At 40.0% G+C, this 57,671-nt stretch carries 44 protein-coding genes and 2 tRNA genes (1 of these 46 running past the window's edge); 19 read left to right on the plus strand and 27 right to left on the minus strand.

Annotated elements, in window-relative coordinates:
• Nucleotides 1-742 precede the first annotated feature (742 nt).
• On the minus strand, nt 743-1,342 hold the full coding sequence (locus HPE56_RS00005) for an RNA polymerase sigma factor (RefSeq protein WP_188241733.1): 600 nt from the start codon (nt 1,340-1,342) through the stop codon (nt 743-745).
• Nucleotides 1,343-1,456: 114 nt separating this feature from the next.
• Between HPE56_RS00005 and HPE56_RS00010 the strand changes: the two genes are divergently transcribed.
• The 3 genes from HPE56_RS00010 (at nt 1,457) to HPE56_RS00020 (ending at nt 7,901) form a co-directional block, all read left to right on the plus strand.
• A complete protein-coding gene (locus tag HPE56_RS00010; protein WP_188241734.1) occupies nt 1,457-2,614 on the plus strand; it encodes a FecR family protein in 1,158 nt (385 codons plus the stop codon).
• Between the two features lie 164 nt (nt 2,615-2,778).
• On the plus strand, nt 2,779-6,234 hold the full coding sequence (locus HPE56_RS00015) for a TonB-dependent receptor (protein ID WP_223170120.1): 3,456 nt from the start codon (nt 2,779-2,781) through the stop codon (nt 6,232-6,234).
• A gap of 11 nt (nt 6,235-6,245) precedes the next feature.
• Nucleotides 6,246-7,901, plus strand: a complete 1,656-nt coding sequence (locus HPE56_RS00020; RefSeq protein ID WP_188241735.1) for a RagB/SusD family nutrient uptake outer membrane protein — start codon at nt 6,246-6,248, stop codon at nt 7,899-7,901.
• 426 nt (nt 7,902-8,327) lie between these two features.
• Here the strand turns inward: HPE56_RS00020 and HPE56_RS00025 are convergent, their stop codons facing one another.
• A complete protein-coding gene (locus HPE56_RS00025) occupies nt 8,328-8,669 on the minus strand; it encodes a hypothetical protein (RefSeq protein WP_188241736.1) in 342 nt (113 codons plus the stop codon).
• 55 nt (nt 8,670-8,724) lie between these two features.
• Nucleotides 8,725-8,798 (minus strand) — tRNA-Met (locus tag HPE56_RS00030).
• 824 nt (nt 8,799-9,622) lie between these two features.
• Here HPE56_RS00030 and HPE56_RS00035 point away from each other — a divergent pair.
• Both HPE56_RS00035 and HPE56_RS00040 read left to right on the plus strand, forming a co-directional pair.
• Nucleotides 9,623-10,006, plus strand: coding sequence for an START-like domain-containing protein (locus HPE56_RS00035; protein WP_109655156.1), 384 nt, complete (start codon nt 9,623-9,625; stop codon nt 10,004-10,006).
• A gap of 59 nt (nt 10,007-10,065) precedes the next feature.
• Complete coding sequence (locus HPE56_RS00040) at nt 10,066-10,911, plus strand: aminotransferase class IV (RefSeq protein ID WP_188241737.1); 846 nt, start codon at nt 10,066-10,068, stop codon at nt 10,909-10,911.
• A gap of 13 nt (nt 10,912-10,924) precedes the next feature.
• Here the strand turns inward: HPE56_RS00040 and HPE56_RS00045 are convergent, their stop codons facing one another.
• From HPE56_RS00045 to HPE56_RS00065, 5 genes are all read right to left on the minus strand, one after another.
• Nucleotides 10,925-11,485 carry a YqgE/AlgH family protein gene (locus HPE56_RS00045; RefSeq protein ID WP_188241738.1) on the minus strand — a complete coding sequence of 187 codons (561 nt, stop codon included), beginning with the start codon at nt 11,483-11,485 and terminating at the stop codon, nt 10,925-10,927.
• 114 nt (nt 11,486-11,599) lie between these two features.
• Complete coding sequence (locus HPE56_RS00050) at nt 11,600-11,872, minus strand: HU family DNA-binding protein (RefSeq protein WP_109655149.1); 273 nt, start codon at nt 11,870-11,872, stop codon at nt 11,600-11,602.
• A 177-nt stretch (nt 11,873-12,049) separates the two neighbouring features.
• The gene (gene fmt / locus HPE56_RS00055; protein ID WP_223170121.1) at nt 12,050-13,018 is read right to left on the minus strand and encodes a methionyl-tRNA formyltransferase; all 969 of its coding nucleotides are present in this window, start codon (nt 13,016-13,018) and stop codon (nt 12,050-12,052) included.
• Nucleotides 12,999-14,897 (minus strand): RecQ family ATP-dependent DNA helicase, encoded by a 1,899-nt coding sequence (locus HPE56_RS00060; protein ID WP_188241739.1) that lies wholly within the window; start codon nt 14,895-14,897, stop codon nt 12,999-13,001. Before HPE56_RS00060 ends, fmt begins: the two co-directional genes overlap by 20 nt.
• The gene (locus HPE56_RS00065; RefSeq protein ID WP_188241740.1) at nt 14,897-15,460 is read right to left on the minus strand and encodes an AAA family ATPase; all 564 of its coding nucleotides are present in this window, start codon (nt 15,458-15,460) and stop codon (nt 14,897-14,899) included. Before HPE56_RS00065 ends, HPE56_RS00060 begins: the two co-directional genes overlap by 1 nt.
• Before the next feature lie 88 nt (nt 15,461-15,548).
• Here HPE56_RS00065 and HPE56_RS00070 point away from each other — a divergent pair, with 88 nt between their 5' ends.
• From HPE56_RS00070 to murA, 3 genes are all read left to right on the plus strand, one after another.
• Nucleotides 15,549-15,836 carry a DUF493 family protein gene (locus tag HPE56_RS00070; RefSeq protein ID WP_188241741.1) on the plus strand — a complete coding sequence of 96 codons (288 nt, stop codon included), beginning with the start codon at nt 15,549-15,551 and terminating at the stop codon, nt 15,834-15,836.
• Nucleotides 15,837-15,921: 85 nt separating this feature from the next.
• Nucleotides 15,922-16,575 carry a DUF4290 domain-containing protein gene (locus HPE56_RS00075; protein WP_188241742.1) on the plus strand — a complete coding sequence of 218 codons (654 nt, stop codon included), beginning with the start codon at nt 15,922-15,924 and terminating at the stop codon, nt 16,573-16,575.
• Between the two features lie 15 nt (nt 16,576-16,590).
• Nucleotides 16,591-17,898, plus strand: a complete 1,308-nt coding sequence (murA, locus tag HPE56_RS00080; RefSeq protein ID WP_188241743.1) for a UDP-N-acetylglucosamine 1-carboxyvinyltransferase — start codon at nt 16,591-16,593, stop codon at nt 17,896-17,898.
• 1,232 nt (nt 17,899-19,130) lie between these two features.
• Here murA and HPE56_RS00085 read toward each other — a convergent pair.
• The 6 genes from HPE56_RS00085 to HPE56_RS00110 form a co-directional block, all read right to left on the minus strand.
• Nucleotides 19,131-19,814 (minus strand): lysoplasmalogenase, encoded by a 684-nt coding sequence (locus tag HPE56_RS00085; protein WP_188241744.1) that lies wholly within the window; start codon nt 19,812-19,814, stop codon nt 19,131-19,133.
• Nucleotides 19,815-19,820: 6 nt separating this feature from the next.
• A complete protein-coding gene (locus HPE56_RS00090) occupies nt 19,821-20,003 on the minus strand; it encodes a CDGSH iron-sulfur domain-containing protein (protein WP_188241745.1) in 183 nt (60 codons plus the stop codon).
• A 42-nt stretch (nt 20,004-20,045) separates the two neighbouring features.
• A complete protein-coding gene (locus HPE56_RS00095) occupies nt 20,046-20,213 on the minus strand; it encodes a (4Fe-4S)-binding protein (protein ID WP_188241746.1) in 168 nt (55 codons plus the stop codon).
• Nucleotides 20,214-20,289: 76 nt separating this feature from the next.
• Nucleotides 20,290-21,600: a cryptochrome/photolyase family protein gene (locus HPE56_RS00100; RefSeq protein ID WP_188241747.1), complete on the minus strand. Its 1,311-nt coding sequence runs from the start codon at nt 21,598-21,600 to the stop codon at nt 20,290-20,292.
• 1 nt (nt 21,601) lies between these two features.
• Complete coding sequence (locus HPE56_RS00105) at nt 21,602-22,291, minus strand: SDR family NAD(P)-dependent oxidoreductase (RefSeq protein WP_188241748.1); 690 nt, start codon at nt 22,289-22,291, stop codon at nt 21,602-21,604.
• Between the two features lies 1 nt (nt 22,292).
• Complete coding sequence (locus tag HPE56_RS00110; RefSeq protein WP_188242480.1) at nt 22,293-22,787, minus strand: SRPBCC family protein; 495 nt, start codon at nt 22,785-22,787, stop codon at nt 22,293-22,295.
• A 102-nt stretch (nt 22,788-22,889) separates the two neighbouring features.
• On the opposite strand from HPE56_RS00110, the gene HPE56_RS00115 reads away from it, so the two are divergent.
• The 3 genes from HPE56_RS00115 (at nt 22,890) to HPE56_RS00125 (ending at nt 28,323) form a co-directional block, all read left to right on the plus strand.
• Nucleotides 22,890-24,053 carry a T9SS type A sorting domain-containing protein gene (locus HPE56_RS00115; protein ID WP_188241749.1) on the plus strand — a complete coding sequence of 388 codons (1,164 nt, stop codon included), beginning with the start codon at nt 22,890-22,892 and terminating at the stop codon, nt 24,051-24,053.
• 89 nt (nt 24,054-24,142) lie between these two features.
• Complete coding sequence (locus HPE56_RS00120; protein ID WP_188241750.1) at nt 24,143-24,988, plus strand: DUF2911 domain-containing protein; 846 nt, start codon at nt 24,143-24,145, stop codon at nt 24,986-24,988.
• Between the two features lie 122 nt (nt 24,989-25,110).
• Nucleotides 25,111-28,323 carry a glycoside hydrolase family 2 TIM barrel-domain containing protein gene (locus tag HPE56_RS00125; RefSeq protein WP_188241751.1) on the plus strand — a complete coding sequence of 1,071 codons (3,213 nt, stop codon included), beginning with the start codon at nt 25,111-25,113 and terminating at the stop codon, nt 28,321-28,323.
• A gap of 88 nt (nt 28,324-28,411) precedes the next feature.
• Here HPE56_RS00125 and HPE56_RS00130 read toward each other — a convergent pair whose 3' ends face one another.
• From HPE56_RS00130 to HPE56_RS00160, 7 genes are all read right to left on the minus strand, one after another.
• On the minus strand, nt 28,412-30,148 hold the full coding sequence (locus HPE56_RS00130) for a sodium:solute symporter (protein ID WP_188241752.1): 1,737 nt from the start codon (nt 30,146-30,148) through the stop codon (nt 28,412-28,414).
• Between the two features lie 105 nt (nt 30,149-30,253).
• Entirely contained in the window at nt 30,254-32,785 is a 2,532-nt protein-coding gene (locus HPE56_RS00135; RefSeq protein WP_188241753.1) for a PIG-L family deacetylase, read from the minus strand.
• Between the two features lie 83 nt (nt 32,786-32,868).
• Nucleotides 32,869-33,402, minus strand: coding sequence for a mechanosensitive ion channel domain-containing protein (locus HPE56_RS00140; protein WP_188241754.1), 534 nt, complete (start codon nt 33,400-33,402; stop codon nt 32,869-32,871).
• A 1-nt stretch (nt 33,403) separates the two neighbouring features.
• Nucleotides 33,404-34,351 carry a septum formation inhibitor Maf gene (locus tag HPE56_RS00145; protein ID WP_188241755.1) on the minus strand — a complete coding sequence of 316 codons (948 nt, stop codon included), beginning with the start codon at nt 34,349-34,351 and terminating at the stop codon, nt 33,404-33,406.
• Nucleotides 34,352-34,384: 33 nt separating this feature from the next.
• Nucleotides 34,385-34,972, minus strand: coding sequence for a Maf family nucleotide pyrophosphatase (locus HPE56_RS00150; RefSeq protein WP_188241756.1), 588 nt, complete (start codon nt 34,970-34,972; stop codon nt 34,385-34,387).
• Between the two features lie 3 nt (nt 34,973-34,975).
• Nucleotides 34,976-35,503, minus strand: coding sequence for a KdsC family phosphatase (locus HPE56_RS00155; protein ID WP_188241757.1), 528 nt, complete (start codon nt 35,501-35,503; stop codon nt 34,976-34,978).
• The gene (locus HPE56_RS00160) at nt 35,487-36,251 is read right to left on the minus strand and encodes a Rossmann-like and DUF2520 domain-containing protein (protein WP_188241758.1); all 765 of its coding nucleotides are present in this window, start codon (nt 36,249-36,251) and stop codon (nt 35,487-35,489) included. The genes HPE56_RS00155 and HPE56_RS00160 overlap by 17 nt, the downstream gene beginning before the upstream one ends.
• 223 nt (nt 36,252-36,474) lie before the next feature.
• On the opposite strand from HPE56_RS00160, the gene ccsA reads away from it, so the two are divergent.
• Nucleotides 36,475-39,654 (plus strand): cytochrome c biogenesis protein, encoded by a 3,180-nt coding sequence (gene ccsA / locus HPE56_RS00165; protein WP_188241759.1) that lies wholly within the window; start codon nt 36,475-36,477, stop codon nt 39,652-39,654.
• A gap of 55 nt (nt 39,655-39,709) precedes the next feature.
• Here ccsA and HPE56_RS00170 read toward each other — a convergent pair whose 3' ends face one another.
• Entirely contained in the window at nt 39,710-40,297 is a 588-nt protein-coding gene (locus HPE56_RS00170) for a DUF4405 domain-containing protein (protein ID WP_188241760.1), read from the minus strand.
• Between the two features lie 318 nt (nt 40,298-40,615).
• Here HPE56_RS00170 and HPE56_RS00175 point away from each other — a divergent pair, with 318 nt between their 5' ends.
• Nucleotides 40,616-41,782 carry a trans-sulfuration enzyme family protein gene (locus tag HPE56_RS00175; RefSeq protein ID WP_188241761.1) on the plus strand — a complete coding sequence of 389 codons (1,167 nt, stop codon included), beginning with the start codon at nt 40,616-40,618 and terminating at the stop codon, nt 41,780-41,782.
• Nucleotides 41,783-41,849: 67 nt separating this feature from the next.
• Nucleotides 41,850-42,572 carry a bacillithiol biosynthesis deacetylase BshB1 gene (gene bshB1, locus HPE56_RS00180; RefSeq protein WP_188241762.1) on the plus strand — a complete coding sequence of 241 codons (723 nt, stop codon included), beginning with the start codon at nt 41,850-41,852 and terminating at the stop codon, nt 42,570-42,572.
• Here the strand turns inward: bshB1 and HPE56_RS00185 are convergent.
• A complete protein-coding gene (locus tag HPE56_RS00185; protein ID WP_188241763.1) occupies nt 42,569-44,644 on the minus strand; it encodes a tetratricopeptide repeat-containing sensor histidine kinase in 2,076 nt (691 codons plus the stop codon). The two genes, bshB1 and HPE56_RS00185, sit on opposite strands and share 4 nt — an antisense overlap.
• A 272-nt stretch (nt 44,645-44,916) precedes the next feature.
• Here HPE56_RS00185 and HPE56_RS00190 point away from each other — a divergent pair.
• Nucleotides 44,917-44,992: transfer RNA gene (locus HPE56_RS00190), tRNA-His, on the plus strand.
• A 58-nt stretch (nt 44,993-45,050) separates the two neighbouring features.
• Here the strand turns inward: HPE56_RS00190 and HPE56_RS00195 are convergent.
• Nucleotides 45,051-46,613, minus strand: coding sequence for a M28 family peptidase (locus HPE56_RS00195; protein WP_188241764.1), 1,563 nt, complete (start codon nt 46,611-46,613; stop codon nt 45,051-45,053).
• A gap of 74 nt (nt 46,614-46,687) precedes the next feature.
• Entirely contained in the window at nt 46,688-47,551 is an 864-nt protein-coding gene (locus tag HPE56_RS00200) for an AraC family transcriptional regulator (protein WP_188241765.1), read from the minus strand.
• 145 nt (nt 47,552-47,696) lie between these two features.
• Between HPE56_RS00200 and HPE56_RS00205 the strand changes: the two genes are divergently transcribed.
• The 4 genes from HPE56_RS00205 to HPE56_RS00220 all read left to right on the plus strand — a co-directional run bounded on the left by HPE56_RS00205 (nt 47,697) and on the right by HPE56_RS00220 (nt 52,633).
• A complete protein-coding gene (locus HPE56_RS00205; RefSeq protein ID WP_188241766.1) occupies nt 47,697-48,623 on the plus strand; it encodes a dihydrodipicolinate synthase family protein in 927 nt (308 codons plus the stop codon).
• 92 nt (nt 48,624-48,715) lie between these two features.
• Nucleotides 48,716-50,299, plus strand: a complete 1,584-nt coding sequence (locus HPE56_RS00210; protein ID WP_188242481.1) for an aldehyde dehydrogenase (NADP(+)) — start codon at nt 48,716-48,718, stop codon at nt 50,297-50,299.
• A gap of 11 nt (nt 50,300-50,310) precedes the next feature.
• The gene (locus HPE56_RS00215) at nt 50,311-51,318 is read left to right on the plus strand and encodes a 4-hydroxyproline epimerase (RefSeq protein ID WP_188241767.1); all 1,008 of its coding nucleotides are present in this window, start codon (nt 50,311-50,313) and stop codon (nt 51,316-51,318) included.
• A gap of 64 nt (nt 51,319-51,382) precedes the next feature.
• A complete protein-coding gene (locus tag HPE56_RS00220; RefSeq protein WP_188241768.1) occupies nt 51,383-52,633 on the plus strand; it encodes an NAD(P)/FAD-dependent oxidoreductase in 1,251 nt (416 codons plus the stop codon).
• A gap of 123 nt (nt 52,634-52,756) precedes the next feature.
• Here the strand turns inward: HPE56_RS00220 and HPE56_RS00225 are convergent, their stop codons facing one another.
• Nucleotides 52,757-53,905: an efflux RND transporter periplasmic adaptor subunit gene (locus HPE56_RS00225; protein ID WP_188241769.1), complete on the minus strand. Its 1,149-nt coding sequence runs from the start codon at nt 53,903-53,905 to the stop codon at nt 52,757-52,759.
• Between the two features lie 62 nt (nt 53,906-53,967).
• A protein-coding gene (locus tag HPE56_RS00230) for a CusA/CzcA family heavy metal efflux RND transporter (RefSeq protein WP_188241770.1) crosses the window boundary here: on the minus strand, nt 53,968-57,671 show its 3' portion. The gene runs 634 nt beyond the window's last position; the window shows 3,704 of its 4,338 coding nt (coding positions 635-4,338); the start codon falls outside the window, past its right edge — the gene reads right to left on this strand; its stop codon occupies nt 53,968-53,970.

Raw genomic sequence — 57,671 nt, forward strand, 5'->3', positions numbered from 1 at the left:
GTTTGTTTTTTGGATAATAGATATCCAGCGTACATCTTTCCTTTATATAGGCGTTGGTGTTGGATATACTATCATCATAATATTTTATATCCTTAACGGTTTGATAAACAATATTTTGGGCGTTGGTTAAAGTTACCCAAAAAATTAAAAAAAGGGTTAATGTCTTTACTTTATCCATGGTTGTTTTGTTTACCTCTAATTTAATTAAAACGATTGAGGACCTTGTATGTTTTTCAGATCAAAATCCTTGATTAGATCACAAAAAAAATCCCGTGTTTTTACTTTTATGTATTTGATTTCAATTATGGTGTTTTTAAGGTTATTATAATCCAAAAGCTATCCTAATTGTTTTCCTTTGTATACCGGATAGGGATTATGGTCGGTATTGAGTAGGTAATTAGGTGTTCTATGAATAGTAAAATCTGTTCCTTGGATGGTGACATGACTAACGTTAATGGATAGTATTGAATACTCGGGTAGGCAATATGGTAATTGTGGGGTAGTAAGTGAGCTTGTCATGGGTAAGTGATTTATCGACTTGAGTGGCCATTAGGGTAGTTTAAAGATGGTAGAATATATTTTTTGGGGAATAAAAGGGTAGTATTAGGTAGTTATTATGGTTTGTTGGGTACCTTAGGGCAGGTAATATACTTACGAAAGGATAGGGGTAATAGGGTAAGTGTCGGGTAGCTAGTTTAGATTATGCATACTATGTACGCTTTAAGAATTTCAATTTACCCATCTAAGGATTCCCCTTTAATTTCCCCACATTATTTCCAAAGACCATGAATAAAATTGTTTCATACTTGTTCCCCAACTTATTCTTCAATATACGGAAAGCCTTGGTGATCTGGGCTTCCACGGTTTTTATGGATATATCAAGGTAATCTGCTATTTCATTATTGGTAAGACCTTCCTTTTTACTAAGAATAAACACCCGCTGACATTTGGGGGGTAATTTTTGGATTTCTTTGTTCACGATGTCCATTATCTTATTCAGGATTCCTTCATCAATGTCTTCAACAGTCTCATGGGCATATTCTATATATTTCTTGTTCAGTAGTAAAACAGCCTTGTTTTTTTGATAATTATTCAAGAACTCATTATAAACGCATTTGTATAGAAAACTACGTATTGAAAATTGTGGATTTAGTTTTTTCCTGGATTTCCATGTCTTTAGAAATACGTTTTGAACAATGTCTTGGGCAAGGGCTTGATCATGGGTCAACGTCAGGGCGTAAGCATTAAGCCCTCTATGGTGTTTATCCAATAGATACATATAGGCTTTTTCTTCACCTGATTTAAGGCTTGTGATCAATTTCTTATTATCGGAAAAATCCATAATATATGTATTCTATAAATATTTATTATAAAAAATATGAATATATGAAATAATTTGAAAAAAAGTTAGGGTATTGATGATTTGACTTGTATTAATAGTAAGAAAAGATTTTAAATGATTCCTAAAGGTGTTGAAAATCAAATTGTGAAATATTTTTCACAGTCTGCCGATATCCATGATTTGGACTTTTTGAACGAGTGGATAAAAAATGAAGAAAATCGAAGTATTTTCAAGGAATATGTTAAAACCCATTTTGCGATAAATTTAACTATGAACGACCCTAGTTTTGATAAAATCAAAGACGAGCTCCTTAGGGAAATCCATAATGATAAAAAGTCATTGATCAAGGTAAAGCTCTTATCGGTTTTAAAATATGCAGCTATCGCTATTTTATTTATGGGGATAGGGTTTGCAATCAGCAAAAATGAATCTAGTGCTGAAGGGTTGATAAAACCAAGGGAAAATAGCATCACATTAAAATCCGCTACTGGGGAAGTAGAAGTAATCAAAGAGAACGGGAGCCAACAACTAATTGATGAAAAAGGTGAGATAATTGGCGCTCAAAAAGGAAAACAATTGGTCTATAAAGATCAGAAAAATACTTCTGAAATACAGTATAATACTTTGACCATTCCTAAAGGCAAGCAATTTGGACTCGTGCTTTCCGATGGAACAAAGGTTCAATTGAATGCTGGGAGCTCCATGACGTATCCAATAGCTTTTAGTCCCAACAGTCCTAGAAAAGTGGAGTTGACCGGAGAGGCTTATTTCGAAGTCAGTCACGACCAAAAACGACAGTTCATTGTCAATACACAGGAACTCGACGTAAAAGTATATGGTACCAGATTTAATGTGGCCAATTATCCTGAGGATGAGAATACCGAGGTTGTTTTGGTAGAAGGGTCCGTAGCCTTGTCTAAGCAGGGAGAAACACTAAAAAAGAAAGAGGAAGTATTCCTAAATCCGGGGCATATGGGAGCTTATAATAAAAGGGATAAGAATATTGTGGACCAAAAAGTCAATACATCACTTTACACGTCATGGATGGAAGGTAATCTTGTTTTTAGAAACGAAACATTTGAAAACATTACCCGTAAGTTAGAACGACATTACAATGTGGTCATAATCAATAACAATAAGGATTTGGCAGATGAAACCTTTAATGCTACGATAGAAATGAACCAAGAAACCATTGAGCAGGTCTTTAACTATTTCAATAAAATATACAGGATTGAATATCAAATTGTTGAAAATAAAATAATCATTAATTAATACATAATGCCTATGATATAGAAACAGAGGAATAAACCATGATTATTTTCATCTTTTATCATAAAAATTGGTACAAGAAAAAAATCGGAAAATGTTACAGCATTTCCCGATTTCGTAAAGTAATCAAACCAAAAAAGCATGATCACCAATAAACACTCAAAATTATGAAAAAACCAACAAAGTCAGGGGGGATAACCCCATGGCGCTTAAAATTTGACTTAAAAATGAAGTTATCACTTCTTTTTTTAATTACCGTAAGCTTCGTAATGCATGCAAACTCATCGTATTCCCAAAAAACCAAAATATCCTTGGATCTTGGGAATGCTACTGTGGAAGATGTTATTGATGAAATTGAAGCGACTACAGAATTCAAATTCATCTTCAACACCAAGTCCATAGATTTAAAGCGAAAGGTCTCCATCAATGTCAGTAAAGCACCCATTACAAAGGTGTTGGATTTACTTTTTGATAAAGAGAGTATAGGTTATGAGATAGATAATCGCAAAATTTTACTATATGGTGGTCCAAATAAGAAAACCTCCGAACAAGACTCGGGTATGGAGTTGCAAAACCTACAACTACAGGTCAGTGGAGTCATTACCGATGAAAATGGAACCCCTCTTCCTGGTGCGAGTATTATTGAAAAGGGGACAACTAACGGAACCACTTCTGATTTTGACGGCATTTTCGCAATAGATGTTTCCAATTCCGATGTGATTTTGGTTATTTCCTATATTGGTTTTACCACTAAGGAAGTGGCTGTTCAAGGTCAAACCAGTATTTCCATCACCTTAAAGGAAAATGCGTCGGCCTTGGATGAAGTAGTGATTACTGGCTATACAGCAGAACGGAAGAGTGATCTTACCGGGGCAGTGGCTATAGTAGAGATGGGTGAGGTTGTAAGTCAACCCGTTGCCAGTGTGGATAATATGCTGCAAGGTAGGGTTTCAGGTGTAGAACTCATAAGTTCCGGTTCGCCAGGAGGTGCTAGTACACTTAGGATTAGGGGGTATAGTACCATCAGGAACAATGATCCACTTTACGTTATTGATGGGGTTCCCACCACTACGGATATAAACCTGATCAACCCGAATGATATTGCATCATTACAAGTTTTAAAAGATGCCTCATCCTCTAGTATTTATGGTTCAAGGGCGGCCAACGGGGTTGTTATCATCACAACGAAAAAGGGTACATCGGATAAGGCCAAGATTTCATTTAATATGCATGCCGGTATTCAAAATACCAGAAATCTACCGAATAACCTAAATGCCCAAGAGTATGGAGACATCTATTGGGAAGGTTTTAATAATGACGGTATAGCCCCTTCCCATAGTATTTATGGAAATGGAGCCGTTGCTGTAATCCCTGCTTTTTTAGATGCCGAGAATACCATTCCATCGGCCAATACAGACTGGGTAGAAGAAATTTTTAATCCTGCGCTCATTCAATCGTACAATTTGAGTTTTGCTAAAGGAGGTGAAAATTCACATTCCTTTTTTTCCTTAGGTTATTTCGATCAGGAAGGGACTTTAAAAAACACGGATTTCAGTAGGATCACGGCCCGACTTAATTCGGACTATAAATTGTTTGATGATAAGGTTATCGTTGGTGAAAATTTGACCGTCGCTTACGCTAGCTCTGTCGGTACGGACACCAACTCCCTGCTCGGAAATGCGGTTTATGATGCATACCGTATACCAAGTATTGCCCCGGTATATGATATTAATGGGGATTATACAGGATATCCCTTATCCGATGTACAGAATCCTTTGGGAAATCTAGAGCGTAACAAAGATAACAACGTGGATAATGTTAGGGTTTTCGGAAATTTATTTACCGAAATAAAACTTTTCGATGATTTAAAATTCAAAACAAATTTCGGGATAAATTACACCTCTATCAAGGGGACCACATTTAATCCAACCTTTAAGGAACCCAATGCCCAAAGGGTAATAAATGATTTGGAGGTTAGAGATGAATTAAAGTTTGATTGGGTATGGTCCAACACCCTTAATTATACAAAAACATTGAATGAAAAACATAAGTTTAATGTATTGTTGGGTATTGAAAGTATTGAGAATCTTTATCAAGTAACAACTGCTTCCATAGATGATTTACCTACAAATGAAATCAATGTTAGGGTATTAAATGCGGGAGATCAAGGCACACAGACCAATACAGGGGATAAAATAGAATTTTCATTGTTCTCTTATTTTGGAAAGTTGAATTATGTTTATGATGACAAGTATTTATTTTCCGCAACGTTACGACGGGATGGAACTTCTAAATTATTGAACAACCGTTGGGGAACTTTCCCTGCACTTTCCGTAGGATGGAAGGTTTCGGAAGAAGATTTCTTTAATAAAGAGGGGGTATTGTCCAATTTAAAATTTAGGGCAGGATGGGGAATAACCGGAAACCAGGATATACCAGCATATCAAACTGTTTCAGGATTTAGCAGTAACCCCAATTATTCCAATTATGCCATAGATGGATCACAATCCAGCACACAGACCGGGTTCACTTTGTCCAGGATTGCCAATCCGGATTTAAAATGGGAAACAACCACACAAACCAATGTGGGTCTGGATTTTGGATTTTTGGATAATTCGATAAATTTCACGGTTGATTATTTTGTCAAAAAGACAGATGACCTGTTATTGTTTAAAACACTTCCCGCTGACCAGTCCGGTATTACCAATCGTGGACAATGGCAGAATGTAGGGGAAATGGAAAACAAAGGATTCGAATTGGCCGCCGATTTTCAAAGCGATCGAACTAAGGATTTTAATTATAACGTAGGAGTGAATTTTTCAGTAATCGACAATAAATTATTGTCCCTTGGTGAAGGAATCGATTTTATAGAAACCGATCCAGGCGTTTTGCATAGCACTAATTTTGATCAATCAACTTCCAGAACGGGTATAGGTCAACCAATAGCTTCTTTTTATGGACATGTGGTCGAAGGAATTTTTCAAACGGATACGGAAGCGACATCCAGTTTTCAACCCACTGCCGTGGCCGGGGATTATAAATTCAAGGATTTGAATGAAGATGGGGTTATCAATGATGCTGACCGGACCTATATAGGTTCGCCCCATGCCGATTTTACCTACGGTGTTAATTTTTCAGCCGCGTATAAGGCTTTTGATTTTACGATGTTCTTTCAAGGCTCGCAAGGAAATGACATTTATGATTTGTCGCGTTATTATAGTGATTTTTTCAATTTGGCGAATTACAACAAAAGTGGACGTATTTTAAATGCATGGACTCCTGAAAATACGAATACTGATTTGGCAAGGGTTTCTTTGAATGATCCAAATAACAATATACGTCCATCTTCTTTTTATGTTCAAGATGGTTCCTACTTGCGATTAAAGACATTACAGGTTGGGTTTACGTTTCCAGAAAGTATTGCCCAAAAAATAAAGGCCTCTCAGGTCAGGGTTTATTTAGAGGCGTACAACTTACTTACGATTACCGGCTATGATGGCTTGGATCCTGAAATAGGTCTTCAGAATTACGATTCTGACGGGCGGAATTTGGATATAGGAGTGGATAGGGGTATTTATCCTACTTCCCAAACATTCACATTTGGTGTTAATCTTAATTTTTAAAAAAAAACATAATGAAAAAAATATTCTTTACACTAAGCATTATGGGAATCCTTGTCACTTCATGTAGTGACGAGTTTTTGGAAAAGGATCCTTTCGGGGAAATAACCGACGAACAGGTACTACTGCCTGAAAATATAGAGCCATTGATCATTTCCGCATACAGCATACTAAACGGTCAAGGAAACGAAGCTTCAAACGCCTTTAATTCTCCGGCATCCAATTGGAGTTTTGGGGATGTTCTTTCAGATGATGCGTATAAAGGAGGAGGTGGAACAGGTGATCAAAATCAAATCCATCGAATGGAAATTTATACAACCGATTCACAGATTATCGATGTTGAACAAAAGTGGAGTGTACTTTATGAAGGCATAAACCGGGTAAATACGGTTCTTAAGGCACTGAAAAACTCTACTGAATTTGATGAAAGCACAAAAAATCAGCGGGTAGCCGAAATGCGTTTTTTGAGGGGTCATTTTTATTTTGAACTAAAAAAGATTTACAATCGTATTTCCTATATTGACGAGGAAGGCAATTATTTTTCGAACACCATGATTACTTCTGACGAAGTATGGACCAAAATAGAGGATGACTTTAATGCTGCCTTTACGGTATTACCGGATACACAAGATGATCCGGGGCGTCCTACAAAATGGGCGGCCAAAGCGTATTTGTGCAAAACCTATATCTTCCAACAAAAATGGACCGAGGCCAATTCCGCAGCTGATGAGGTGATCGTTAATGGGGGTTATAGTTTATTGCCAAACTTTAATGAAGTGTTTTTACCGGATAATGACAACGGACCTGAAGTTGTTTTTGCTATTCAGTATTCGATCAATGACGGTTCGCCAAATAATTACAATGGCTCCATTGGTGATCGTTTAATGCCTCCTGGGGGACCAAGATATAATCAGTATGGTTTTTTACGTCCTTCACAAAATTTGGTAAATGCATTTAAAACAGATGTTGAAGGTGCTCCGCAATTGGATAATGTCGATGTTACGGAAACCGATAATGTAGACCCAAGATTGGATGTCATTGTTGGAAGACCGGGAATACCATATAAGGATTTGGGAATCAACTACGAGGAGGATTGGGCCAGGGATTTGGCCACCTATGGCCCTTATGGTCCAAAGAAGAGGGTAATATCGGCAAATGACCCCAATTATTTACCTTCTTGGCCCTATGTAACTGCTGCCAATTATCATATCATACGTTATGCCGATGTATTACTCTGGAAAGCCGAAGCATCGATAGAGCTTGATGAATTGGAAGATGGTAGAACCTATATCAATATGGTACGGAATCGGGCAAAAACCGGAACCTATATCCAAAATTTGGACGGTACAGCAGATGCCGCTAATTATCTTATAGCAACATACGATACTGCATTTGATACGAAGGAAGAAGCAATTGTCGCACTGCGTACGGAAAGACGATTGGAGATGGCGCATGAAGGTCACCGTTTCTTTGATTTGGTACGTTGGGGTATTGCTGCAGAGGTCATAAACACCTATTTGGAAAAGGAAAAAATCCAAAGAGGATTTTTGACCGGTGCAACATTTGTAGAAGGGAAACATGAATATATGCCCATACCCCAAAGTCAAATAGATTCGGGGGGTACCGATGATAGTGGAAATAGTCTTACCACACAGAATCCAGGTTATTAGACATATGGTTTTTTAAGGATCTTGTTAGATTGAGTTAGTTTTGTAAAAGGGGAGGAAGTAATTTTCTCTCCTTTTTTTGTGTATATAAGTCGGAATGTAATCTTGGAATATATCGCAAAGGTTAATGGGTAACATACCCAGGTAAAGGTTTTGTTCCTTTCGGGTTTAGTGGGGAGTATATTTATTTTAAGGATAAAATTATCTTCTATAACCTAATTGTTCTCCAATGTGGTAAAAATGGCGCTTAGACTAGTCTTGACATTGTTACGGGTTCAGGGCGATGTTCGTTCCAATATTGGACTACTATTTTTTTATGAATTTTCCTTATACACTTGATATCCTTTTTTACCTGCCATTTTTGAAATTGTTTCACTGGATTTAGGTACCTCGAATAAGAATTAGGATTAAGGGATTGCTTTTTTATTTTTAATAAAATAGAATGCTTCTTCGATTATCATGCTTTTTCTTCAGGTATTGAAGGGGTAAGTGGGGTGGTAGGGCAGGTTTATTGACTTTTGGCTGGGGTTCTTCTTTTTTAAGGACAACTTCAGTACGTTTTTTAGATATGCTCGTAGATGCGCTTATTTTCGATAATAGTTCGGCCTTATCGGAATTTGAAACCAAACCCAGTTCCAAATATTTAATGAGAGACCTTTTAATGAGGGTCATGAACAACCAGTGTTCACGTTGGGTTTTAAAGCGATTGTCCCCGGCCTTAATTAGAGTTTGTCGTACTAGGGTAGGGGAAAATAAGGAGATAAAAGACATAAAAAAAACGGTTTGTGCGTACACAAACCGTTGATTTTGCTGGTATTGACCTTTGTAGCGAGAGGGGGGCACGATCCCCCGACCTCCGGGTTATGAATCCGACGCTCTAACCAGCTGAGCTACCTCGCCATTTAAATTGTTCTGAACATATTTTCATGCTATATGTCAGACTACTAAAGCTACTGCTGACGAAACTTTGTTTGTCAGCATCCTGATAAAGACCACGTCTTTCATCAGGACTCGCCATTTGAATTATTCTGAACATATTTTCATGCTATATGCCAGACTACTAAAGCTACTGCTGACGAAACTTTGTTTGTCAGCATCCTGATAAAGACCACGTCTTTCATCAGGACTCGCCATTTAAATTGTTCTGAACATATTTTCATGCTATATGCCAGACTACTAAAGCTACTGCTGACGAAACTTTGTTTGTCAGCATCCTGATAAAGACCACGTCTTTCGTCAGGACTCGCCATTTGAATTGTTCTGAACATATTTTCATGCTATATGCCAGACTACTAAAGCTACTGCTGACGAAACTTTGTTTGTCAGCATCCTGATAAAGACCATGTCTTTCATCAGGACTCGCCATTTTACAATTATTCCGACAATATTTAAATCTGTCAGAAAACAAAAGCTACTGCTGACGAAACTTTGTTTGTCAGCATCCTGATAAAGACCATGTCTTTCATCAGGACTCGCCATTTTACAATTATTCCGACAATATTTAAATCTGTCAGAAAACAAAAGCTACTGCTGACGAAACTTTGTTTATCAGCATCCCGATAAAACTACGTCTTTCATCATCGCTCAGCATATCGTTTTAAACGGCTGCAAATATAAAGTTTAATTTTTGGTTCTTCAACATTCATCTTAAAAAAATATTCTTCCTCTTTTATTTTTTTATCATTTAGATTTATATATATTGCCCATAATAAATACCAATCTTGATGAGCGATAAGACTAAATTTGAAATTGAATTTGTAATACAGTCTTCACCCCAATTGTTATATCAGTATTTGTCAACACCTTCCGGACTTTCGGAATGGTTTGCCGATAATGTCAATTCGAGGGGGGAGTTGTTCCGGTTTATTTGGGATGGCACTGAAGAAGAAGCTAAATTATTAAAAAGAAAGAGCGAGGAATTCGTAAGATTCGCTTGGGAAGAGAATGATGATGATTCTTACTTTGAAATGAGGATCATCGTTGATGAGATCACCAAGGATGTTTCACTTTTTATCATAGATTTTGCAGAAGAGGACGAAGTGGATGAAGCAAAAATGCTTTGGGAAAATCAAGTAACCGACCTTAAACAGGTTTTAGGTTCAAAATAGGATTCCGCGTAGAATTATGCAGTATATTTGGCCCTGAAAATACTATCAGGGCTTTTTTTATGATCAATTTTAACGGTGAACTACTTCAAGAAAACTCTAATTTTCTAAACCATGAAAATAGGGGACTACGCTATGGCGACGCTCTTTTTGAGACGATAAGGGTGGTTAATTCAAAAATATATTTTTGGGAAACGCATTACCTGCGCTTAATGTCCTCCATGCGAATCCTTAGAATGGAAATCCCCATGGACTTTACGATGGAGTCTTTTGAGGAACAAATAGTAAAGACACTACAAAACAACGGGCTAAACCAAAAATCGGCAAGGGTTCGTTTAACCGTGTTTAGAAACAATGGGGGATTCTACACTCCAACCAATAATGATGTTTCTTATATCATAGAAGCGAATGAACTGCCATCTACCTTTTATAGTATAGAGGACAAGACCTATGAGGTGGACCTTTTCAAGGATTTTTATCTGAACCCCGATATGTTATCGACCTTAAAGACCAACAATAAGATCTTAAATGTCGTGGGCAGTGTTTTTGCTGAAGAAAACGAACTTGACAATTGTTTGTTGTTGAATGCACAGAAGAGTGTGGTAGAGGCCCTAAATGGAAATCTATTTTGGGTACAAGGCAATGTGATTAAGACCCCTCCACTTTCCGACGGATGTTTAAAGGGTGTTCTTCGAAATAAATTGATTGAAATAATCAAAAGTCTGAAGGACTACACTTTGCTTGAAACCTCCATTTCCCCATTTGAACTGCAAAAGGCCGATGAGCTTTTTATAACGAATGCCATTGTGGGTATACAACCGATTACCAAATACAGGAAAAAACATTTTGGTAATGAAGTAGCGAAAAGTCTGTTGGGTAAATTGAATGCTTCGGCCAGACTTGGATAAACCAAAGTGTTCCTTAGTTTAGGCTAGGATTTTCCGGTGCGTTCGACCAAATTAAATAATTACCACCCAATTCCAACATTTTTTCCTTCCAAAAGGCGATAGAGGATTTTTGGATTATGGAACTGGAGTATTCATTGGGAACCACAATCCATGATTTAGAGGATAATTCCTGATCCAGTTGTAGGGAAGACCACCCGGAATACCCAAGGAAGAAACGTATATCCTCATCAGTGATCACCCCTTCATTGATCAACTGTACGGTGGTTTCAAAATCACCACCCCAATAAATGCCGTCAGCTATTTCTATACTATTATCGATAAGATCGGGAACCTTATGTATAAAATAAAGATTATCCTGTTCCACAGGGCCACCATTATATACTTGAAGCGGTATTGAGATTTCAGTCACCAAATCATTGATATTGTACTCCAAAGGCTTGTTTAGGATAAAACCAACAGAACCTTCCTCGTTATGCTCTGCCAACAAAACCACGGACCTATTGAAAGAAACATCCCCTGTTAACGAGGGTTCCGCGATAAGTAGCTTGCCTTTATTTGGTTTTATACCAATCATATTTGCTTTTCTGATGTAACTAAAATAAGACAATTCCTATAAAACACAAACTAGTACATACAAAAAAAACCTTGACAGTAATGCCAAGGTTTTTCAAAAGTATAATAATATAGATTAGTTTACCGCTTTGCCTAAATCAGCACCTGCTTTAAACTTAACAACATTTTTAGCTGCAATTTTGATAGTTTTTCCAGTTGATGGGTTTCTACCTTCTCTTGCATTTCTTTTAGATACAGACCAAGATCCGAATCCTACTAATGATACACGATCTCCTTTTTTAAGAGAACCTTCAACATTACCTAGGAAAGACTCCAATGACTTTTTAGCCGCAGCTTTTGTGATGCCAGCATCAGCAGCCATTGCATCGATTAATTCTGTTTTGTTCATAATGTAATTAAATTAATTGTTTTAAAAATAATTTTAAACCTTTGAACAAATTTATACGGATTTACCGTGAACACAAGTAAAACAAGGGGAAATCGCCGTTTTTGTTAATAACTCAATAGGTTTGTTGATAAAGTAGGGCTTTTTTTACGTCTCTCGCAGCCCAATGGTAGTGGGGCTTTACGTCATAGAGGCTGTTTTCATCAATTTTAGTCCGTTTAAGACATCGCGGATTGCCATTCTTCGTTTTCCCGGTAATTGGATTTCCTCTAGATAAATATATCCTCCTGTTACCGCAACTTTCATTTCTGCCTTGCCACTTATGACCTGCCCAACTTCAAGGTCGTGCACCCCCTCTTCCATAGAGGCCTTATGTATTTTAAGGAAAGATTCCTCCCCGCCATTGTTCAATGTGGTCCAAGCGACAGGGTAGGGGCTTAATCCCCTGATAAAATCATAAATCTGTTTTAAAGATCCGTTCCAATCAATTCGACATGTTTCCTTATGTATTTTAGGGGCTTCCTTTAAATGGCTGTTGAAAGCTTGTGGGGTTCTGGTGACGGACCCTTGGAGTATCCCCTGAACCGTTTCCAAAACAACCTTGGCCCCAAGATGCATCAATTTATCGTGTAAGGTACCTGCGGTATCGTCATTGGTGATATCGACCTTGGCTTGAAGGATCATTTCGCCAGTATCTATCTTATCATCTAGATAAAAGGTAGTGACCCCGGTTTCGGTCTCTCCGTTGATAATAGCCCAATTGATGGGTGCAGCACCCCTATAATCGGGAAGTAATGATGCATGTAGATTGAACGTACCGTAATCCGGCATTTGCCATACAACCTTAGGTAACATTCTAAAGGCCACTACAATCTGTAGGTTGGCATTCAATGCCTCCAATTCCCCTACGAATGTTTCATCTTTAAGATTTGTAGGTTGTAGAATAGTCAACCCTTTTTCCTCAGCATACTCCTTTACAGCTGATTTATGTATTTTTCGTCCCCTGCCGGCTTGTTTGTCAGGTGCAGTCAACACGCCTACAATATTAAATTCGTTTTGCACCAATGCATCAAGAATGGTAACGGCAAACTCCGGCGTTCCCATAAAAACAATCCTTAAATCTTCCTTCTTAAGCGAGCTCATATTCATTTCTGGTATTTATTCTTATTCTTTCATTTTCCAACAATCCCCGCAAAGCGATTAGAACGACATCCTCATTAAAGGGAAGGGTTTTGATCAAATCCCTGGAAGACTTCGGCCCGATGCTTAATTGCCGTACGATTTCTTCCGACACAAAGGTAGTTAGGTTTACGTTCAACTCCTTTTTAGCCTTACAAATATCGCATCGCCCACATTCGGTCGCCTGGGTTTCCCCAAAATAGTGCAGCAATTGTATGTTCCTACAGGTTTTCGTGTTCTTGATATAGGAAAGAATAGCATCAACATTCCTTATTTTTAGGCTATTCAGGGCTTTGACCCTTTTCGCGAATACATTTATGGTACTGTCATCTTCCCGAGGAACCAAAAAGGTGATTTCCAAATCACTGTTTCGTTCATCATACTCGATAACTTGGTCCGTCTGCAACTTTTTCAGTACAGCCAACACCTTATCCTCCGATACTCCCGCTTTTTTGGCAACCAATACGGTATTTATCTTGGTATCAAATTCAAACACCCCCCCATAGGTTCGCAATAGCGTTTGTACTATAACTGCCAAGTTCCTGTTTTTGTCGAGATAATCGAATAATTGATCTTTATCAGCTATAAATCGGAGCGTAGTTTTTTTTGAAAAAGCCTCTGACAGGGCAAGGACCGAATTTTGATCCAAAATACGAAAGGCATTATAAGTGATCAAAGGGTTTAATCGGTATGCCTCACAAAACGCATTGAAATTTAATTGAAAATACTCATCATATCCTTCCCCATAGGGGATTTGGAAATAATTATTGAGTTTGTTATACACTAATTTAATAAAGGGGATATCGGGTAAGACACTTAGGAACTGGTTTTTTACCTGCGCAATATCGCTATTGTTGGTCAGCAAAATCGCCCGTGCCGGTTTACCGTTTCTACCAGCCCTTCCAGCCTCTTGAAAGTAGTTTTCAATGCAATCGGGAATTTGGTAATGCACGACCAAGGTTACATCGGGTTTGTCGATACCCATACCAAAAGCGTTTGTGGCTACCATGGTCTTCACCTTATTACTTAACCATAAGTCGAGACGTTTCTTTTTCTCCTGTTTGGATAATCCCCCATGATAATACGATGAAGAACACCCATTCGTTTGAAGAAATGTCGCCAAGGTTTGGGCAGCCCGTCGGGTACGTACATAAACGATGGCACTGTGGTCCAAGTTGGAACAAAGTTGTTTTAATCGATATCTTTTGTCCTCTTCCCAAGAAACGGAAAAAGCAATGTTGTTGCGGGCAAACGAATCCTTTACAACCAAAGGGTCGGTCAAAGTAAGACTTTCGACAATATCCTTTGCGACAGCCTCCGTAGCCGTAGCCGTAAGGGCAATGATAGGTACATTGGGGAGGAGTTCCCGCAATGTGGAGCACTCGAGATAAGCGGGTCTAAAATCATGCCCCCATTGCGATATACAGTGGGCCTCGTCTATGGCAATAAGATTAACGTTCATTTGCTGAATGCGATCGCGAACCAGTTCTTGCTGTAGCCTTTCGGGGGATAGATAGAGAAACTTGTAATTGCCATATAAACAATTGTCCAAAAGGTTATTGACTTCCTCAAACGAAATACCGCCGGTCAAGGCAATAGCCTTTATCCCTTTTTCCCTCAATACTTCGACCTGGTTTTGGATCAAGGCAATCAATGGGGAAATAACGATACAGATGCCCTCCTTACACAAGGCGGGTAATTGGAAGCAGAGCGACTTACCACCCCCGGTTGGGAGCAAGGCAAGCACATCCCTTTCGGCCAATACCGCATCTATTATTGTTTTCTGGGAACCCTTAAAGGACCCAAAACCCCAGTAATGCTCTAAAATGGTCTGCGGGTCCTTTTGCATTATAGCGTTTTGGTATGATCAAGTATAAACTGCACCCTTTCATGAACACTTCCTTTGGGCACAAGGGTTACATCATAAGAGAAATTGCCATAGGACTTGGCCAGGCAATCGTGGATCTTTATCGATTCTTCGAACGATTCGAAACGTTCGCTGTCCGTCACATGGATTTCCTTCCATGGGGGCATAAGAAAAATATGGTCGTATCGCAAGGTTTGGCAGGGTTCTGAAAATTCAGAGGTATAGGTTTGCTGAAAACAATCCATATAAGCCAATACGTCGGGTATTCCACGGTCAAAAAAGACAACGTCCCTTGTGGATTTCAGCGCAGATCGGTATTGATTGATACGGGCATTCAGAATATTCAGGTTAAAACTTTTAGGGTCGGGGACCGAAACAATGGGGTTCGAAACTATCTCTATGTCACCACCTTGTGTCTTTTCCTCTGAAGTCATATCGCGTATAACCTCATGCAAACAATGGAAGCCATCCATCTCCAACTGCTCAATGACCGAAGTCTTACCTGTACTGGGGCCTCCAGTGATTACAATTTTTTTCGCCTTCAATAGTTCTGTGTTAAGAGTGTAAAAATACGGAATACAGGATTATTATAAAATTGTTATTGAAGCCTTATATTTGTACAAAATTGTGGCAATGAATACAGAGAACCCTGAAGAGTTTTATACCCGTTTACGAACCCAACTGGAAGAAAGTACCCAATGGCCCTCCCTATACCTGTACAAGTTTATTGTATTGACCGATGAAGAGAAGATCAATCAGATACATTCCATTTTCAATAATTTGGGAGCTGTCATCGATTCCAAACTGTCAAAAAACGGCAAATACACCAGCCTTTCGATACAGGTAAATCTAGAGAACCCCGATGCTGTAATTGAAAAATACATAGAAGTTGGGGTAATTGAAGGGGTTATATCCTTATAAAATAGCAAATACAGCATAATTTTCTTAATTTGCAGCCGTTATAGAAATACTTCCTACCCGCTTTAATAGCATAAAAACTTAAGATTTGAATTTAGTAGAAAACCTAGAATATAATACGGAACGTGAAAAACTCATAATTCCGGAATACGGTCGTCATTTTCAAAAAATGGTAGACCATGCCATATCGATTGAAGATCGTGAAGAGCGAAATAAAGTAGCCCAGGCCATAATAAGTGTCATGGGTAATATACAACCCCATTTGAGGGATGTGCCTGATTTTCAGCATAAATTATGGGATCAATTGTTTATTATGTCCGATTTTAAATTGGATGTTGATTCCCCTTTTCCAATTACTTCCAAGGAAATGTTGCAACAAAGGCCTGAACCACTTGGGTATCCACAGAATTTCCCTAAATATCGTTTCTATGGCAATAACATAAAACGAATGATCGATGTTGCCGTTGAATGGGATAAGGGTGATATGCGTGATGGACTCGAATATGCCATCGCCAACCATATGAAGAAATGTTACCTTAATTGGAACAAGGATACCGTAGATGACACCGTCATTTTCAAACATCTCTACGAATTGAGTGATGGGCAAATAGACCTTGCCAAGGAAGGTGAAAACCTTACCGATAGTGGTCAATTCCTTAAAAATAGGGTAGCCAAGAATCCTCGTAGCACTACAGGAAAGAAAAGTCAAAGAAGCAATAATCGCGGTAAAAAGCGATACTAATAGTCTCAATCCTAAATGGGAACATTTAAAATTGAAGGGGGCCATCAGTTATCTGGTGAAATCACCCCACAAGGCGCCAAAAATGAGGCATTGCAAATTCTATGTGCAGTGCTTTTGACCGGAGAAAAGGTTGTTATCAATAACATTCCAGACATTGTCGATGTCAACAAACTCATTGCTTTGTTGGAAGATTTGGGTGTAAATATCCAAAAGAAAGGCAAAGGATCTTATACGTTCCAGGCCAATGACGTAAATCTCGATTACCTACAGTCCGACCAATTCAAGGAAGACGGTAGGGGACTAAGGGGATCGATCATGCTTGTAGGACCTTTGTTGGCGCGTTTTGGTAAAGGCTATATTCCCAAACCTGGAGGTGATAAGATTGGTCGTAGACGATTGGATACCCATTTTGAGGGATTCATTAACCTCGGTGCCAAATTCCGTTACAATAAAGAGGAACATTTTTACGGGGTGGAAGCTAAAAAGTTGAAGGGTACCTATATGTTGCTCGACGAAGCTTCGGTAACTGGAACCGCCAATATTGTAATGGCGGCTGTACTTGCCGAAGGAAAAACAACCATCTACAATGCGGCCTGTGAACCTTATTTACAGCAATTGTGCAAGATGTTGAACCGTATGGGGGCCAAAATCTCAGGTATAGGTTCAAACCTGTTGACCATTGAGGGTGTTGATAAGCTGGGAGGAACCGAGCATACCATGTTACCTGATATGATCGAGATAGGAAGTTGGATCGGACTCGCGGCCATGACTAAAAGTGAACTGACGGTCAAAAATGTAAGTTGGGACGATTTAGGTCAAATACCAACCGTTTTTCGAAAAATGGGAGTCACCATAGAACGAAAAGGCGCTGATATTTTTATTCCCGAACATAAGGATGGTTATAAAATACAGAGTTTTATCGATGGATCCATATTGACGGTTTCCGATGCGCCATGGCCGGGACTAACGCCCGATCTTTTGAGTATTATTCTTGTAATGGCTACCCAAGCGAAAGGGGAGGTATTGATTCACCAAAAGATGTTCGAAAGCCGCTTGTTCTTTGTTGATAAGTTGATCGATATGGGAGCTAAGATCATTTTATGCGATCCGCATAGAGCGACCGTTATTGGCCATAATTTTAAATCCAAATTAAAGGCAACCACCATGGTATCCCCGGATATCAGGGCCGGAGTATCCCTTTTGATCGCTGCATTGTCTGCCAAAGGAACGTCTACCATTCACAATATTGAACAGATCGATCGTGGTTATGAGGATATCGATACCCGACTTCGGGCTATTGGGGCCAGGATAACCAGGGTGTAATTCTAAAAAGATAAAATCTTATTTTTCGTTAGGGATTTGGGCTTGTGGGTGAATTATTTGAGTTGATCCAAAGCCAACTACATCCAAGAAACTTTACTATGTATTCCGTGCTTGTTTCTTATGTCACATGAAGTTTTCATGTTTAATTACCCCTGATAGAATTATGGGAGGCTTAATCATTTCTCTTTCCGGTTTTCCTTCAATCTAACTAGGCTTGACTCATTTTAGGATGAAATACATCCCCTGCCGTGCAGGCACCCCCTTCAAAGGGGAAATTATATTTAAGCGGGCATTGTCACCTTGAGGGGACTGGTCCTAATGCTTTGCCTTTTATTTTTTGCCATAAGGGTATTTCTGCTAACGTACTATTATTATGCAGCTCCCTAGTATAATCTTTAGGTTAGGGTTATAGGGGATTATATTATTGCGTTTTTTATGCATAATTATTGTCTCGTACTAATTGTCCCCTTGAGGGGACGGTAAAGTAGTGGGGACACTACTTTACAGGGGTGTTTTGAACATGGCACGAGCGTGACGCTAGGCCTAGCGGGGGACTTAATACGCCCTTCAAGACGCCGTAGCGCAGTGTTGCTTTGTAGGGGGGGTCTAGCGTAAAAACTACCGTTTAAAAAAAAAGCCCCGAAAACTAAATGTTGCGGGGCCTTTCATAAACACTAGGTTACACTCTTGATTTACGCTTCTTCATCATTTTTTCTTGCATTCGTTGAAGAATTCTCTCTTGTTTTTTCGCTTTTAATTCGGCTTTAGAACGTTTTTTTTTAGGCGTAGCCATACTCATAGATTTAATCATTAAAAAATAGACCAAAAACGAATCCTATATGTGGTACGGTTTGTTACACAACGAGTAATCCGACCCTATAAGAAATGGGACGGAGAAATTTTCAATAAGTTATATAGGATGTTTACAGGCACACTCGTGGGTGCCCGTTATTTCGGAAAGATGATTTTCAATTTATTGGATTCCATATAAAAAACTTAAAATACAGATTACAAATCTATCGTGGACATAAAGATAGCCCGATATTCGCAAATTAACAAGCTTTTTAAATGCCCCCTTATGCGTTTCAAAATATTGACCACCCATTTGCGGCCTCTGGTAAGTTGTTATTAAACCGCTACGATATATAACAGTAATGATCAATGTTCTTTTGTAAATAAATGTATCTAATTTGTGTTGGATCCTTAAGGTCACAATCCTTTTAAAAACCTGATTATGGGTTTTCCTGAACCAATATACCTCGGGTAATCAAATATTGTGCCGTGGCATAGGTGCCCATAATCAATAGGTGGGAGTAGGGGACATCGATTAAAAATTTATTGATGGCCAATATGCTATCGGAGGCAATAAAGAACAATGCTCCCCAAAATACGAGATTAAAACTGTATTGCGGCACACTGCCTTTTCTTCCAAAGGCCGCTAAGGCCATCAAGAGAATAATGGCTACATAAAAAATCACGGGGATTTTAAGCGCACCAAGTCCCGCTTGTATCTGAAAGAATAGAAAAGCACCATAAAGGACCAACAAGGTTAAAACAAACCAGAAGGCTCTTGAAAAGGGCATATTCCGCTTTCTAAAAAAAAGGATGGCATATACCACATGCGCCAAAAGAAAGGAAAGGAGTCCGGCCACAAAGTAATTGGACGAAATACCATCATACATTAGAAAAGCATCACCCAGCCAAGAAAAAAAGAGGGCCGTTAGCATCAACGGATAGGTAGGCTTCCCAAGACGACGCCCATTAATGGCAAAATAAACAAATAGGGAGAATAGGATCAAGGGCTTGGTAAAATGACGCATGACATCATCCCCAATACTACCCACATACAAATCGATTAGGACGAGGAGGGTGAATATGGGCAGGAAATAGATAGGCTTGCGGTTGGCCTTACTCATTCGTATTTAGCTGTCTTTCCAACCCACCTTATTATGGGTGCCGTCGCAGAATGGTTTGTTGTTAGAGGCGCCACAGCGGCAAAAGGCAGTTGTTTTTTCCTTGATCTCTTCTTTACCATCCGCATCGACGATGGTTATTTGACCCTCGACCAATAAGGGTCCGTTCGGTTTTATTTTTACTGTTGTCATATCTTTATTGATTTTGATTTCTTCTGTTTTATCTTTGATGCGCTAACATAAAGCACCGGTCGGACAGGCCGATATTTGTAGCATCAATTGTTTTTTTGAGGCATTTTGATGTTTTATCCTAGGCCTTTCCCGAGGTTGGTATTCTTCGGGTAATTGCTGCACACAGACACTGGAATGAATACAGGTTTTGGGCTTCCAGATAATAGTCATGTCCCCCCCTTGGCATATTCTTTTATGATTTCTTTTTCCATGGATACTTTTATCCCTTAAATATACTAAAAATGTCTTATCCGAGTGCTTCTTTGTAAACCTTTAAACAACGTTCCCTAGCTTCTTTATGGTCGACCATTCTATTCGGATAGGTCAACTCCTGTAGGTCCGTGACCCAATGGTTGATATAGTTTCGCTCCTTATCGAATTTCTCGATTTGTGTAGTGGGATTGAAAATACGGAAATAAGGGGCTGCATCGACACCACTACCGGCTGCCCATTGCCAATTACCCACATTGGAACTCAATTCGAAGTCCAATAGCCTTTCGGCAAAATACGCCTCTCCCCAACGCCAGTCGATCAATAAATGCTTACATAGAAAACTGGCCACCAACATACGTACCCGATTGTGCATATAACCGGTTTCATTAAGTTCACGCATTCCGGCATCAACCAGGGGATATCCGGTTTCCCCGTTTTTCCATTTTTCGAATTCTTCCTCATTATTCCGCCAAGGAATACGATCATATTTGGGTTTAAAGGCATTATTTACGGTGTTGGGGAAATGCCATAGGATCTGCATAAAGAATTCCCGCCAAATCAATTCATTCCAGAACACCTCATTGTTGGAGGCAATGGCTTTTTTTAAAATTTTTCTGATGGAGACCGTCCCAAATCGTAAATGGGGACCGATTCTGGAAGTACCATGGCTTTTGGCAGGAAAGTTTCTTGTAGCCTCATAATTTTCGATCAGGTCTTCCGAAACCAAATAATCGGGCACTTTAATGGGCGATTTTTCAAAGCCCAGTTCCGTCAAGGTCAAAAAAGGTAATTCGCGGTTTTGAATGAAGTTGTGGCTCAACGGGCTATCATCAATCTGCTTCAAGGGATCGGCAGCATTGAATTTTTCCTTCCACTTGTTTTTGTACGGGGTATAGACCACATAAGGATTACCGTCTGCCTTCACAATTTCATCCCGCTCAAAAATTACTTGGTCTTTAAAGGTTTTGAAAGGGATGCCCTGATGGGCAAGTAGTTCTTTTACCTGTCTATCACGCTGCAGGGCATAAGGTTCATAATCGTGATTGGTATAAACGGCCTCTATTTCAAAATCCTTGGTCAAAGTCTCAAATATCTCAAGGGGCTGACCTAGGTAAACACCTATGGAACTGTTCGATTTTCGCCTTAATTCCGAGTTGATCTGGGAAATTGTTTCGTGGATAAAGGTAACACGGGCATCGTTTTTGGGTAATTGATGCAGGATTTCCTTATCAAAAATAAAAATGGGGAGTACGTTGGATGCTTGTTTCAGCGCTTGTGAAAGTCCTACATTATCCTCAAGTCGTAAATCCCTTCGAAACCAAAAAACCGATACTTTTTCTTTCATATTAATTTACATTCAAGGTTGATAATCCTCCATCTACACCTAAGATCTGACCCGTTATCCAGGAACTTTCCGAACTGAGCAAAAACTGGGCTATGTTTGCCATATCCCCGGCTTTTCCCACACGTTTAAGCGGATGTCTTTGGGCCATCATTTCCTTCTTCTTATCATTATTCAAAAGTCGGGCAGCCAAGGGGGTGTCGACTAGGGAGGGGGCAATGGCATTCACCCGTATTTTTGGGGCATATTCCGCGGCGAGTGATTTGGTGAATCCCTCTATGGCCCCTTTTGCCGCCGCCACACTGGTGTGAAAGGGCATACCCGTCTGTACGGCCACCGTACTGAAAAAGACCATACTTGATCCTTCAACCATAAAGGCCATGATTTGTTTTATAGTGTTCACCAAACTGAAAAAATTTAGATGCATATCCTCCTGAAAGGTTTCTATCGATAACATCTTAAAAGGTTTTAAGTTAATACTTCCTGGGCAATAGACAAACCCATGGAGTTCATTGGGTAGCAGGGAAGTATCCAAAGTATCCTTGGTAACATCAAAAGGGATATGGGTAACCTTTGGAAGATCGGTAATTTCCCATGTGCGGGAAGCCACGAAAACATGATGGTTTTCCTGTAGGAGTTGGGCCAACGAATGTCCAATGCCCTTTGATCCCCCAATCAATAGTATATTTTTCATCTTAAATGGATTTTAGGTTTAATTGCGTCGGTTGGTCTTCGAGACATCCAAAGCGTTCTACTAATTTTTGTTCCCGGTATTTAAATACCTTGGTCAATTGCTTTTTGATCAAAGGATACCCCAAACGACCCAAAAAACCAAAAGGAAGTTTTATATCGATAATATCTTCCATGAGTACACCATTGGGTATTGCTTTTATAAAATGTTTATGATGCCAAAGGGCATAAGGCCCAAAGCGCTGTTCATCCACAAAGTATTCCCCATCCCTAACATGTGTGATTTCGGTTACCCAACGGGTCGGGAAACCGGGAAAGGGAATCACCTTATACTGGATAATCTGTCCGGGGAACATGGCCCTATCGGCCCCCGATAATATATCGAATCCCATATGGTCAGGGGTGATGGCCGCAAGATTCCTTGGGTCCGATAAAAATTTCCACGCCACATCCTTTGTAATGGGGAGGGCTTGGGAAGCATGTAATTGATAGAGTTTCATAAAGGTCAAACTAATAATGTTTAACAAATATAGTAAAAGATTAAACAATATGGAAATATTCATTTCATTTCAATTTTGTACATTGACGTTTTAGAAATTACTATGAGAACGATTGTACTACCTATACTAATACTGTTTCTGTTTTATGAAGGCAGCGCCCAAGTGAATGTTGAAGAAGTGGGGCAGATGCCAATGGAATTAATGGAAAACTCGGGGCATATATTCTACAACGGTAGTTTGGTCTCCCATAATGATTCGGGCAATGCACCGATACTTTATGTTTTAGACACGGTTAACATGCAAGTAACCCGCAGGGTGACCGTTTTGAATGCAACGAATATTGATTGGGAAGATCTAACCCAGGACGATGCCTTTATCTATGCGGCCGATATCGGTAATTATTCGGGCATACGAACCGATTTGGCCGTTTATAAGATTTCAAAAGACGATTTTAATCGAAGCGATGAAGTCTCCGCAGAAATCATCAAATTTAAATATGAAGACCAGCTGGATTTCGTTGATAATGGGGAAAGTAATTGGGATGCCGAGGCCTTAACTGTGTTCAATGACCAATTGTTGCTGTTTACAAAACAATGGTTGGATGAAGGTACGGTGGTCTACAGCATTCCCAAGGAAGCGGGGGATTATGTAGTGAAAAGGGTAGCATCCTATGCTGCGGATGGATTGATTACTGGGGCCTCATACGATGCACTCCAGAATGATTTATTATTGATTGCCTATTCAAGCACCTTATCGCCCTTTGTTATAAGAAGCAGGGATATTGGGATGTCCTCACTTTTTGGGGATGCTGTGGAACGCATACCTTTGGATATCGGTTTTGCTCAAGCAGAGTCCATTACAACCGTTGGGCTACAGCGCTATTTCATAGGTACCGAACAGTTTGAGCGGGATAACTTAGGGATACATCTAGATCCAATGCTCTATGCCATCCAATTCAAGCAAGAGAATGACCCAATTGATGAAATGGAAGAAGAGGAAGGGGAGAATCCCGATATAGACCATCAAGAAGATCGTCTATTGCTCTTCGATTCCTATAATCCGGAAAAACTTCAATACGATTTGTTGTCGAACAAATCAATTCTGGCCCAGGCGGTTTTCGATACTTCGGGTAAAATGATCCAATTTACATTGGGTGCCGATATCGAAAATAACGATTTGGATGTAACAACCTTTAAATCAGGTGTATATTATCTTACGCTTTATTTGGGGGATAAAGTGTTATCCAAAGCTTTTGTAGCCCATTGATATTCCTATATCCGTTTATTTAAGAGTTTGTTAACAAATCTGACAAGGGTTTATATATAGCTTTGGAAAAACTATAATTCAACAACAAAATGAAAAAATTTCTAGTATTAGTATGCGTGGCCTTGGCTTCCTTTTCAATCGAAGCCCAGATAAAAACGCCACAGCCGAGTCCTTCATCGACATTAAAGCAAACGGTTGGTTTAACCGATGTAACCGTAGCGTATTCAAGACCGGCAATGCGCGGTAGGACTATTTTTGGTGATTTGGTGCCTTATGACAAACTTTGGAGAACAGGTGCCAACAAGAACACCACTATCGATTTTAGTACCGATGTTACTATTGGTGGTCAAGAACTTAAGGCGGGTTCTTATGCCATTTTCACTAAACCAGGGGAAACTTCTTGGGAAGTGATCTTTTATTCGGACACCGAAAATTGGGGAACACCACAGCAGTGGGATGATAGCAAAGTAGCTGCCAAAACAACCGTAGAGGTTCTGACCATGCCCATGGACGTTGAATCCTTTATGATTGTAATCGATGAAATAAGCAATGATGCCGCTACCTTGGGTATACTTTGGGAAAAGACCTATGTGGGTGTAAAATTCGAGGTTCCTACCGATGCCACGGTGATGCAAAATATTGAGAAAGTCATCAACGGCCCCAGTGCCGACGATTACTTTGCGGCCGCTGTCTATTATTCGTCAACGGATAAGGACATCAACAAGGCTAAGGAATTTATGGACAAAGCCATGGCAATGATCGAAGAACCCGCTTTTTGGCAATTAAGACAACAATCCTTGATACAAGCTAAGGCAGGGGACAAAAAAGGCGCAATTGCGACAGCTAAAAAATCTTTGGCAGCAGCTGAAAAAGCTGGTAATGCGGATTACGTTAAAATGAACAAGGACTCCTTAAAGGAGTGGGGTGGTATGTAAAAATCCATTCCATAGTATATTACAGAAACCCTGACGCTATTGTCAGGGTTTTTTTATGCTATAATGGACAATAATATTCAGGGATGTAGTAAATTTATAGTTTCACTATTCCTCAGAAGACCATGCATAAGAATTTCGTTTACCTCGCTATTTTAATTATCCAATTTTCTTACCAAAAACCAATTGAAAAACCCACTTATTCAGCGGAAAAATGGGAGAACCCGGAATGGGAAAACCCTGAAATATTCGAAATCAATAGGGAAGCTCCCGTGGCTTCGTTTTATAGATACACCAATACGAAGGATGCCCTAGCGAATGAAAGTTGGGAACAATCCCCACTATACCGGTCATTAAACGGTAAATGGGATTTTTATTTTGCGGAAAATCCAATGAAAAGACCTGTGGATTTCTATAAAAACGATTTTGATCTTACGGGATGGGATACGATATCGGTTCCTTCAAACTGGGAAATACAAGGACACGGGATTCCTTTCTATACCAATATCACGTATATGTTTCCGGCAAATCCACCTTACATTCCCCATGAAATCAATCCCGTAGGTAGTTATAAACGTGAATTTGATATCCCGGATACGTGGAACGACAAAGAAATCTATCTTCATTTTGAAGGCGTTAGTGGTGCCATGTACGTTTGGCTAAACGGGGAAATGGTAGGTTATAATGAGGGAAGTAAGACTCCTGCCGCCTATAATATCACTAAACTTGCCAAGCAGGGAAAAAACGCGTTGGCCATACAGGTATTGCGTTGGTCGGATGCAAGTTATTTGGAAGATCAGGACTTTTGGCGATTAAGTGGTATTGATCGGGATGTCTACGTTTATGCTACTCCAAAATCAACCTTAAAGGATATTAGGGTAACAGCGGATTTGGATAATGATTATAAGGATGGTGTATTTGGACTGCAATTGAAAATCAATCAAGCGGCGGAAAATAAAGCGGTACAAGCGGAAGTGAAATTATTGGAGGGGGATACTGAGGTTTATACGGAAGCCAAACCCATAAAAGGTGATGCAGGTCTTGTTGAACTGGCTTTTGAAAAAGAAATACCGAATGTAAGAACATGGAATGCCGAAACCCCAAACCTCTATACATTGTTGATCAGCCTGACCAATAAGGATGGATCGGTTTCTGAGGCAACCTCTGTTAAGGTTGGTTTTAGGAAAGTCGAGATAAAGAACAATCAATTTATGGTTAATGGTAAGGCGGTGCTATTGAAAGGGGCCAATCTCCATGACCATAATGATAAAACAGGACATGTGGTCACCGAGGAACTTACGTTGAAGGACCTCACGGTTATGAAACAAAATAACCTTAATGCCATTCGTTGCAGCCATTACCCCAAGAATCCCCATTTTTATAGAATGTGCGATACCTATGGCTTTTATGTTATTGATGAGGCCAATATCGAAATACATGGAATGGGGGCTACCAATCAGGGTTTGGATGCGGACATAAAAACCCAAAAAACGCATCCTTCTTATCTTCCCCAATGGAAAGCCATGCACTTAGATCGGACCATGCGCATGTTTGAAAGGGATAAGAACCATGCCAGTATCATTACCTGGTCTTTGGGTAATGAGTCCGGTAACGGGGCCAATTTTTATGCTACCTATGCCTGGTTGAAAAGTCACGATGCAACGCGTCCTGTTCAGTATGAAGGGGCTACACATTACGAAAACACCGATATACAGGCCCCTATGTACATGGAAATCCCGGATATGGTGAAATACGCCGAAAATAATCCCAAAAGACCCTTGATCCAATGTGAATACGCCCATGCCATGGGAAATAGTGTAGGGAACCTGCAGGAATATTGGGATGTCATCGAAAAGTATGAAGTGCTACAAGGTGGATTTATCTGGGATTGGGTCGATCAAGGGTTGTTGACCAAAACAGAGGATGGTCAGGAATATTGGGCCTATGGTGGGGATTTGGGAGGTAAGGATTTTCAAAATGATGGAAACTTTTGCCTAAACGGATTAGTAAATCCGGATAGGACGGCCCATCCTTCCTTACACGAGGTAAAGAAAGTGTACCAATATGTGAAATTCAAAGCCGATGATGCCAAAAAAGGTATCGTAACCATACATAACGGCTATGATTTTATAAACCTGAGTCAGTTTGGTTTTAATTGGAAATTGGTTAAAAACGGAACGGAAATCGCTTCAGGTGATCTCCCTACTATGGATATTCTCCCTGGTGGGTCAAAAACAATAAAAATTGATTTACCAAAATTGGATGATCCAAAAGCCGAGTATTTTTTGAATCTTACTGCCCATACCAAGGCTGCCAGTGCCCTAGTGCCTGCGAATCATATAATCGCCTACGAACAATTCCAGCTTAAACCCTATACACCTGAAAAATTCATCAAGGCCAATAGGAATAATGGCATTGATATTGTTTCCAAAAATAATGATGTAATTATTAGCGGGGAAGGTTTTGAAGTCCGGTTCGATGCGGAAAAAGGGGCATTGACCTCTATAGACTACGGTAATGGCAATATTTTATTAAAAGGGATTACCGCAAATTTCTGGAGGGCAACGACAGACAATGATTTTGGATATGATATGCCCAAAAAACTAGGGGTTTGGAAAGATGCCACGGAAAATCAAAAGTTATTGCAAGTCTCCATGAATTCCATAAGTGGGGAACAGGTCATCGATGCCCTGAAATTAAGTGCGAATACCTTTAAAATAGAAAATGGTACCATCCAGATTAAATCGGATTATGAACTTAACGGGCCACAGGCAAGGTTAGGGATTACCTATGACATCAATGATCAAGGCGAAATCAGGGTCACCACCGAGTTATCAGGGTTATCCAAAGAATTACCGGTATTGCCTAGATTCGGTACCAATTTTATCATTAATAATGAATATCAACAGGTGCAGTGGTACGGTAGGGGACCCCATGAGAATTATCAGGATCGTAAGACAGGGGCGTTGGTAGGTAGTTATAAGGCTTCTGTTGATGATTTATACTATCCCTACATCCGTCCACAGGAAAATGGTAATAGATCGGATATTAGATGGGTTACTTTTGCAAATGAAAAAGGTCAGGGTATGAAAATCTATGCACCCCAGTTGTTCGATTTTAGTGCCCATCACCAATACAATAATGATTTTGACGCAGGGAAAAGCAAACAGCAAAGGCACACCATTGATATTGTAAAACGCGATTTGGTCAATATCAATATTGACTATAGGCAAATGGGAGTAGGGGGTGATAATAGTTGGGGATTAATGGCTTTGGATACTTATCAGATCCAACCGGAAAATCGTTCTTATAGTTATGTCATAAAACCCATGAAATAGCAATATACCCGAATAAAATGATTTCATGAACATGGCCTTAGGTATTCAAATTACCTAAGGCGATGGAATACTATAAGTTCAGTGGTTACTACGGTTGAATGGGTGGATTTTTCAGCAATCTATCAAAAGCCTCAAAGATTAGGGCGAAGATTATCACCAATGCCGCCCCAATAAAGTTCAACCATAAATAACCCAATTTTTCCTGACCTGCAGGATATATATGTATCAGGTTGTAATACGTGATACATACCAACACCTGTGTCAGTATGGCAGCGATGAAAACCGCATTCCCTTTCACATATTTAAAGAAGAACGCCAAAAGAAAAATACCCAGGACATTTCCATAGAATATGCTCCCAATGATATTCACCAATTGGATCAAGTTGTCAAAAAGATGGGCTATACAAGCGATGATAATAGCAATTATACCCCACATGAGCGTAAACCCTTTGGAAACCATTACATAATGCTTATCAGAGAGGTTTTTTGAGGCTTTACCCCGTTTATACAGATCCAATGCCGTGATAGTACCCAATGCGTTCAGTTCCGAGGCCGTGGAAGACATGGCTGCGGACAAAATCACCGCCAATAACAGGCCTATAAGTCCCGTGGGAAGGTTATTGAGAATAAAATGTATGAATACATAATCCTTATCATTGGTTTCAATCGAATCATCAGCGAGGTTGATCAGTGCTTTTGCGGCCACCCTATTGGTGCTATCCTTTCTATTGATTCCTATCATTTGCGCTTTGGCCGCTTCTATGGTCGTATATTCCTTAAGATCAAGCGCTATGGCAAATTTATTCTGGGCAATCACCTTTTCCGATTCCAATTCAACTTGGCGTTGCTGCAAAACCTTGTAATCAGAGGCATATTCAGAATTCAGGACCACCTTGGTTGCAGCGGGATTGAAATTCAAGGGCGAAGGATTGTACTGATAGAAAACGAAAACCATGACCCCGACCAAGAGGATGAAAAATTGCATGGGAATCTTGAATATCCCATTAAAAACTAGGCCTAATTGACTTTCCCTAACCGATTTTCCGGATAGGTATCGTTGAACCTGACTTTGATCGGTTCCGAAATAGGCTAAAGCCAAAAACAATCCACCGGTGATACCACTCCAAAAAGTATATCTGCTTTTGGTATCGAAACTAAAATCCAAAATATTGAGCTTATCACTGGCCCCAGCAATTTTTAAAGCCTTGCCGAGTCCTATATCATTAGGTAAATACCCTAATATAAAGAAAAAGGCCATAAACATTCCGGTAATAATAATGAACATTTGATGTTTTTGGGTGACGCTCACCGCTTTGGTACCCCCAGAAACAGTGTAAATAATCACCAAGGTGCCAATAATAATGTTCAAGGTGCGTAGATCCCATCCAAGAACAGCAGAAAGTATAATAGAAGGTGCAAAAATCGTTATCCCTGCAGCCAAGCCTCGCTGAATCAAAAACAAGATGGCCGCCAGCGAACGTGTTTTGATATCAAAGCGTTTCTCTAAAAACTCATAGGCGGTGTAGACCTTTAATTTATGGTATATCGGAACAAAAACAAGGCAAATGATGATCATTGCCAAAGGCAATCCAAAATAGAACTGTACAAAGCCCATCCCATCATGAAAAGCTTGGCCTGGAGTGGATAAAAAAGTAATGGCACTGGCCTGTGTGGCCATGACGGAAAGTCCAATCGTCCACCATTTGGATTGGCCGCCACCTCTTACATAGTCATCGACATCCTTGCTTCCACGGGTTTTCCAGACACCGTAAACCACGATGAATAAAAGTGTACCCGAAAGAATTACCCAATCTATAGTCCCCATATTACATAAAAGCGGTCATTATATAACTAAAAATCAAAATGTAGATGATATTCAATATCAACACAAGTGTATATTCTTTTTTCCAAATAAGGCGGTCATGCATAATCAATCTTTTATTTTGGCCATATGTTCAACATTCTTCTTACCGACAGATAACATATTTGCAAATAGCTTATAGGCTCCAGGAACACCTGCCGGTAACTCCCTGAAAAAACTAAGTCCCGTATAAATGTAATTCCCTTTTCCGTAGGGCGCAATCAAAAGACTACCCTTTTTTGCCGTTTCCCCTTTATCACCCATCGATAGGATAGGGGTAAAATGCCCGTCCCATTCATTAGGGAAATAAAGACCGCGTTCTTGCACCCAGCCTTCAAAATCCTTATTGGTTATCTTATTGGGATAGTTGACCAATTCATGGTCCTTGGCAATGATTTCAACTTTGGAATCCTCGTTGGTCACCCTGTCCCTTGATAATTTCAATGGAAAAGGGGCGATATCCTCATATTGTTTATCCCATCTTCCGGCCGTATTGTACTGTAGAATCAAGTTGCCACCGTTCGATACGTAATCAAAAAGATATTTTTGTTTAAACTTCATTTCAGGCACTACATTATATGCCCGTATTCCCACAACAATCGCACCATACTTACTTAAAGTTTCAGCATTTATCGAACTTGGGTCGATGGTATGCACTTGATACCCGATCTGTTCCAAACTTTTCGGTACTTCATCACCTGCACCGGCTATATAACCGATATGTTCCCCAACTTTTTCGATATTCAAGCGCACGACTTTGGCTTCTGAGGGCAATAAGACCGATTGTGTCGGAATATGGTCGTAAGCTATGGTCACCAATTCTTTGGATATTTCCTTTCCATGGACCTTGATGATGGGGGCAATGAAACTCTCATCCTCATTTTCAGGGGGTGTTAATTCAAAGGACACAATTTGTTCATCACCCTTTTTGGAAATTTCAAAAGGCCTTGTTTCCCGATCCACCTTCCATCCATTGGAATAACAAAAAACGATTTCCCCTTTGATATTGTCCTGATGGGCCGTAATGGTAATAGGAACCTTTTTGGGTTTACCATCGGCAAAAATCAATACCTTGTCCTGAAAACGGGCCGTAACTTCGGGTAAAATATCGAAAGGACGGTATAATTCACCATAATCCGGTTTTGAGTAACGATGTACAACAGGCTTACTGATTGTCATCGGATACCCTTCAATCTCTATATTGAATTTTGCTTGAAAAGCTGGCGGTGTTTCCGGATTCCCGATCAATTCGGGGTTTTCAACCGTATACATTCCCAGGGTACCCTTCTTGTTCAACCAATAAGGACTCGTATAGGAACTGTTTTCTGGAATCGGCAATGCAAGTTTAAGTTCTTTCTTCTCATTATTGGAAAGAACCAAATCTTTTTCCTTGGCCTTGGTATTCCCAATGGTGACAGATCTCAGTTTTATATCAACTTGACTGCGGTTCAACACTTCAATATTGATGTCAGCGGTACTACCGGGGTAGGCAGAGGCATTTGCTGAGGAAGCCTCTAGGTACAATCCTGTGATTGAAGCGATTATTGTTTGTAGCTCTTTTGATTTCAGGTCCCTCCAATGGGTATCGGGAATTTTCTGGATCAATTGATAGGCCTCTACTAATTTTTTTATGTGTGTTGTTGGATTTTTAAAATTGAAGTTTTGTTCAATGCCATAAAGGATATCCCCAATGGCCTTGCCACCTTCAACGCGGGACCAAGTCGTGTTTATACCATCGAATACATTGTTTTTATCTTCCGGTAAATCACCTTTTAACAATTCAATATATTCCATTTCGCTTCCCCGGGTATTCAACCTCCCAAAACCTTGGCATCGGTGTTGGCTACTCGCCAAGGAGGCAATTTCATTGTTCGAAACCCCTAGCATAGGATAGTAAACCCCAATATCAAATCCGAGCATTTTAGTTTTGTCCGCAGCCTCGAATTTTTCTTGACTCCCATAAAACCACCATGAGGTATTAAAAAACAATCTCGAAGGTTTCCATACGTCCAATCTATTCAATTGATCGGGGTAGGAGTTAGGGTTCGCCGCAAGATCAAAGGCTTCGACACTTAACATGGCCGAGGATGTATGGTGGCCATGGGTAGATCCGGGGGTTCTGTGGTCGAATCTATTGATGATCACATCGGGTTTGAATTTACGGATCATTCGGACAACATCACCAAGGACAGCTTCCTTGTTCCATATCTCTAGGGTTTCATTCGGATGCTTTGAATAGCCAAAATCGACAGCCCGGCTAAAAAATTGCTGGCTACCATCGATACGACGTGCAGCCAAAAGTTCTTGTGTTCGCAATACCCCTAATAGTTCACGTAACTCCGGTCCAATTAGGTTTTGCCCCCCATCCCCACGCGTAAGGGATAAATAGGCGGTATTGGCTTTTACCTCATTGGATAGATATGATATCAGCCTTGTGTTTTCATCATCGGGGTGTGCGGCTATATATAATGCAGATCCCAAAAAGTTCAATTTTTGGATGGCATGGTAAATACTAGAGGAAGAATTTTTTTTTGGCGCTTGGGCAAGGGTTGTATTACATAATAAAAGGATTCCTAAGAAGGATACCAATAACTTTCGCATGTTGTTGTTTTAGATGGTTTCCAAAGATATAAAGATATACCACCAACAGGGAACATTTACATTTTCTTTAACAGGATGGTAAATTAGAGTGTATCGTCATCAACAACCGTATTCTTTGCGATTAAAGCCACCCCTTTTTGTAACAAAAGACTATTGGGGTAGGTCACCAATTCCCCATTGTCCTTTCTTAAATAAACATGAAAGGCCTTTATATCCAAAATATCGGCTTCCTCAGGAAAGTCACTGTCCAATATTCGAATACGGTCCCCGATTTTAAAAGGGAAAGAGAAAAATAGGATAATTCCAGCGGTAATATTGCTCAAAATCGACCAGGAAGCGAAAAGGGCTACCCCAATGACGGCGAATACCGAGGATAGCAATAATCCGATTTCCTTGAAATTCACCCCCCAGATAAAAGTCAATGCCCCAATACCTATCGCTAATAGTCCAATAGACACATATTTTATGATCAATCGGGTCCGGGCTTGGTTCAGGTCACTGATACGACCTATTTTCCGAATGGCTTTTGTGCTAATAAAGTTTAAAACCGCCAATACAACAAGCGTTATAACCGTTGCCACGATTTCTTGATGGTTGTCGACAATGAATGCTTCCATGTTAAAGTCCTAAAGTATCGCGCAAAGATAAATGCTTATTTCCATTTTGCCGCCAGTAGGGTGTCTTTAAAGTTTTAATTTTCGTTGCCTTGGAAACCATGGTTTTAGCCTTGTCCCCAAAACCACTTTTAAATGAATCGGACCAACCCTCTATCGTGTATGGAAAGGTCGATGTAAAATGGATTTCAAGAGTTCTTTTCAATTCGGGGTAATGTATTTTATACGTATTGATGCCATTGTCCAGCGTCAAGGAAGCTTGTGCCTCATAGGGTTTCAAAACCGTGTGCGACATTCGAATATATTCAAGGGAGGGGATCAATTTAAAGTCACCTAGGGGTAGGCTGGATGGATCGATCCTTATTTTATTCCATAACTCATTTTCAAGTACTTCTTTTTCTAAGGTGATATCCTTATCACCCTCCCTTTCAAAATAGGAAAATGACTTCACATTGTATTTTTCACGATTGTTCAATTGTGCAAAAACCTGTCCACACCATTCTTGGGCGGAAAAAGTGACCTTAATGGCATGTTGGTTATCATATACGGGATAAAAACTACTGCTCATAATGGAATAAGGGTAAATCCCCGTAAGATACTTTTTTGTACTGTTCAATTTTAAAACAGGAATATTCGAAGGATCACTTTGTTCTGCTTTCACTTGTTTCTCCTTTAAAAAAGGCTCCGTCACATAAATAAGTACGGCTTTACCTTCCCGTAGTTCCCCATATCGGGCCTGCTCCAAGGAATACGATGTTATTTCCGCATTTCCTGAATACCAATACTCCTTGAATTCTTTGGATAATGGTTTTTTGGGCACTTCCTTTTCTACGGTATCGGTTACCGATAACGCCGTAGGCTTGGTGAAATTTTTATCCTTGCAAGAACCAAGTAGTATCATGGTCATCGCAAAAAGGATAACAGCTGATGCTGGTTTTATCCGTTTTTTCATAGGCTTGTTTTATATAAAACTACTGAAACTCGTTTAATCGACCATATTCATTAACGTTTCATAGACCAAATGCGTGGGAAGACCAACAACATTGGAGTGGGAACCTTTTATTTCCTCAATCCCGATGAGTCCGATCCATTCCTGAATACCATATCCACCGGCTTTGTCGTACGGATGATAATTTTCAATATAGTACAGGATTTCCTCAAGGCTAAGGTCTTTGAATTTGACGTTTGTTGTATGGTTCACGGTCTTTTGTACGGTTTGGGTCGTGAAACTTACAGATGTGATTACATCGTGCCATCCGTTGGACAAGGTCCTTAACATAGAAACCGCTTCTTCCTTGTCGGCAGGTTTTGCCAAGGATACGCCTTTATGCCAAACAACCGTGTCGGAGGTAATCAATATTTCCTTGTCGGTTAAACTGTCCTTTAAAGCCTTGGCTTTTAATTCCGCCAAATAATCGGATATTTCACTTCCCTTTAAATTTGGGGGATAGACCTCGTCAACCTCCTTTAAGCGTATTTCAAATTCAAGGTCCATATCCTTGAAAAATTGCTTTCTTCTGGGAGAGCCTGAAGCAAGGATTATCGTATAATCTTTTAATTTATCTTTCCACATAGCTTAGGCTTGGGCTTCGCTAAAATCATCAAACCAATCGCCACGCACTTTTAATACTTGCTCCAGGACATCACGCACGCAGCCTTCACCTCCGTTTATATGGGAAATATATTTACAGACCGACTTAACTTCCTGTACTGCGTCCTGGGGACAGGTAGGTAGGGCTATCATTTTCATTGGGGCAATGTCTGGTAGGTCATCTCCCATATAGAGGACATTTTCCGGGGCAATCCCATATACATCCAAATATTCATCAAGGGGTTCTGCTTTATTGTGTGCCCCCATATAGAAGGTAGTTACACCCAATGCCTTTAATCTTGCTTTTACCCCTTCATTGGTACCTCCTGTTATAATACATACATTATAACCTTTTTTTATGGCGGTTTTAAGGGCAAAACCATCCTTAACACTCATCTTACGCAATAATTCACCTTGTGAGGTCACTAAAACAGAACCATCCGTGAAAACCCCATCAACATCAAAAACGAAGGTGGTAATATCCTTTAAGTATTGCTTATAATTTTTTTCCATAGGTCTTTCTTATCGATTTACTCAATAGTCTATATAATTCTTTGTGGTTTTTATTCTTTAATTGGGCTAAATGCTTTTTCAGGGTTCCTTTATCATTTCTACGCGCAGGTCCTGTTTGGGCATCGTAGGGGGCAAGGTCTTGTATCTTATGGGCCGTTTCCTTGATCAAAGGGTGCAATAAATCAAAAGGAACACCCTTTTGTTCGCAAAATTCATTCGACAGAAAATACATATGGTTGGTGAAGTTATTTGCCATTACAGCCGCTAAATGCAATGATTTTCTCTGTTTTGAATCCATGCCAACAACTTTATTCGAAATGATCGAGGCCAATTGTTTCAAAATATCATAATCCGTATCGTCCTCAGCCTCAATACAAATCGGAATTTCCTTAAAATCAACGGTTCTACCCACAGTAAAGGTTTGTAAAGGGTAGAAGATTCCACGTCTGTTCTTTTTGGGCAACGATTTCATGGGAATACTTCCGGAGGTATGGACCAATAATCCTTCCTTCAGATCCAAACGACTTGCAATTTCAACGATGGCATCATCGCTGACGGCCATAATATAAATATCCGCAGGGATTATCTTGGAGATATCCGAAGTGATTGGTACGAATTTTCCAAATACGGATAAGGCTTTTTGGTTCCGACCATAAACCTGGACGACTTTTATCCCATCATGGGTCATGAAAACATCCAATAGATGTTTGGCCACATTACCAGTCCCTAGGATTACTACGTTAATCATACTGCGAAAATAGTGATATAATTATTCTTGTTGAAGCAATTTAAGAAGTATCGAAACCGTGGCTACATTTATAATTTCCATGATCATAATTGGATAGCGCTTCTAGATAAAAAGAGTATTGTTGGCATGATGTAGAAAAAAACAGCGCTATGTTAAAAGCACCTTTATTGTATTTAAAATACCTTATTTTTGCCCACTCCGGTTAATTTGGTATGATGCGCTTATGAAAGATTTATTCAAGAAAATATTCTTCTCTACCCGCTTAATGGCGGTTTTATTTATAGTTTTTGCAACAGCGATGGCCTTTGGTACTTTTATCGAAAGTTGGTATAGTACGGAAACAGCCCGAATTTGGATATACAATACGACCTGGTTCGAATTGATCATGGTATTCTTCGTTATCAATTTTATAGGAAACATATCCAAATACAAACTTTTTAGAAAAGAAAAATGGCCGGTCTTGTTATTACATTTATCGTGGATATTGATCATTCTTGGGGCTTTTGTGACACGATATATCAGTTTTGAGGGAATGATGCCCATTCGGGAGGGACAATCGGAAAATGTGTTTTATTCCGATAAGACCTTTCTTACCGTCAATATCGATGGAAAGATCAATGGGGAACCCCGAAGGAAAGTATTGGAGGATGACCTTATCGTGACACCGGAAGCCTTAAAGTCGAATCTACCCTGGCATAATGATTTTAACGGACAGCCATTGACCATTTCCTATGCCGGTTTCATTAAAGGGGCCGAAAGAGGTTTGGTTCCGGATGAAAATGGAAAGGAATACCTAAAAATCGTTGAGGCCGGTGATGGGCAGCGTCATGAACACTTCCTGGAGAATGGACAAGTAGCCAGTATACACAACATATTGGTTTCCTTGAACAAAGAGACCGATGGGGCCATAAATATCTTTTCCAACGATGGAACTTATCAGATAAAATCACCTTTTGAGGGCAGTTATATGCGAATGGCCGATCAATTTCAAGGTGTTTTATTAAAGGATAGTTTACAAACCTTGGAACTACGATCCTTATACAATACCGCCGGCATGCAATTTGTAATTCCTGAACCGATTATTAAAGGTACCTATGACATAGTGAAGATCCCCGATGCACAAGTGACACCTATGAGCCAAGATGCCTTGGTGATCGAAGTGAGTACCAATGGGGAAACCGTTCAACAAAAATTATTGGGGGGTAGGGGTACGTCAAATTTTTCAGAAAAAATCAATGTGGGGGGATTGGAGTTTTCCATGGCCTATGGCTCAAAGGTTTATGAACTACCTTTCAGTATTCGACTAAATGATTTCATTGCTGAAAAATATCCCGGAACAGAAAAGGGGTACGCTTCGTTTATGAGTAAAGTAACGATCGAGGATGAACGCCCATTTGACTATGACATTTATATGAACCATATTTTGGACCATAAGAAATACCGTTTCTTCCAATCCGGTTTTGATCCTGATGAGCGGGGGACCACACTTTCCGTCAATCATGATTTTTGGGGCACGTGGATTACTTATATTGGTTATTTTCTATTATACACCGGACTTATGGGTATTATGTTCTTTGGAAAAACGCGTTTTCAGGATCTAGCGGTATCCTTGGAAAAAATCAAGGCCAAAAAGGCGGCATTGAGCCTGATTTTGATTTTGGGACTTTCAATGAATTCCTTGGCCCAAGATCATACCGATAATGATGGCCATGATCATTCCAGAACCCCTACACAACGAGAGATAGACTCTGTTTTGGCAGCTAACATCGTAGATGCGAAACATGCGGAGCTCTTTGGAAAATTGGTGATACAGGATGAAGGGGGTAGAATGAAACCGATTAATACCTTTTCCTCCGAATTGGTTCGGAAATTGAGCTTAAGGGACACCTTCAGGAAAATGAATGCCGATCAAATTTTCCTATCCATGATGATGAATCCGGCCTTATGGTATAATGTTGAGTTCATCGCCCTGGACAAAAAAGCCCAGAACGATAGCATACGTAAGGTTATAGGTATTCCTAAAGGACAGAAATATGTAAAGGCCATAGATTTCTTCGATGAAAAGGGACAGTATAAACTAGAGCCATTCCTTAGGGAAGCAACAGCCACGAACAATCCCAATAAATTTGAGCAGGATTTCAAGGATGCCAACATTCGACTAAGTCTTTTGGATCAAGCATTGAGTGGTCAGATCCTGAAAATATTCCCACTATTGAACGATGAGAACAACAAATGGGTTTCTGCCATTGAATATCGAGGGGGGCAATATCAGGTGACCGATAGCCTGTACTCCAATTTTATTAAAAATGCCTTGCCTTATTACCTTATGTCCTTGAACAAAGCCATGGACAGTAAGGATTATACCGAGGCCGATAAACTATTGGCGGCCTTCAAACAAAATCAGATTAACCACGGTAGTGAGGTTATTCCCTCGGAAGCCAAGATCAATGCTGAAGTGATATTCAATAAACTGAACATCTTTAACCACCTATATAAGCTATACGCCATGGGAGGTATATTAATGTTCTTTATTTTGATCTTCCAGATATTCAAAGACCGTGAACTATGGCGTATAGGCACCTATTTCTTTAAAGGTACGATCATGATCCTTTTCCTATGGCATACGGCTGGCCTGGTCATGCGTTGGTACATTTCTGGCCATGCACCTTGGAGTGATGCCTATGAAAGTATTCTTTATGTTTCTTGGGCCACAATGGGTATGGGATTACTATTGGGCCGTAAAAGTGATATGACCATAGCGGCCTCGGCCTTTGTAACAGCCATGTTATTATGGATTGCCCACCAGAGCTGGGTCGATCCTGCCATTGCCAATTTAGTACCTGTATTGGATAGTTATTGGTTGATGATCCATGTTGCGGTTATTGTCGGTAGTTACGGTCCGTTGACCGTAGGTATGATATTAGGGGTGGTCTCGCTTCTTTTGATAATGCTTACCACCAAGAAAAATAAAAAGCGAATGCAGATCAATCTTAAGGAGTTGACCATAATCAATGAATTGGCCTTAATGGTCGGTTTGGTCATGCTTACCATTGGTAACTTTTTAGGAGGACAATGGGCCAATGAAAGTTGGGGGCGTTACTGGGGTTGGGACCCTAAAGAGACTTGGGCCTTGATTTCAATAATGGTATATGCATTTGTTATACATACCCGATTAGTACCGGGAATGCGAGGTAAATGGCTTTTTAACTTTTTGAGTGTGGTCGCCTTTGGCAGTATTATGATGACCTACTTTGGGGTTAATTTCTATTTGGTTGGCCTACATAGTTATGCCAGTGGGGCACAGGTAATAACACCTGTTTTTATTTGGTATACCGTTTTTGGGGTAGCACTTCTAGGGGTAATCAGTTACTGGCGCTATAAAGTGAATTATGAAAAGAAATAAGATATAAACAATTCCTTGCATAATGATGTGCCTTAGACAAATACGGTAAATTTTGTTATTTGTAATCCTCTACGATTATTCGAATGTCCTCCATGGTGAAATGATATTCACTTCTTAACATTTTCAAAGGTGTTTCCTTGGAAATGTCTTTTGGTAAGTTCAATTTTTCAATCATATAGGAGATAGGTACTTGGGTTTCTTGTTCTATATCATACAAAGACATGGAGCCACGAATGGATCGGGTATTCAACGAGGTAGGATTACCGCTGTTTTCTTTTTTAGTATTCGTTGTGGAACTTTCAGCCGGGGTAATAATCGGTGCTATGGCAAGTGCCGCGATTGCAAAGAAGCCAACTAATCCCAAAGCGATCCTTTTACCTGAATCCGGGGTTTTCTTTCCTTTGGTTAGGCTTACGATCCATCGCCAATGCAGTACCAGATGCAGGGCCAAAACCAATAAAAACAATACGGCTATCCAAAAATGGACAGTTCCCCACTCATGCCGATCCAGACCCCATATGGTAATACTATGCCCACTGCCTTTCGGAAGATTGTAATATAGTATAACACCTGTTGAAACCAAAAAGATGAAACAGACAAAGGCAACAATATCGATAATGTAATTTTTAGTGGGAGTTTTCATTTTAATTCATTTGGATAATCTAAAATTGTAATGCGTTTTTTTAAGGAAGAAAAGCTATCTGCATCCTTAAAAATATCCCCCCAAAATTAGAGTGCTTTATAACAAAGGCACATGATCTTAATCATGTACCAAAAAATATGGGCTATCGAAAACATGGAGTAAGTTGCCGATAAAACAATGATATTCCGAAGGGATAAGGAATAGGTGCTGTGCATTTTTTAACATACTGCTTTGACTGTGATACATTTTCTGATAAATCTTGGATGACCAAAAGAAATTCATAACTTTAACTTTCGTTAAAAATTTAATTTTGTGACTATGAAAAAAGGTATCAATACCATTTGTACGCATGAGGGGGATATTAAGGACGAGCAGTTTAAGGGAGCCGTTTCCCCATTGTACATGAGTACATCATACGCCTTTGAGGATGTTGAAGTTAAGCGATATCCTAGGTATTTCAATACCCCGAACCAGGTGGCCTTGTCACAAAAAATAGCGGCACTTGAACATGCTGGGGCTGCCATGATTTTTGGTAGTGGTATGGCAGCCATAAGTACAGCGCTTTTGGCATTTCTGAGGGCGGGTGATCATATAGTGCTCCAAAAATCACTTTACGGGGGAACGTACAATTTCGTAAATGAGGAATTTTCCAAATATGGAATTGAATACTCTTTTACCGAAGGTTTGGAGCCAGAGGATTTCGAGACAAAAATAAAAGGAAATACCAAGGTTATTTTTGTGGAGACCCCTTCCAATCCGTTGTTGACGATTACCGATTTGTCGGCCATATCCAAGATCGCCAAAAAACATGGATTGGTTTCAATGATCGACAATACATTCGCAAGTCCCGTGAATCAAAATCCGATTGATTTTGGTATTGATATAATTATTCATAGTGCCACAAAATATATGGGTGGACATTCTGATATTTGTGCCGGTGCCGTTGCGTCTACTGAAGAGAATATGGATCGTATCTTCCAATTGGCCAAAAATTTAGGGGGTAGTTTAAGTGATTACACCGTTTGGCTTTTGGAGCGGAGTATAAAAACCATGGGAATCCGGGTCAAGGCCCAAAATAACAATGCCCAACATATGGCCGAATTTCTTGAGGGACATTCCGAAATTGATAAAGTTTATTATCCCGGTTTACCCAACCATCCGGGTCATGAACTGGCCAAATCACAAATGCGTGGCTTTGGGGGAATGCTTTCTTTTGAATTGAATCCAAAATATGACGCATCCCTGTTCCAAAAAGCCCTACAATTGATAAAACCTTCCATGAGTTTGGCGGGAGTCGAAAGTACGGTGTTATCACCCGCACAGACCTCCCATGCCCTTATAGGGGCTGAAGAACGTAAAAACCAAGGTATAACTGACGGATTGATTCGGTTCTCGGTAGGTATTGAGGAACCTGAGGATTTGATTGCTGATATTGAACATGCCTTAGCACAGGTGAGGAGTCCTTCCATAGTCAATGTACAATAAGCATTCACACAGATTTTTAATTATCATTTCCACGAAAGTGGCAATCTATATATAAAGAACAAATAACATGAAACTGGATATATTGGTTTTCGGGGCACACCCTGATGACGCAGAGCTTGGTGCAGGAGCGACCATAGCCAAGGAAGTAGCGAGGGGAAAGAAAGTAGGAATAATAGATTTGACACGGGGGGAATTGGGAACCCGTGGTTCCGCTGAAATTCGGGATAGGGAGGCTGCTGCTGCAGCCAAAGTATTGGGGGTTTCCGTTCGGGAAAACCTGCAATTCGCAGATGGGTTTTTCGTAAACGACCAAAAGCACCAAATGGCCGTAATTCGGATGGTACGAAAATACCGCCCGGAAATCGTTTTATGCAATGCAGTTGATGATCGGCATATTGACCACGGCAAAGGAAGTGATTTGGTAAGTAATGCTTGCTTTTTGAGTGGATTGATAAAAATAGATACAAAAATGGATGGGGATGACCAATGGCAGGATCCGTGGCGACCAAAACAAGTATACCATTATATACAATGGAAAAATTTAAATCCTGATTTTGTACTTGACGTGTCAGGGTATATCGATACAAAAATCGAGGCGATTTTGGCATATTCGTCCCAATTTCATGATCCAAATAGTGAGGAACCCGAAACACCGATCAGCAGTAAGAATTTTTTGGATAGTGTAGATTATAGGGCAAAGGATTTAGGGCGAATAATAGGGGTAGACCATGCTGAAGGTTTTACAACCGAGCGTTTTCCAGGAATCAAGAGTTTTGATGATTTATTTTAACCGGTTTTTTGTAATTTATTTTTCATTTTGGGTAATTTAAAATAGAAACAGGAACCATTGGGTATAACACTTTCCACCCAAATTTTTCCTTTGTTTTTTTTCACTAATTCCATGCAGAGTGATAGACCCAAACCAGTACCTTTTTCATCATTGGTACCATAGGTGGTTATATTGGAATTTTTGTTGAAAAGTTTCTTTTGGGTTTCAGCATCGATACCTACACCGGTATCGCGAACCGAAATTTCCCATGATGTACTATGCTCATCGGCATTAATGGTTATCTGTCCTCCTTCAGGAGTGAATTTAATGGCATTGCTCAATAAGTTTCGAATAACGATATCAATATGATCGCTGTCTGACCAGCATAGGGTATTGACTTTAACCTTATTTTTAATACGAATAGATTTGACCTTGGCAGTTTCCTCAAGCAGATTAATATTCTCTTGAACCAAATTCTCCAAGGAAACGATACTTGGTTTGGTCGTAGATCCGTTCATTTGTGTCCTTCCCCAAGAAAGTAGGTTGTTTAGTGTAAATGAAATATTATCGATATCCGATCTTAATTTTGGGATAAACTGTAAAAAGTCCTTGGAATCTATTTCACCGTTTTTATAAAGCTGTAGGAGCCCTTGGAAAGCACCGATAGGACCTCGAAGGTCATGACCGATGATAGAGAATAATTTATCTTTTGTCTCATTGATTTCCCGTAATTCCTTTTCATTTTCAACCAATTTGGCGGTTTTATCATATAATTCAATGTTCAATTTTTTCTGGATCTTTTCGTTTCTTTTTACAATTAATGTTATGATTAAGAAAATGACAAGGACCAATAAACCGAGATAGATATATATCTTTTGACTGGCTAAGGCCTTCTCATTCTCGGTGATAAGCTGTTCTTTTTGTTTCTCAAAGTCTATCTTGGTAACCAACATGGTCAGACTTTTTTTATTCTTGTTCGTCGTAATGGTATCGTGCAAGGTTTGAAAAAGTTCATGATAATCCAAGGCGGTTTTATAATCTCCCTTTTTCTTGTTGGTTTGATATAAGATTCTTGCACTATTCAGCATTTCTTCATGAAATCTGATCTGTTTTGAAATTTCAAAGGCCTTTAGAGCGTATTCCTCAGCAAGATCATCTTTATCCCGACCCAAATAAGATTCTGCAATACCATTTAATAGTGAAGTCTCCCCACGATTGTCCTCAATATTCTTGTGAAGCATCTCACTTTGTTTGTACCAGTACAATGCCCATTTGTAATCTTTTGCCTTTAAGTAGGTTTTTCCTTTTACCTGATAGGCAAAAGCCAACCAATCCATTATTTTGTGCTTTTCAAAGATGGCTATACTACTGTTTATATTGTACATGGCATATTCCAATTCATCCATATCACTATAAACAGAGGCTAAATTGCTCATTGTTTCAGCCGAATTGATATCATCCCCTATTTTTTTATTGATTTTCTTTACAATCTTAAAAAATTGAATTGCTTGTTCAAAGTCGTTCTGATCCGCATATAAGCCGGCAATATTTTCATTGATGATCGATAGTACCATGTCATTCCCCAATTCAGAGGCAAGTTCAAGATTTTTCAAGTTTCGACTTAAAGATTCTGCATAATCGCCTTGGTAGTAATACACATTGGCAATGCTATTCTCAATATTCAGTACATCATTCCTATGATTACTGTTCTTTACGATCTTTAGGGCTTTTTGGTAGTATTTGATAGCCTCGTCGTAATTGCCTTGATCTTCATAATAGTTACCAATCCCTACCAAAGAACTACTTTGGCCATATTCATAGTCCGCACTTGAGGAGTGGGCGTAGGCCTCTTTGGAAAGTAGATATAGACTATCAGAGTTGAAATACCGTATTTCACCTCCCAAGTCATTCAATAAAGTAATGTATGTACTGTCTTTAGGATTAAAGTCACTCTTCGATTTTAATCGTTGTATTTGAAATTGTAGACTATCCCTACGTGGTACTTGGGACTGAACCTGGCCAAATCCGAAAGTCAGTAGGACTACGAAAGCAATAACCAGCTTGTTCAATAGGGATATTTGTTTAATTCTCATTTCAAGGATAGGGTACTAAAACAACTTTTTAATTAAGGAATAAATTTAATTCCCTTTAGGGCAGATAAATAATAAATGTTGTGAAATACTCATTTTTGTGTGTTTTGTCCCAGTAGAAGTGTATTTCATCGATAAAACGGTGTTATTTTAGTTGTATAGATAGGCTGAATGATTTTATTGTTCTCTTTTAAAATGATATTTATTTAAAAAATAAATTTTGTTTTTATTGGCACAATCAATGAAAAAAAATTACCTTTGCGACCGCTTTAAATGGTGGTTGTAGCTCAGTTGGTTAGAGCATCGGTTTGTGGTACCGAGGGTCGCGGGTTCGAATCCCGTCTTCCACCCAAAATGCAAAAGCCCTGACGGAATCGTCAGGGCTTTTTTTGTATTACACGTGAAGCACTTACTTTACAGCTTTGTCCACTATTATTTTTTGGTCGCGATTGGCAATTTCCCAGGCTGTATGGAATACCAACCGTGTCCTGTTCTCCAATAGGTCATAATTTATTTTATCCGGGGTATCGGAGGGTCGATGGTAATCATCATGGGTACCATTGAAATAAAAGATTATAGGAATGTTGTTTTTGGCAAAATTGTAATGATCGCTTCGATAATAAAAACGGTTGGGGTCGTTCTCATCATTATATTTATAATCCAATTCAATGTTCATATATTTTTTGTTCACCGCTTCAGAGAGGTTATGCAATTCGGTACTTAATTTATCCGAACCGATTAAATAAATGTAATTGCGGTTACCTTCACGTTTAGGGTCTATTCTACCTATCATATCGATATTTAAATTGGCCACGGTTTGGCTTAATGGAAATATCGGTTGCACATCGGTATAATACTGGGATCCCAATAACCCTTTTTCCTCTCCTGTCACATGTAAAAAGACAACGGAGCGCTTTGGTCCATTTCCCGCATCGACGGCCTTTTTAAAAGCTTCTGCTATTTCCAATAAGGCCACGGTTCCCGATCCATCATCATCGGCCCCATTATTGATTTCCCCCTTATCCGTTATTCCTATATGGTCTAAATGGGAAGATAATACAACATATTCCTCGGGTTTGGTCGATCCCTTGATAACAGCTACAACATTTTCCGACTCAATGATACCACTATCGGAACTTAGGTTAAGATCCAATGCTGTTTTTATTACCTCCTTAGAGGTGGTATTTAAAATACCAGGGTATAAGGCCGTTGCAACATTTTTATTCAGAACAATATTGATAAAGTCGTTATCATTGGTAGTTTTTAAAGACAGTCCCCCAGAAGAACGATCTCTTCTTCTATTGAAATAACTTTGATATCTCGTATAATTGGTGTCGTCATAATACAACATACCAAGTCCACCACGCCCCTGAATCGTTTTCGAGCGCATACCATAGGCATCGGACACCTTGCTCCATTTTGAATTATTACGGGTACCAGTGACCTTAAAAGTGCCATCGGCATTCACAGGCTCCCCGAACTTCACCAATACTAACTTGCCTTTTATATCAATTCCTTCATAATCACTATAATTCTTATCGTCAATACCATACCCCACATAAACAATATCACTAAAATGACCTTGGGCGGCATCAAAGGCAAGTACATCCTCACCTAATTTATAATCCATACCATTTATGCGTAATTCCCCCTTCGGCATTACATCCATGACCAAAGGGACTTCTTGGTAGTAGTCACCGTTTTCCTTTGCTGCAGGAATGCCCAATGCAACATATTCGTCCTTAATATATGCTGCAGCTTTCTTTTCGCCCGGTGTTCCTGTCTCGCGCCCTTCAAATTCATCCGAAGCATATACATAGAGGTGCTTTTTTAATTCGTCGGATGTTATGGTTGCGGCATACGTTGTTTCAACGGATGGAGATGTAGTGATTTCCTTTTTTTCAGGAACCGTATTTTGGGAAGAATTACAGGCCATGGTCAAGCCAACAGCAATCAAAACCAATTTTTTCATTTGGGTCGTATTTTTAATGACATCAAAAATAATGAAAACCGAAGGATAAGTACTTTTTATTTGAAAGACACATCCTACTGCTGCCCCTTTTTCTTTTTTAAGGATGGATTATCGGCGTACTGGGTGGGGGCCATGCCCTTTTGCGCCTTAAATTGACGATTAAAATTGGAAATTGAATTAAAACCGGATTGTTCCGCGATTTCGGCGATACTCAGATTTGAGGTTGCGAGTAAATGGCATGCATGTTCAAGCCGTAGTTCTATCAAAAATTGAAAAAAGGTTTTATTGGTCTGTTTTTTAAAGAAACGACAAAAAGCATTTGGCGTCATAAAGGCCAATTCAGATATAATGCCCAATCGTATTTCCTGTTGAAAATTATTTACGACATAATCGAATATGGATTGTAATCGTTGCCCATCCCTGTCACCAATATGCTTTGGATAAACAAAACCCGTTAACATCTCCTTGCGCGCCGTACACAGTATTTTCATCAGTTGCAGAAGGCTGATAAAACGGGTGAGTTTTCCTTGGCGTGGCATTTGTTCAATGAGTTTATGAACTTCCTTTCGGTCAGATACCAATCTAAATCCGTTTTTTGCACAGTTGAAAAATGGTTGTACCTCTTGAATATCGGCCAGATCAAAAAAATCCTTTCCAAAAGAATCCCGCGTAAAAAACAAGGAAATCATTTTAGCGTTTTCGTCCATTAATTCACTTTGAAAAAGATGTGGACAATTCGGACCAATGACAAAAAAGTCGTTATTGCTAAAATGATGAATACTATCCCCGGTAATTAATTTCCCCTTACCCTTTACGATCCAACTAAGTTGAATTTCCTCATGCTGGTGTAATTGACCATAGAACATCTTGGACTCATCAACCTGAACGATCAGGTTTTGGTTCAAGGGCTTTGGAATTTTAAAGGGATATACTTTCATTGTTTTATAATATGCGAATATTGTACGTCATTTTGTGTTAATGCCTTTTAATAGGATAATATACGCATATATTTGGATAATTTAAATGTATTTATAAAGCATACTCCCTGTGTATTTTTGTGTATAATCCATTAAAAAGTAAGGCATGAAAGTACAATGGCAGGGCGTAATGCCAGCGGTAACGACCAAATTTAGTCCGGATGATACCTTGGATTTGAAAATGTTCCGTATAAACATTGAAGCACAATTGAATGCAGGGGTACATGGGATAATCCTGGGAGGAACCTTGGGGGAGGCCAGTACCTTGACCGATGGGGAAAAGCGTATCCTTATTCAGGAAACCGTTAAAATAGTAGCAGGCAACGTTCCCGTAATCATCAATATCGCTGAGCAAAGTACCCATGATGCCCTTGTTGCCGTGCAAAGGGCCAAGGAATACGGGGCAAACGGTTTAATGATGTTACCACCAATGCGCTATAAGGCAACAGATAGGGAAACCGTTGTTTATTTTAAGACAATTGCCAATTCCACGGATTTGCCCATAATGATCTATAACAATCCGATTGATTATAAAATCGAGGTAACCTTGGATATGCTGCAGGAAATGTTGGAGTGCGATAATATCGAGGCGGTTAAAGAGTCTACCCGTGATATTTCCAACGTTACGAGAATACGAAATCGATTTGGCAACCGCTTAAAGGTACTCTGTGGTGTTGACACCTTGGCCTTGGAAAGTATGCTGATGGGAGCCGATGGCTGGGTTGCCGGACTCGTATGTGCCTTTCCTGCCGAGACGGTTGCTATTTATGAGTTGGTCAAAGCAGGTAGGACCAAGGAGGCTATTGCTATATACAGGTGGTTTTTACCATTGTTGGAATTGGATATCAGCCCTCAATTGGTCCAGAATATTAAACTCGCAGAATGCAGTACAGGAATCGGTACCGAAATAGTCAGGGCCCCAAGATTGCCACTTGAAGGTGCCGAGCGTAAAAGGGTTTTGGGAATTATAGGGGAAAGCCTAAGAACAAGGCCTAGTTTACCACTATATAAAGACTTAACCCAAGATACCTAAATAGTCTATTTTATTACAGTTACCCACAATTTTAGAATAATATTCTATAATTTGGTAGTAGAATAATCAAGAAAATAAAAATGAACACCAAAATGATTACGGGTAAGAACTTTATTGGGAATTCACGCTCTGGGAAAGGAGACAAAACCTATAAAACGTTTAATCCACAATTGAACACCGAAAACACTTTTTCCTTCGTTGAGGCTACCGAAGATGAAATCGACCAGGCAGTACGTTTGGCAACAGCGGCTTCTATTGAATTTGGGACTTTGTCAGGGATAAAGAAGGCCGGTTTTTTAAATGCCATAGCCGATGAGATTTTAGCTTTGGATGAACTATTGATCAAAACGTATTGCTCGGAAACAGGTTTGCCAGAAGGTAGGGCCATGGGTGAAAGAGGTAGGACCATTGGGCAATTGCGGGCCTTTGCTGCATTGGTCGAGGAAGGTTCCTGGGTAGAGGCATCCATAGATACTGCCATCCCTGATAGAACACCCATACCTAAATCCGATTTACGTAAAATGCTCATTCCTTTAGGACCCGTAGTCGTTTTCGGGGCAAGTAATTTTCCTTTGGCATATTCAACTGCCGGTGGTGATACGGCAGCTGCATTTGCTGCGGGATGTCCGGTAATCGTCAAGTCACATCCCATGCATGCCGGAACAGGGGAATTAGTGGCCTCGGCAATTGTAAAAGCCATTCAAAAGACCAATATGCCCAACGGGGTTTTTTCTAATTTGAATAGTAGTGGCATCGAGGTAGGTTCTGCCTTGGTAAAACATCCTGGGGTAAAAGCAGTGGGCTTTACAGGAAGTATCGGAGGTGGCAGGGCTTTATTCAACCTTGCTTCCCAACGCGAGGAACCGATTCCTGTTTTTGCTGAAATGGGAAGTATCAATCCCGTTGTGATTTTGCCTGATGCAATTCATAAAAGAGGAGCGGACTTGGCCAAAACCTATGCAGGGTCCATCACTTTGGGTACTGGACAATTTTGTACCAATCCCGGATTACTTCTAGGTATCAAGAGTGAGGCACTAACCGACTTTATAAATAAGCTTTCAGAAGAGATCATCAAAATAGAGCCCACATGCATGTTGCACCCCAATATTATAGGTGCCTATGAACATAAAAAAGACAAGGCCCTATCACAGAAGGGATTGCAGGTTATGGCCGATAAGGCGCCTAGCGTACAGGCAAATTATGCCCGGCAGACCGTAACTACGGTAGAGGGTAAGACCTTCTTACAAAACACGACCTTACACCAGGAGGTTTTTGGACCCTATTCTATTGTTGTTCAATGTGAGGACGTTGATCAATTGGAAAAAATCATCAGGAATCTTGAAGGTCAATTGACAGGTACCATAATCGCTGAGGAAAGCGAATTGGCAGGGCACCAAAAAATAGTCGATGCATTACAAAATAGGGTAGGCCGATTAATATACAATGGTGTGCCAACGGGTGTAGAGGTTTGCCCATCAATGCAACATGGCGGACCTTATCCTGCTTCAACGGATAGTCGCTTTACGGCTGTAGGTATTCATTCCATAAAACGATGGGTACGGCCAATCAGTTACCAGGATTGGCCCGATAAGCTATTGCCCGATGCCTTGAAAAATTCAAATCCTTTGGGAATTTCCCGGCTTGTCAACAATGAACAGACCAAAAACAACGTATAATCAATCCTTGAATGGGGCAAAGCTCATTTACTTGTATCGATGCGCACACCTGCGGAAACCCGGTTAGGGTAGTGGCCCATGGTGGGCCGGAGCTCATGGGGCGGAATATGAGTGAAAAAAGGCAGCATTTTTTAAAGGAGTATGATTGGATTCGCAAAGGACTCATGTTTGAGCCACGTGGACACGATATGATGAGTGGGAGTATTTTTTATCCCCCTTCGGAGGCGGTCAATGATTTTGGTATTCTTTTTATAGAAACCAGTGGATGCCTGCCCATGTGCGGACATGGTACCATTGGGGCAATTACCATAGGGATTGAGGAAGGTCTTTTGACCCCTAAGGTTCCCGGTAAAGTACGGATGGAAACTCCCGCCGGATTGGTCCAGGTGGAATACCGACAAACCGGTAAAAAAGTCGATTGGGTAAAATTGACCAATGTGAAATCCTATTTGGCGGTAACCGAACTAACTGTGGATTGTTCACAACTGGGCGAATTAGTATTTGATGTTTCCTACGGGGGAAATTTCTATGCCATCGTTGATTCTCAGAAGAATTTTAAAGGTATACAGGACTATACCGCAACTAAGCTCATACAATTCAGTCAGGAAATAAGGGATAAGATCAATGCCAAATACCCAGATAGGTTTGTACACCCCGATGACCCTACCATAAATGGGGTAAGTCATATTTTATGGGCAGGTAAGACCCTTTCACCAAAAGCTACGGCCCGTAATGCCGTTTTTTATGGAAATAAGGCCATAGACCGTTCACCCTGCGGTACAGGTACATCAGCACGTATGGCCCAATGGTACGCCAAAGGCAAACTACGATTAGGAACCGAATTTATACATGAAAGCTATATTGGATCCCAATTTATTGGTAGGGTAGAGCAGGAGGTCGTTTTAAGGGATATACCCGCTATTGTTCCGAGTATTCAAGGGTGGGCCAAAGTTTACGGGCATAATACCATTACCATTGATGATGATGATCCCTATGCCCATGGGTTTCAGGTAATTTAGAACCCTTATAGGAAACTAAAACCCATGTTTTCCGCTATTCGAAAATTTAAATTGATATTTGGGAATGAACAAAGAAGTCGTTGTTATTGGGGGAGGGATCATTGGGCTGTGCTCCGCCTACTATCTACATAAAGAAGGACATCAAGTAACGGTGATTGATAAATCGGATATTAGCGATGGTGCTTCTTTTGTCAATGCAGGATATATAACCCCAAGCCATATAATTCCGTTGGCAGCTCCTGGCATGACGGCCAAAGGTTTTAAATGGATGTTTAATTCCTCCAGTCCATTTTATATAAAACCCCAGTTCGATACCGATTTTTTTAAATGGGCTTGGTATTTTCATAAAGCCTCAACCCAAAAAAAGGTAGAAAGGGCAATTCCTGTCATAAAAAATATAAATCTATTTAGCAGGGAATTGTTTGCTTCCATAAAAGCTTCAGGGGATCTAGGGGATTTTCAATTCGACCGAAAGGGATTATTGATGGTGTTTAAAACGGATGCTGCCGGAGAAAAAGAAATGCTAGTCGCAAAAAAGGTAGGGGAATTGGGTCTGGCAGTGGATGTTTTGAATCGTGTACAATTGAAAGCATTTGAACCTAATTGTACGATCAATGCCAAAGGAGCGATTCATTATGCTTGTGATGCCCATATGACCCCCACTGAATTTATGCCGAAAATGGTATCCTATTTAAGAAATTCAGGGGTACTTATAAAAACAAATGAGGAAGTCACGGGTGTTGACCTGGTAAATGCGAAAATACGACAAGTATTGACCAACAAAGGTACCTATAAAGCGGATGAAGTAGTTTTGGCCGCAGGTTCATGGAGTGGACAATTTTCAAAAAAACTGTACATAAAACTACCTTTACAGGCAGGAAAAGGCTATCGAATAAATCTCGAAAGACCTACTGGCATTACTATACCCGCCATTTTAATGGAAGCTAAGGTTGCGGTCACCCCCATGAAAGGATTTACCCGTTTTGCGGGTACCATGGAGTTTTCAGGGATAAATTCCATTGTCCGAAAAGAAAGGGTCGAGGCTATCGCCCATGCGGCTACGGATTATTATCCCGATATTAAGGTAAACCCTGTGGAAAAAGACAATGCACAAAGTGGGATGCGCCCCGTATCCCCAGACGGATTACCTTATATAGGCAAGAGTAACCACATTGAAAACCTCATTTTTGCCACAGGCCATGCCATGATGGGATGGAGCCTGGGTCCCGCAACGGGTAAGTTGGTCGCAGAAATTGCCAGCGACCGAAGAACATCATTGCCTATAGATCCTTTTACGCCATTTCGTACGTTTTAGTGCAATTTTATACAGTAAAAAGGCATGACTACAATCGTGATATGCCCCTTGTTGATTTTAATGAAACTCAACGGGATAGTTAATACCAAAAAATACCATCATATTTATTTAAAAAATCAGCAACTATTCCATTTCACCGATAAGGTTAAAGGCTCCTTGAACCAAGAACTTGTCATTGGCATCAAAATCACTACTATTTTTTATCATTGTGAATCCATTGAAACTATCACCAATCGTTACTTCCTTACGGGTAAAATTATAGGAATCCCCCCTAGAGACATTCAAAAGAACATAATGGGAATCGTCCATTGAAATGATGGCACTTTCAGGCAAGGCAGACTCTTTGGTTGAATTTGTGATAATTTGCGCATCGACGAACATGCCCACTGCAAAATTGTGGTTTTCGTCATCCAGTAAATGGCCATGAACCTTCACCGTCCTATTTTTCAAATCTATTGACGTCCCTACCAAATGCACTTCAGCTTCATAAAATTCATTATCGGCTTCAGGAATCTTAAAAAGGATTTTTTGTCCTTCTTTTATCTTAAGAACATCCTTTTCAAAAACAGAGAGTTCAAGATGTACATGGTCAGTATTAATGATTTCCATAATCTCATCCGAAGGGGAAACATAAGTCCCCTTACTTATGTTCAATTTGGTTACGCTACCATGGATAGGGGCGTAAAGGGTAATGGTCGAAGTAATATTTCCGGCCTCCACCGAAGCAATATTGATGTTCAACATTTGAAGCTTTTTCTTTAAGCCGTTGTAATGTGCCAATGCACTCTTGTATTCACTTTCCGCTTTCAGAAAATTTTTCTGTGAGCTGATCTTTTCCTCGACAAGTGTTTTTTGACGTTCATATTCCGATTTAAGGAAAGTAAGTTGTTGGGCAGTTTCAAGATAGGTTTGCTGCATTTCAACGAATTCCGGATTTTCCAATGTGACCAAGACTTGTCCCTTTGAGATTTTATCCCCGATCAATAAGGGTGTCCTCTTGACATAGCCTCCGATAAAAGAACTAATAATGGCCCGGTTTTGAGGCGGCACATCTATCATTCCTGTTGTATTGATTACCGTAGGAAAGGGCTGTTCCGATAATTGCCCCAATTGCATTGTATTGCTATCGAACTGGGCCTTAGTCAGTTCAATTTCGTTTTTCTGGATGGTGTCCTCGGTAGTTACCGTATTTTCACCATTGCTTTTTGATTCCCCACAGGCTAGAATCATAAAGGCCGATATTAGGAATGCTATATTTTGAAATGATTTCATGACGTTTATTTTGTGTTTCGTACTATTCGTTTTTACGTTTCCCGTTTTAAAATCGTTGCTGATCATAAGGTCAAATGATTTAAGGCAATAACGGTTTGGTTATAATGGTTGAGATTCTCCAAATAGGATAATGTTATGCGATAGGCATTTTCCAAGCTTTGTATATATTGGAAAAAATCGATTTCCCCATTTTGGAAGCCAACCGAAGCGGTTTTCAATATTTCTTCGGAAAGGTGTTGTCCGTCGTTCTCATAATAGCGCAAGGTCTCCTCGTATTTACGGAGTTGCCCCATTAATTTTTCATGCTTTAGGTACAATTGGTTCTCGTAATTCACCGATTCCTCAATAGCCATATCCTTTGCGATTTTTGCGGCCTTGATTTTCGCAGCCTTGCCATTGAAGAGCAAAGGTATTTTCAACCCTACCTGATAACCATAAAGATGTTCTCCCAAACCGGAATTGGTCCCTTGGAAATAATCAAAATTGATATCGGGCAATAAGGATTGCTTTTCATAACCACTTTTGGCCTTAAACCATTCATTTCTTTGTTCATAAAGGGTTAATCCGATATTTTCGGAAATCCCTGCGGATTGCAATTCCAATTTATCAAGTGGCATAAGGGCTACCTTGATGGATTCATCGATTTGTATCGTTTTCTGCAGTTGTACTTGGGCCAATGTCACATCTTCCTTAGCCTGTATATAAAGGGCATGGAGTTCTTTTTGTTTGGCTTGTGCAGTGATCTTCTCTAAGTAGTTCGTTTCGCCCAATTCGAACCTACGCTGCGAGGCATGTGCGAATTTCTGATAAATACTGTCTAAATACCGATATACCTGGGTTTTCTCCCGCTCGTACAATAATTGGTAATAGGCAGAGGCAATTTCGCGCTCAAGTAGTTGTTTTTGCAGTTCAAAGTTGCTTTCCTCCATGCGCAAGTTTGCCTTGTTGATTCGCTTACCTGCAAAATAGACTGTTGGAAATAGGATACTTTGTTGTACCCCATAAACGTTCAACGGTTTATCGTTAAAGGCCAGATTGTTTTGGTCGTAGGAATAATAGACCTCTGTTTTATCAAAATCAAAAGCACTACCTACCAAGGCCTTGGAGGATTGGGTTTTAAGTTCAGCCGCCTTAAGACCGGCATTATTTTGCAATGCCAATGCCCTAATTTCATCAAAATGCAATCCTTTGTCCTGGCCATTGACCTGTACGGCCAACCCAATAAGCAATAGAAAAATTCCTAAGTTTTTATTTTTTTTCTTTTTCAAAATACGGGTTGATTTGTGTTTTGTATCAAAAATGGCATATAGGACAGGCAATACGACCAAAGTAAGAAGTGTTGCGGTAACAAGACCTCCGATGACAACGGTAGCCAAGGGTCTTTGAACTTCCGCTCCTGCGTTGGTAGAAACCGCCATGGGTAAAAATCCCAGTGCCGCCGCGGCCGCTGTTAGTAAAACCGCCCTTAAACGATCTTTAGTCCCTTGTTTTATACGGGCTTCAATATCTTTCATACCCTGTTTCTTTAATTCCTTAAAATGTTCTATGAGTACAATGCCGTTCAATACCGCAATACCAAAAAGCGCAATAAAGCCCACTCCTGCAGAAATACTGAAAGGCATATCCCGTAACCATAGCAAAAACACACCACCGACAGCGGCAAGGGGAATTGCGGATAAGATCATCAACGCTTCCTTAATCGAATTGAAAGCAAAGTAGAGCAGGATGAAAATGAGGACCAATGCCACGGGGACGGCTATTTTCAACCGATTTTTGGCACTTTGTAGGTTTTCAAACTGTCCGCCATACGTAATGGTATACCCCACTGGAAGCTTCAATTGCGATTCAAGCTTATTTTGAACATCGGTAACCACGGATTGCAAGTCCCGATTACGCACATTGATGCCCACCACGATTCTCCTTTTTGTATCATCCCTTGAGATTTTGGCAGCTCCTTTGGTATAGGAGATATCCGCAACTTCATTCAGGGGTATTTTTCCTCCGGAAGGTAAGTCGATATAAAAGTTTTTGATATCATCTATATTCCTTCTGCTTACATCATCCAACCGGAGGGCAAGATCAAAACGTTTTTCCCCTTCAAAAATGCTACCCATCGTACTTCCTCCAAAGCCCATGGAAATCACTTTGTTCACATCACTGATATTCAATCCGTAACGGGCAATTTTTTCCCTTTTGAATTTTATGTTCATTTGTGGAAGCCCCGCTATTTTCTCTACACTGATATCGGCTGCTCCCTTAACATCCTGGATCAACCTTTTGATTTCATTTCCCTTTTTATTGAGAATATCCAGGTCATCACCAAAAATCTTAATGGCGATATCGGCCCGTACCCCTGTAATAAGTTCATTGAACCGCATTTCTATGGGCTGTGTAAACTCCACTTCCATGCCTGGGATAATCCCAAGTGCTTCCTTGAATTTATCGGCAAGTTCATCCTTGGAATCGGCTGACACCCATTCCTTCTTTGGTTTCAAGGTGATGATAACATCGGTTTCTTCCATAGACATAGGGTCTGTAGGAACTTCCGCAGCACCGATCCTGGTAACCACTTGGTCTACCTCAGGAAATTTTTCCAATAAGATCCTTTCGATTTGGGTAGTCGTCTCAATGGTCTTACTCAACGATGTCCCCGTCTTGAGTATCGGTTGGATCACAAAATCCCCTTCGTCCAAAGTGGGCACGAACTCCCCGCCCATGGTAGTGAAAAGATATATGGCCGACACCAATAAAAGCCCGGCGATGGACAAAACCAATTTTCTACTTGCCAAAGCCCATTTTATGGTAGGGGTATAGAGTAGATTTAGAAACCGCATTAGGCGCACCGATACATTCTTATCGGTAATCTGTGTTGGCTTCAGTATGATGGATGAGATAACCGGAACATAGGTAAAACAAAGGAGCATGGCCCCGATCAACGCAAAACTAAAGGTCAATGCCATAGGCTTGAACATCTTACCTTCAACGCCACTTAATGAGAGGATAGGAATAAAGACAATGAAGATAATCAACTGGCCAAAAATTGCGGAATTCATCATTTTTGAGGCACTTTGGAGCGTAATCCTGTCCTTGGCCTCTTGTACATCTTTTTTGGACATTTGCATTAATTCCAGACGATTGGAGGTAATTTGAAAAGCAATAAACTCCACGATGATCACCGCACCATCGATGATGATTCCAAAATCAATTGCACCCAAGCTCATTAAATTCGCATCGACCCCAAAAATATACATGAGTGAAAGGGCAAACAAAAGGCATATGGGAATAACCGAGGCCACCACTAACCCCGATCTTAAATTACCTAAGAGCAATACCACAACAAATATGACGATAAGACACCCTAGAATAAGGTTTTCGGCCACAGTGAACGTTGTCTTGCCAATTAAGGCACTACGCTCTAAAAATGGATTGATGTAAACTCCCTCAGGTAGCGTTTTAGAAATGGAAGCGACCCTGTCTTTAACGGCATCGATAACTTTTTTTGAATTGGCATCCTTGAGCATCATGACTTGGCCCAATACTTTTTCCCCTTCACCATTGCCTGTTATGGCTCCGAATCGGGTAGCACTACCAAAACCTACACTTGCGATATCCTTGATTAAAATGGGAACCCCATCTTCATTTCTTACTACGATTTTCTCTATATCCTCCAAGGAAGTTACAAGTCCTTCTCCCCGTATAAAATAGGCTTGGTTGTTCTTTTCAATATATCCACCACCGGCCACGCTATTGTTATTCTCCAACGCAT

Origin of the sequence: Maribacter aquimaris (genome assembly GCF_014596745.1) — a bacterium.
Taxonomy (GTDB): Bacteria; Bacteroidota; Bacteroidia; order Flavobacteriales; family Flavobacteriaceae; genus Maribacter_A; species Maribacter_A aquimaris.

Coding starts and splice junctions, on each gene's coding strand:
- HPE56_RS00005 (WP_188241733.1), bottom strand. CDS start 1,342: ATGGATTTTTCCGATAATAAGAAATTGATCACAAGCCTTAAATCAGGT.
- HPE56_RS00010 (WP_188241734.1), top strand. CDS start 1,457: ATGATTCCTAAAGGTGTTGAAAATCAAATTGTGAAATATTTTTCACAG.
- HPE56_RS00015 (WP_223170120.1), top strand. CDS start 2,779: ATGAAAAAACCAACAAAGTCAGGGGGGATAACCCCATGGCGCTTAAAA.
- HPE56_RS00020 (WP_188241735.1), top strand. CDS start 6,246: ATGAAAAAAATATTCTTTACACTAAGCATTATGGGAATCCTTGTCACT.
- HPE56_RS00025 (WP_188241736.1), bottom strand. CDS start 8,669: ATGTCTTTTATCTCCTTATTTTCCCCTACCCTAGTACGACAAACTCTA.
- HPE56_RS00035 (WP_109655156.1), top strand. CDS start 9,623: ATGAGCGATAAGACTAAATTTGAAATTGAATTTGTAATACAGTCTTCA.
- HPE56_RS00040 (WP_188241737.1), top strand. CDS start 10,066: ATGATCAATTTTAACGGTGAACTACTTCAAGAAAACTCTAATTTTCTA.
- HPE56_RS00045 (WP_188241738.1), bottom strand. CDS start 11,485: ATGATTGGTATAAAACCAAATAAAGGCAAGCTACTTATCGCGGAACCC.
- HPE56_RS00050 (WP_109655149.1), bottom strand. CDS start 11,872: ATGAACAAAACAGAATTAATCGATGCAATGGCTGCTGATGCTGGCATC.
- fmt (WP_223170121.1), bottom strand. CDS start 13,018: ATGAATATGAGCTCGCTTAAGAAGGAAGATTTAAGGATTGTTTTTATG.
- HPE56_RS00060 (WP_188241739.1), bottom strand. CDS start 14,897: ATGCAAAAGGACCCGCAGACCATTTTAGAGCATTACTGGGGTTTTGGG.
- HPE56_RS00070 (WP_188241741.1), top strand. CDS start 15,549: ATGAATACAGAGAACCCTGAAGAGTTTTATACCCGTTTACGAACCCAA.
- murA (WP_188241743.1), top strand. CDS start 16,591: ATGGGAACATTTAAAATTGAAGGGGGCCATCAGTTATCTGGTGAAATC.
- HPE56_RS00085 (WP_188241744.1), bottom strand. CDS start 19,814: ATGAGTAAGGCCAACCGCAAGCCTATCTATTTCCTGCCCATATTCACC.
- HPE56_RS00090 (WP_188241745.1), bottom strand. CDS start 20,003: ATGACAACAGTAAAAATAAAACCGAACGGACCCTTATTGGTCGAGGGT.
- HPE56_RS00095 (WP_188241746.1), bottom strand. CDS start 20,213: ATGACTATTATCTGGAAGCCCAAAACCTGTATTCATTCCAGTGTCTGT.
- HPE56_RS00100 (WP_188241747.1), bottom strand. CDS start 21,600: ATGAAAGAAAAAGTATCGGTTTTTTGGTTTCGAAGGGATTTACGACTT.
- HPE56_RS00105 (WP_188241748.1), bottom strand. CDS start 22,291: ATGAAAAATATACTATTGATTGGGGGATCAAAGGGCATTGGACATTCG.
- HPE56_RS00110 (WP_188242480.1), bottom strand. CDS start 22,787: ATGAAACTCTATCAATTACATGCTTCCCAAGCCCTCCCCATTACAAAG.
- HPE56_RS00115 (WP_188241749.1), top strand. CDS start 22,890: ATGAGAACGATTGTACTACCTATACTAATACTGTTTCTGTTTTATGAA.
- HPE56_RS00120 (WP_188241750.1), top strand. CDS start 24,143: ATGAAAAAATTTCTAGTATTAGTATGCGTGGCCTTGGCTTCCTTTTCA.
- HPE56_RS00125 (WP_188241751.1), top strand. CDS start 25,111: ATGCATAAGAATTTCGTTTACCTCGCTATTTTAATTATCCAATTTTCT.
- HPE56_RS00130 (WP_188241752.1), bottom strand. CDS start 30,148: ATGGGGACTATAGATTGGGTAATTCTTTCGGGTACACTTTTATTCATC.
- HPE56_RS00135 (WP_188241753.1), bottom strand. CDS start 32,785: ATGCGAAAGTTATTGGTATCCTTCTTAGGAATCCTTTTATTATGTAAT.
- HPE56_RS00140 (WP_188241754.1), bottom strand. CDS start 33,402: ATGGAAGCATTCATTGTCGACAACCATCAAGAAATCGTGGCAACGGTT.
- HPE56_RS00145 (WP_188241755.1), bottom strand. CDS start 34,351: ATGAAAAAACGGATAAAACCAGCATCAGCTGTTATCCTTTTTGCGATG.
- HPE56_RS00150 (WP_188241756.1), bottom strand. CDS start 34,972: ATGTGGAAAGATAAATTAAAAGATTATACGATAATCCTTGCTTCAGGC.
- HPE56_RS00155 (WP_188241757.1), bottom strand. CDS start 35,503: ATGGAAAAAAATTATAAGCAATACTTAAAGGATATTACCACCTTCGTT.
- HPE56_RS00160 (WP_188241758.1), bottom strand. CDS start 36,251: ATGATTAACGTAGTAATCCTAGGGACTGGTAATGTGGCCAAACATCTA.
- ccsA (WP_188241759.1), top strand. CDS start 36,475: ATGAAAGATTTATTCAAGAAAATATTCTTCTCTACCCGCTTAATGGCG.
- HPE56_RS00170 (WP_188241760.1), bottom strand. CDS start 40,297: ATGAAAACTCCCACTAAAAATTACATTATCGATATTGTTGCCTTTGTC.
- HPE56_RS00175 (WP_188241761.1), top strand. CDS start 40,616: ATGAAAAAAGGTATCAATACCATTTGTACGCATGAGGGGGATATTAAG.
- bshB1 (WP_188241762.1), top strand. CDS start 41,850: ATGAAACTGGATATATTGGTTTTCGGGGCACACCCTGATGACGCAGAG.
- HPE56_RS00185 (WP_188241763.1), bottom strand. CDS start 44,644: ATGAGAATTAAACAAATATCCCTATTGAACAAGCTGGTTATTGCTTTC.
- HPE56_RS00195 (WP_188241764.1), bottom strand. CDS start 46,613: ATGAAAAAATTGGTTTTGATTGCTGTTGGCTTGACCATGGCCTGTAAT.
- HPE56_RS00200 (WP_188241765.1), bottom strand. CDS start 47,551: ATGAAAGTATATCCCTTTAAAATTCCAAAGCCCTTGAACCAAAACCTG.
- HPE56_RS00205 (WP_188241766.1), top strand. CDS start 47,697: ATGAAAGTACAATGGCAGGGCGTAATGCCAGCGGTAACGACCAAATTT.
- HPE56_RS00210 (WP_188242481.1), top strand. CDS start 48,716: ATGATTACGGGTAAGAACTTTATTGGGAATTCACGCTCTGGGAAAGGA.
- HPE56_RS00215 (WP_188241767.1), top strand. CDS start 50,311: ATGGGGCAAAGCTCATTTACTTGTATCGATGCGCACACCTGCGGAAAC.
- HPE56_RS00220 (WP_188241768.1), top strand. CDS start 51,383: ATGAACAAAGAAGTCGTTGTTATTGGGGGAGGGATCATTGGGCTGTGC.
- HPE56_RS00225 (WP_188241769.1), bottom strand. CDS start 53,905: ATGAAATCATTTCAAAATATAGCATTCCTAATATCGGCCTTTATGATT.